Origin of the sequence: Streptomyces sp. NPDC087422 (assembly GCF_044744145.1) — a bacterium.
Taxonomy (GTDB): domain Bacteria; phylum Actinomycetota; class Actinomycetes; order Streptomycetales; family Streptomycetaceae; genus Actinacidiphila.
Genome location: NZ_JBIUXT010000012.1, coordinates 57,672 through 109,024 on the forward strand (window position 1 = coordinate 57,672; position 51,353 = coordinate 109,024).

Here is a 51,353-nt window from a genome sequence, read left to right on the forward strand (position 1 = left end):
TGCGCGAACAGCGTGCTCGGGTCGGTGTCGTTCGGGTGCGGGATCGCCCCGAGGTGCACCACCGCCTCCGCGCCCGCCATGGCCTCGCGGACCAACTCCGGGTCCTGGAGGTCGCCGGTGTGCACGCGCGCGGCGCGCGGCTCGGTCACCGGCAGCAGGTCGGTGAGCACCAGGTCGTGCCCGGCGGCCAGCAGCGCCGCGGTGACATGGCCGCCGATGTGTCCGGCGGCCCCCGTGATCAGGACACGCATCAGCCCTTCACCGCCCCGACCAGGCCGTTGACGAAGTAGCGCTGGAGGCTCAGGAACAGCAGCGCCACCGGGATGACGACGATCAGCGCGCCCGCCATCAGGTTGTTGTAGTGCGGCACGTTCGACGAGGCGAGCGTCTGGAGCCCGAGCGGCAGCGTGTACGTGCTCTCGTCGTTGAGCGAGACCCGCGTCAGCAGGTACTCGTTCCAGGTGGGGATCGCGGTGAGCAGCGCCACCGTGATCAGCGCGGGCCGGGCCAGCGGCAGATAGATCCGGGTGAAGATGTGGAACTCGTTGGCGCCGTCGACCCGCGCCGACTCCCGCAACTCCCGTGGCACGGCGCTGAAGGCGCCGGTCATCAGCAGCACCGACAGCGGCGCGCCGCCGTTGACGAAGGGCAGCACCAGACCGATGTGCGTGCCCAGGATGCCCATCTTGTTCTCCAGCAGCACGATCGGCAGCATCACCGTGATGCCGGGCACGAACAGCAGCGCGACGAAGAGCTTCTGGAGCAGGCCGCGGCCGGGGAAGTCCAGCACCGCGAAGGCGTATCCGGCCGCCGCGTACACCCCGAGCGTCAGCACCACGGTGAGCGCGGTGACCTGAAGGCTGTTCAGGAAGTAGTGGAAGAAGTGCAGTTGGTTCCAGGTGTGGGTCAGCGTGTCCAGCGTCGGGTGGTGCGGGATCAGATGGCCGCCGCGTACCACCTCGACCTGGTCCTTGAAGGCGGCCGAGACCATCCACAGGAAGGGGTAGACGCTGACCAGGCCGTAGAGCGTCAGCAGGATGCCGACGGTCCAGCGCGCGGCGGCGCGCGAGACGGCGGCCCTGGCCGGCGAGGCGGGTCCTGTGGTGCGCGAGGGGCCCGCGCCGGAGATGTTCGTCGTCATGTTCTGCTCCGCATGACTCGCAGGTTGATCAGGGCGAGCACCACGGCGGCGGCGAACAGCAGCCAGCCGAGGGCGCTCGCCAGGCCGAGCGTCGGCGCCAGGTCCTTGAGGAAGGCCAGCCGGTACGCCTCGAGGCCGAGGACGTTGGTGTGGTCTCCGGGACCGCCGTTGGTCATCACCAGGAAGGTCTGGAAGCCCTGAAGGGAGTCGCGGAGATTGAGCAGCACGACGATCGAGGTGATCGGCCGGACCAGCGGCCACACCACCGACATGTTCGTCCGCCACCATCCGGCGCCGTCGAGCTGCGCGGCCTCCATCACGCTGCGGTCGATGGTCTGAAGACCGGTGAGGTACATCAGCATCGCGACCGGCACCGCCCCCCACACGGTGACCACGATCATCGTGGGCAGCGCGGTGTGCGGGTTGCCGAGCCAGCCCTGCGGCTGCGCGAGCGACCCCATGCCGACGCTGCTGAGCAGGGTGTTGACCGCGCCGTCCGGCTGGAGGATGTACTGCCAGGCGAAGAAGACGGCGATGCCGCTGGTGACGTACGGCACGAAGTACACCGAACGCAGCACGCCCTGCATCCGCTTGGCGGAGTTGAGCAGGATCGCCAGTGGGAAGGACACCGCCACGGTCAGCAGCGGGACGGCGATCATCACGTACAGGGTGTGGAGCGCCGCGTGGTGCAGCCGGGGCGCGTAGGCCGGATTCTGCCAGAGCAGGTCCTTGTAGTTCTGGAGGCCGACCCAGTCCCAGTGCGGCGCGAAGCCGTTCCAGCGGGCGAAGCTCAGCAGGAAGCCGTAGCCGACGGTGTACAGGCCCATGACCGCGAAGAGCACGACGGCGGGGGCGACGAACAGGTAACCGGAGACGGCCTCGTAGCCGCGGCGGCGCGGGGGGCGCGCGCCGCGGCCGGCGGCGGCGCGCGCGGCCGGCCGGGGATCGCCTCCCCGGCCGGCGCCGGCCGTCTCCGTGAGCGTGGGACGGGGTGCGGTGGTCACTTGGACGTCGCCCAGAAGGAGTTGTTGAGCTTGGCCATCGCCTTGCCGGTCTGGTCCACGGTCTTCTGCTTCAGCGGCGTCAGGTCGGCCAGCACCTCACCCATCGAGTCCTGGTCGTACGTCGGCGGCCGGAAGGTGTTGTCGCTCGGGTCGTAGGTGGTCTCCGGCGTGCCGACGAAGGTCTTCAGCATGTCGGCGAGGGTCGGGCCCATCACCGAGGCGGCGTCCGCGCCGAGTTCGGTGGCGGGCACATCGGTGGCGTCCTTGGCGAACTTCGAGGCGATGTCGGGCCGCGCCAGGAACTTCATCCACTTCTCGGCGTTGTCCGGGTGCTTGCTGGTGGAGGTGACCGTCAGACCGGTGAGCGCCAGCGGGCCGAGCGCCCGGTGGGGCACCGCGCCGTCGCCCGGCGAGGGCAGGCCGAAGGCCATCACGTCGTCGGGGTTCATGCCGTTCTGCTGGAGGAAGGCCAGCGTGAAGGTGCCGCCGATGTCGAAGGCCGACTTGCCCTGGGCGAACGCCTGGTCGGCCGCGTCGATGTCGAGGGTCTGGGTGCCCGGCATCCAGTACGGCTGGAGCTGCGCGTACTGCGTGAGGACCTTGGTGCCGTCGGCGGAGGAGAAGTCCGCGCCGGCGTCCTTGCCGAACAGCGCCTGGTACTTCTCCTTGCCCAACTGGGCGAAGGCCAGCGGCTGGAGGACCCAGGTCAGACCGGTCGCCTTGACCTTCAGACCGAGGCTCACCCCGCCGTTCTTCGGGTCCTTGGTGGTGGTGGCCTTCAGGTCGGCCAGGAACTCGTCCCAGTTCGCGGGGGCCTTGGTGATCCCGGCGGCGGCCAGCATCTTCTTGTTGGCCATGACGATGCCGAAGGTCCCGGAGGTGAAGGGCACGCTGAAGCGCTGGCCCTTGCTCACGCCGTGCGTCTTGGAGTCGGCGGGCTTGGACTCGGTGTACTTCGCGTCCGTGACGGTGCCCGAGACCTGGACGCCCTTCTGGTACAGGCCGCTCCAGGCGGCGTCGACGTCGCCCGCGATGTCCTTGGCTATGCCGGTGGCGCCGAGCACCAGGTCCTCGCCGTCGGAGTGCGTCTCCAGCACATCGGGCAGGTCGTGGGTCTTGGCGGCGGCCTGGAGCTTGGTGCTGTACGCGTCGTCCGGTCCGTACGCCTCGATCTTGACGGTGATGCCGGTCTGCTTCTTGAACTCGGCCGCCGCGTTGCGCAGTCCGGCGACGTGCGACTGCTTGAAGGTCCACATCTCCAGCGACTTGCTGTCCCCCGATCCGGAGGAGCCGCCGCCGCAGGCGGCCAGCGGGCTCAGCGAGAGGACGGTGGCCACAGCGGCTGCGGCGAGTCTCGTCTTCGGGGTAAAACGTGCGAATGGTGTGTTCATGGGCCCCTACCTAGGATTCGACCGTTCAGAAGACCGAATGACGTTGGAGTGACTGAACTTAGGGTCGTGTTTGATATAGCGTCAAGACGCACGCCGCGATGGGAGTGGGCACTCTTATGCGTCGTGCATCGGCGGCGGGGAGCGGAGGATCGGTGGAATCGGTGGCAGAAGCGGCGCGCGGGCGGAAGCCCGAAGAGGTGAAGTCCGCAGCTCGGGTACTGGAAGTGCTCGAACTGCTCGGCGCGGACGGCGCCCGGCTCTCGCTGGCGGAGATGGCGACGGCGATGGCGGTGCCGAAGAGCAGCCTGCACGCCATCCTGCGCACGATGCAGGCGCGCCGGTGGGTGGATCTCGACCCGTCAGGGACGCGCTACAGCCTCGGTCTCAAGGCGCTGTTGACGGGCACCGCCTACCTGGAGGGCGACGACGTCACCAGCCTGGCGGGGCCGGTGCTCGACGCGCTGGCCGAGGAGACCGGCGAGGCCGTGCACCTGGGCAGGCTCGACGGCACGCACGTCGTCTACCTGGCCAAACGCGAGTCGCGGCACGCGCTGCGGATGTACTCCGCGGTCGGCCGCAGGCTCCCCGCGCACGCCACGGCGCTCGGCAAGGCGGTCCTCTCGCAGTACGACCACGCCGAGGTGCAGCGGCGGCTGGACTGGCCGCTGGAGAGGATGACCCCGACCACGGTGGTCGATCCCGACGCGTTCCTGGCCCAGTTGGCCGAGGCGCGGCTGCGCGGCTGGGCGGCGGACGACGGCGAGAATTCCGTCGACATCCGCTGCGTCGCGGTCGCGCTCGGCGGCGGCCAGGGCGAGGACGCGATCAGTTGCTCGGCGCCCAAGAGCCGGATGGACGACGCGCGGGTCGAGGAGGTCGCGCAGGCGGTCACCGAGGCCGCGCAGTCGCTGAGCACCCTGCTCAAACGGCTGGGCCAGCACTGACCGGCCGCCGCCACCGCGCCGACCGGCCGCGGGCCGGCCGCTGAACCGGCACGGGCCGCCCGCCGGCTCGCCGACGGCCCGCCGCCCGCCTGCCGCCGGGCCTGACGCGCTGTCGGGCCCGGCCTGACGGGCCGTCCGGCCGACCGGGGCGTGCCGACCCCTTGTGTGTCCCGCGTGGCGGGGGTTACGGTCGTTCCGAGTTTGTCAAAGTGATTGACAAACTCGGAATGCCCTCTCTACGTTCGGATACCGGTACGTCATTCCGTTACCTGTACGTGGGAGTTCGTATGGCATTGCCTGATGCCGGCCCCGCACCGCTCGCCCCGGCCCCCTGGGTCGACGAGCGCGGCGCCAAGATCCGCATCACGGCCGTTCGCACCTTTCTGACCGCCCCCCACGGGTGCCCCCATCTCATCGTCCGCGTCGAGACCGGCGAACCGGGCCTCTACGGCCTCGGCTGCGCCAGCGACCCCCAGCGCACGCTGGCCGTCCGCTCGGTGCTCGACGACTACCTCGCCCCGCTGCTCACCGGGCGGGACCCCGACGACATCGAGGACATCCACCGGCTGATCCTCAACAGCGCCTACTGGCGCGGCGGTTCGGTCACCGGCAACGCGCTCGGCGGCATCGACGTCGCCTTGTGGGACCTCAAGGCCAAGCGCCTCGGCGCGCCCCTGCACTCGCTGTTCGGCGGCAAGGTCCGCGCCTTCGCCGAGGCGTACACGCACGTCGACGGCCGCGACGCCGCCGAGATCGCCGACAAGGTCCAGGCCGCGAGGGAACACGGCTACCGGCACGTCCGGATCCAGGCCGCCGTGCCGGGCGCCGACACCTACGGCGCCTCCGGCGGCGGCACCGCGGACGCCGACGCGGTACGCGAGCGGCGCGCGCCCTGGGACAGCGCGGGCTATCTGCGGCACGTGCCGGGCGTTCTCACCCGCGTGCGCGAACTCGTCGGCGACGACGTCGAGTTGCTGCACGACGTGCACGAACGGCTCGACCCCCGGCAGGCCAGGGACTTCCTGCGCAGGGTCGAGGACGCCGGACTGTACTTCGTGGAGGACCTGCTCGCGCCCGAGGACACCCGGCACTTCAAGCGGCTGCACGACGCCTCGCCCGTACCGCTCGCGGTCGGCGAACTCTTCCACGACACCGCCCAGTTCACCGCCCTGCTGGACGGCCCCGACATCGACTTCGCGCGGATCCGCGTCCCCACCCTCGGCGGCCTCACCCCCGCCCGCAAGATCGCGGCCTTCTGCGAACTGCGCGGTGTCCGGCTCGCGCCGCACGGCCCCGCCGACGTCAGCCCGGTCGCCCAGGCCGCCACCTTGGCCATGGACATCTCCAGCCACGCCTTCGGCGTCCAGGAGGCCGCGGTCTTCAGGCCGCCCGTCCACGAGGTGTTCCCCGGCACGGTCACCGCGACCGCGGGCGGCCTCGTACCCCATGACACCCCTGGCCACGGAGTGGACTTCGACGAGGCCGCCGCCCGCCGTCATCCCGTGCCCGAACCCCTGGCCCACGACCGCTGGGCCCTGCTGCGCAACACCGATGGGAGCGTGCAACGCCCGTGACGAATCCGATCAGAGCCGGTGAACCCGGAGCCGGAGCCGACCAGGACGGGGCCGGTCGGGAGCGGTCCGCACGACGGGCGTTGGTGGTACGCGGCGGCTGGGAGGGCCACGCGCCGATCGCGATCACCGACCTCTTCCTGCCCTTCCTCAAGGACGAGGGCTTCACCGTCCAGACCGCGCAGTCGCTCGACGTCTACGCCGACCGGGAGCTGATGGCCGCCACCGACCTCGTCGTCCAGTGCTGGACGATGGGCGAGATCAGCGGCGAGCAGACCAGGGGCCTGGCCGAGGCGGTCAGGGCGGGCACCGGCTTCGCGGGCTGGCACGGCGGGATCGTCGACTCCTTCCGCGGCGACGTCGACTACCAGTTCCTGACCGGCGGTCAGTTCCTCATGCACCCGGCGGGATTCCTCGACTACCGGGTCCATGTGCGGCCCGAGCGCGCCGACCACCCGGTGATCGCCGGGATCGGCGACTTCGACGTGCACACCGAGCAGTACTGGCTGGCCACCGACCCCGACATCGACGTGCTGGCCACCACGACCTTCCCGCCGGACGGCGAGCGCGCGCACCCGGTCGTGATGCCCGCGGTGTGGACCAGGAGGCAGGGCACGGGACGGGTGTTCGTGTCCGCCATCGGGCACAAGGCCGACGACTTCGACGTGCCCGAGGTGCGGGCGCTGACCGAGAGGGGACTGCTGTGGGCGAGCCGTTGAGGATCGGCATGGTCGGCGCGGGCAAGATCAGCGGCCAGTACCTGGACACCATCGCCGGGCTCGAAGGGCTGCGGCTGACCGCCGTCACCGACCTCGACCCCGGCCGGGCCAAGGAGGCCGCCGAGCGCGCGGGCGCCGAAGTGGCTGCAAGCGTCGCGGAGTTGGTGGCGCGCGACGACGTGGACGCCGTCCTGAACCTCACCGTCCCCGCCGTGCACGCCGAAGTGGCGCTGGCCGCGGTCGCCGCGGGCAAGCACGTCTACGGCGAGAAGCCGCTCGCCGCCACCCGCGAGGAGGCCGCCGCCGTGCTCGCCGCCGCGCGCGCCGCGGGCGTCCGGGTCGGCAGCGCGCCCGACACCGTACTCGGCACCGGCACCCAGACCGCCCGCAAGGCCGTGGACGACGGGCTGATCGGCACGCCCGTCGCCGCGACCGCCTTCATGACCACCGCGGGACACGAAGCCTGGCACCCGGACCCGGAGTTCTACTACCGGCCCGGCGGCGGCCCGCTGCTCGACATGGGCCCGTACTACCTGTCCGCGCTGGTCCACCTGCTGGGCCCGGTCGTCAAGGTCACCGGCGCCGTCGCCACCCCGCGCGCCGAACGCGCCATCGGCAGCGGCCCGCGCGCCGGGGCGCGCTTCCCCGTCGAGGTCGACACCCACGTCACCGGCGTCCTCCAGCACGAAGGCGGCGCCCTCACCACGCTGATCATGAGCTTCGACATCCACGCCGCCCGGCTGCCGCGGATCGAGGTGTACGGCACCGAGGGCTCGCTGTCCGTCCCCGACCCCAACGGCTTCGACGGCCAGGTCGAGTTGTTCACCGACGGTACGTGGCAGCCGCTGCCGGTCTCGGCTGGATACCGCGGCGCGGGGCGCGGCACCGGCCTCGCGGACCTCGCCGCCGCCGTCGCCGCCGGACGCCCGCACCTGGCGTCGGCCGAACTCGCCCAGCACGTACTGGACGTGATGCTGACACTGCTGGACGCCGCGCACGACGGGACGGCGCTGCCGGTCACCAGCGGCTGCGAGCGGCCCGCGCGGGTGGATTCCGTGACACCGTAATTCCACCGAGGGCGGCAGGAAGGGCCACGGCCCTTCCTGCCGCCTTTTGCCGTTCCCAATGTCAGGTGAATTAACTGACGGCTGACTCCCTTTTCGGTTCCAAATTAGCCTGACAATTTGATAGTTGCAGGTCACGACCTGCGAGAAGAAGGAATCCGCGCGAGGCGTTGACTTGATAACACACATGGTTTTACATGGCGGTTACTGGCTGGACAGGAAGGGCTGCCGATGCATGACCGGATGAAGTCCGGCGAAGAGCGCATAGCCGCATTCCTCGCCGAACGGCTGCGCCCCGCGCTCTACCCGCAGAAGCTGCCCATGGACGTCGGCGCCTGGCACATCGCGGGCGAGCCCGTCCCCGCCGAGGTCGCGCTGCGCGCCGACTACACGCCGTTCGCCGTCGGCGAGGCGTGGGGGCGCCCCTGGGCGACCACCTGGTTCAGCGTCCACGCCACCGTGCCGGAGCGCTGGGCCGGGCGGCGTGTCGAGGCGCTGTTCGACCTCGGCTCGGGACCCGACGACGGGACGGGGGAGGGAACCGGGGCCTGGACCGGGGCCTCCGGCGGCCCGGCCGAGGGCCTGGTGCACGACGCGCACGGCATCCCGCTCCAGGGCCTGCACCCCGGCCTCGGCGCCGTCCTGATCGCCGGCTCCGCCACCGCCGGCTCGTCCGTACGGCTGCTGGTCGAGGCCGCCGCCAACCCGCGGATCGCGGCGGGCAGCGGCGCGGGCACCCGGTACGGCGACCCGGCCACCGCGGGCGACACCCTCCTGTACCGGCTGCGCCGCGCCGACCTCGCCGTGCGCGACGAGGACGTCTGGCAGCTCGTCCACGACGTGCAGACCCTCGAAGGGCTGATGCGCGCGCTGCCCGAACAGCAGCCGCGCAGGCACGAGATCCGGCTCGCGCTGGAACGCGCCCTGGACGCCGTCGACCCGCGGGCCGTCGGCCGCACCGCCGGATACGCCCGTACGCTGCTGACCGACGTGCTCGCCCGGCGCGCCCACGAGTCCGCGCACACCGTGACCGCCGTCGGCCACGCGCACCTCGACTCCGCCCGGCTGCGGCCGGTGCGCGAGACGGTCCGCGAACGCGCCCGCGCCTTCAGCACGATGGCCGCGCTCGCCGACGAGTACCCCGAACTGGTCGTGGCCGCCTCCAGCGCGCAGCACTACGCCTGGATGAAGGACCACCAGCCGCATGTCTTCGAGCGGATACGCAAGGCGGTCGCGGACGGCAACTGGGCCCCGGTCGGCGGCATGTGGGTGGAGGCCGACACCGAACTGCCCGGCGGCGAGGCGCTGGTGCGCCAGCTCGTGCACGGACGGCGCTTCTTCCGCGACGAGTTGGGCACCGAGACCGACGGCGTGTGGCTGCCCGGCGCCTCCGGCGCGTCCGCGGCCTTCCCCCAGCTCGCCGCGCTCGCGGGCGCCCGCTGGTTCCTCGGCCGCCGCCCCGAGCCCGGCCGCGGCTCCGCACTGCCGCACCACACCTTCCGCTGGGAGGGCCTGGACGGCACCAGGCTCTTCGCGCACCTCGCTCCGGTCGGGACCGACGGCGAACGCGGAACCGAGGACCCGGCGCTGACCGGCGGCGACCTCGTACGGTCCGTGGACGACTTCGCCGACAAGGGTGACGCCACCCGCTCCCTGCTGCCCTTCGGCCGCGGCGACGGCGGCCCCGACCGGTCGATGCTGGAGCGCGCCCGCCGCCTGGCCGACCTCGACGGCGCGCCGCGCGTCACCCTCGGCGCCCCGGCCCGCTTCTTCCGCGACGCCCAGGCCGAGCATCCGGCCGCCCCCGTGTGGCGCGGCGAACTCGACCTCGCGCCGCACCTGGGCACGTACACCAGCCAGGCGCGCACCAAGCGCGGCAACCGGCGCAGCGAGGCGCTGCTGCACGAGGCCGAGCTGTGGTCGGCGACCGCCGCCGTACGGCACGGAATCCCGTACCCCTACGACGAGTTGGAGCGGCTGTGGAAGAAGGTGCTGCTCCAGCAGTGCCACGACATCCTGCCCGGCACGTCGATCGCCTGGGTGCACGAGGAGGCCGAGCAGACCCACCGGGACGTACGGCGCAGGCTGGAACGGCTGATCCGGCGGGCGGTCGGTGACCCGGACGGCGCGACCGTGCTCAACGCGGGGCCGCGGGCCCGCCGCGAGGTCGTCGTCCTCGAACCGGAGGACGGCCCGGTGCCCGGCACGCTCCTGACCGGCACTCTTCCCCTCGACGCCGCACAGCCCGGCACCGCACAGCCCGGCACCGCACAGCCCGGCACCGCACAGCCCGGCACCGCACAGCCCGGCACCGCACAGCCCGGCACCGCACGACCCGGCACCGTACAGCCTCGTGCGGCGCGGCCCGGCACCGTGCAGCCGCTGTCCGACGGCCGCTTCGCGGTCCTCGCGCAGGCCCCGGCGCACGGCTCAGGACCCGCGGGCATCGCGCTCGGCGACCTCGCCCCGGTCACCGTGACGGCGGGCGCGGACGGCGGCCACGTCCTGGACAACGGGCTGCTGCGCATACGGGTCGACGCGGCCGGTCTGGTGCGGTCCGCCGCCGACCTCGGCACCGGACGCGAGGCCATCGCGCCCGGCGCGGCGGGCAATCTGCTCCAGCTGCACCGCGACGAGCCCGGCGGCTGGAGCGCGGCGCGCTACGCCCCGGCGGCCGGATCCCGCGATCTGGACCGGGCCGACCGGGTGGAGGTCACCGCCGCGGGACCGCTGCTGGCCCGGCTGCGGATACTGCGCGGCACCGGACGCTCCACCGTCGTACAGGAGTTGACGCTCACCGCGGGCAGCCACGCGCTGACCGTCGACACCGAGGTCGACTGGCGCGAGCAGGACACCGTGCTCAAGGCCGCCTGGCCGCTGGACGTGCACGCGGAACACAGCCGCGCGGAAACGCAGTTCGGCCACGTCGCGCGCCCCACGCACGGGAACACCGACGGGGACGCGGCCCGCCGCGAGTCGGTCGCGCACCGCTGGATCCACGTCGGCGAGCACGGCTGGGGCGTCGCGCTCGCCGGGGACTCGACGTACGGCTACGACGTGACACGGCACACCCGCGAGGACGGCGGCACCACCACCGTCGTGCGCAGCACGCTGCTGCGCGCCCCGCGCAGCCCCGACCCGCACGCCGACCGCGGACTCCAGCGCTTCCGGCACCGGCTGCGGCCCGGCGCCGACGTGGACGACGCCGTCACCGAGGGCTACGCGCTGCACCTGCCGCTGCGCCCCGGCCCGGACACCGGCGCCGTCACCCGACCCGATTCCCCTCCCGGCAACACTTCTGACGCGGCGTCACCGCCCCCGCTGGTCGCCGTCGACCACCCCGACGTCGTGGTCGAGACCGTCAAACTCGCCGACGACCGCAGCGGCGACGTCGTGGTCCGGCTGTACGAGTCGCGCGGCGGGCGGGCCCGCACCGTCCTGACCGCGGGCTTTCCCGCGACGGCCGTCCAGGAGACGGACCTGCTGGAGGAACGGCTCGCCGACCACCCGCACGACGACGGACGCACCCCGCTGACGCTCCGCCCGTTCCAGGTCCTCACCCTGCGGCTGATCCGCCCCCGCGAAGGCCAGGAGGGCCGCGTTGCCTGAAACACCCCACTCGCCGCTCCCCGAAGTGCCGTCGCAGGACAGGGCGTTGCCCACCTTCCCCGACGAGCGGCGCCCGCCGGGACCGCCGGACGCGCGGACGCGGGACCTGCTGCGCCAGTGGGCCGCGGGCGACGGTCCGCTCGCCACCCGCGCCAGGGTCGTCCTGCTCGCCGCCGAAGGACTGCGGGACGCCGAGATCTCCCGGCGGCTCGGCGTCTCCCGGCAGACCGTGGGCAGTTGGCGGCACCGCTGGCAGAGCGCGGGGCTGCGCGGCCTCGAACAGCGGCCCCGCACCGGCAGACCCGCCACCGTGGACGAGGCCGAGGTGGTCACCCGGGCACTGCTCGCGCCCGGCGGCAGCGGCGCCAGCCGGGCCATCGCCCGCGAACTGGGCCTGTCCCACGCCACGGTGGCCGCGATCAGACGCCGCTGGCAGCTCACCGCGGACGAGACGACACCCGCCCCGCACGTACCGACCAGACCGCCGCTGCCCGGCACCGACGTGTGGGTGATGGGCCTGTACGCCGACGCGCGCGGCGCCGTCCTGCTCGCCGGCACCCGCGCCGCGGCCCCGGCGCCGGGACCCGCGGCCACCGTCATCGGCGAGGACGTCCTGGCCGGACTCGGCCGGGCCCTCGACGGGATGCGCCTGGCCGTGGCCCCGGACCCCGGCGGCCCGCCGCCGCTCGGGCTCACCGGCTACCTCGCGGCGGCGGCCGAACACCACCCGGACATCGCCCTGCACGCGATCACCCTCTGGGAGACCGGCCGGATCTCCGCGCCCCCGCCCGGCACCACGCCGGTGACCTTCCACCAGCTCCCGGCCCGCTCCACCTGGCGCGGCTTCCTGCGCGCCATGATCGCCCTGGACAGCACCAGCCACCCCGAGTCCTCCCGGCGGGTCTACCTCGACCTGGTCGCCGCGCTGGAACGGCAGACCGCGGGCGCGCCGGGCCCGGTCCGCTGGCTGCGCGAGAACGTCGCGGGCCACCTGCGCGCCCCGCACACCCCCGAGGCCGTCGCGCACCCGCCCTCGTTCAGCGGCGTCAACCAGATCGACCTCGGCTCCTTCAACGAGTGCGTGGTGATCGAGACCGTCCGGCTGTCCGGCACCATCACCCGCGGCGAGATCGCCCACCGCACCGGACTCACCCAGCAGTCGGTCTCCCGGATCGCCCGCTCGCTGCTCGACCGCGGCATCCTCGTCGAGGACGCGCAGCGGCGCGCCACCTCGGGCAAGCCCCGCACCCCGGTGCGGCTCAGCGGCACCGCCGCGCACGCGCTCGGCCTGCACATCGACCCCGAGGTGCTGACCGCCGTCGTCATCGACCTCGACGGCGCGATCGTCTGCACCCGCACCCGGCCGGTGAGCGCCGACATCGACCCGGCCGAATTCGTCGCGCAGGTGGTCGAGTTGGGCCGCGAGACGCTGCAAAAGGCGGGCGGCGCGGTCCGCGAGGACGGCTTCCTCGGCATCGGCGTCGCGGTGCCGGGCCCGGTCGACATCGCCTCCGGTACGGTGCTCGGCCCGCCGCTGCTGTCGGCCTGGAACGACCTTCCGCTGCTCTACCTGCTCAAGGACCACTTCCCGTGCCCGGTGATCATCGAGAAGGACTCGCTGGCCGCGGCGGCGGGGGAGCGGTGGATCGGCCGCGACCGCAGGGCCCGCGACTTCGCGTACCTCTACCTCGGTACGGGCGTCGGCTCCGGGCTCTACCTCAACGGCGACCTCTACCGGGGCGTCAGCGCCAACGCCGGTGAGTTCGGGCAGCTCTGCGCCATCGCGCTGGGCCGGGTGGACGCCGACGGGCGGCCCGAGCTGCTGCCCGAGTGCAATCCGCCGGTCTCCGTGACCGACTTCGCGGTCCGCCGCGGCCTGCCCGCCGCCGACGCCGCCCGCGGCAGCACCGCCGCCTACCGGGAGGTCGGCCGGGCCGCGGCGGCCGGTGACCCGGCCGCGACGGCCGCGCTGCGCGAGGTGGCGGGCGCCGTCGGACGCGGCGCGCTCGGCCTGGTCGACCTGCTGGACATCGACCTCATCGTGCTCGGCGGCCCGTTCTTCACCGACGACGTCGCCGACTTCTACCTGGACGAGATCGGCCGCGCCGTCAACGAATTCCCCACCGCCCGCAGGCTGCGCCGGGTCGAGGTGGAGCGCTCGGTGCTGAGCGCCGAGGCCGCCGCCGTCGGCGCCGCGTCGACCATCTTCCACGCCACGTTCACCCCCCGGCTGCGCGGGCGCGAGCGGCCCTGACCGCGACCCGAGCCCGGACCGGCTCCGGGCACAGGCCGGTGAGCAGCCCGCTTCCAGCTTTTTGCAGCGAGAAGTCAAAAAATGCCGGTCCGATCGCGTTCTTTGTCTTGACGCTGCGTCAAAGATGGCAACACACTGCCCAACTGATGACGCGAGACCCGGACTTCCTTCGGACTTGCACCGAAGTCGGTACCGGCATCTGCTCGATGCTGCTCGATGACGACGGAGGCAGGATGGACGAGCGAAAGCGCCGACGCGCGGGACTGGCCGCGGTCTGCGCCATGGCGTGTGCGATCGGACTGACGGCGGGCTTCGGCCCGAGCGCGGCCGCGAACACCCCACAGGAGGCGGTCGCCGCCACCCCGGTCTACCTCGACACCCACTACTCCTTCCAGGAGCGGGCCGCCGACCTGGTGTCGAGGATGACCTTGCAGGAGAAGGTCCAGCAGCTCAGCACCAACAGCGGCCCCGCCATCCCCCGGCTGGGCGTCCAGCAGTACACGTACTGGAGCGAGGGCCAGCACGGCGTCAACACCCTCGGGGCCAACCAGAACAACGGCGGGGCGCAGGGCGGCGTCCACGCCACCAGCTTCCCGACCAACTTCGCCTCGTCCATGTCCTGGGACCCGGCGCTGCTCTACCAGGAGAGCACCGCGATCTCCGACGAGGTGCGCGGCTTCGTCGACAAGTCGCTCTTCGGCACCGGCCAGAACAACCTCGGCCCGTCCGCCGACGACTACGGCTCGCTGACCTACTGGGCGCCGACGGTCAACCTCGACCGCGACCCGCGCTGGGGCAGGACCGACGAGGCGTTCGGCGAGGACCCGTACTTCGTCGGGCAGATGGCCGGCCAGTTCGTCGACGGCTACCAGGGCAACAACCCCGACGGCACCTCGAAGACCGGCTATCTGAAGGTCGCCTCCACCGCCAAGCACTACGCGCTCAACAACGTCGAGGACAACCGCACCGGCATCAGCTCCGACGTCAACGACACGGACCTGCGCGACTACTACACCGCGCAGTTCCGCTCGCTGATCGAGGACGCGCACGTGTCCGGGCTCATGACGTCGTACAACGCGATCAACGGCACCCCGTCGGTCTCCGACACCTACACCACCAACCAACTCGCCCAGCGCACCTACGGGTTCAACGGGTACATCACCTCCGACTGCGGCGCGGTCAGCACCAACTGGCGGCAGTTCCCCGGCGGTCACGACTGGGCGCCGCCCGGCTGGACCACCGACCACAAGGACAACCCGACGTGGACCGAGACCGCCACCGGCACGACGATGTCCGGGCAGGCCGGCGGCCAGGCGTACGCGCTGCGGGCCGGTACCGACCTCAACTGCACGGGTGACGAGGCGACCACCGCCAACATCCAGGAGGCCATCGAGGCGGGCGCGCTCAGCGAGGGCGTGGTCGACACCGCCCTGGTGAAGGTCTTCACCATCCGCATGGAGACCGGCGAGTTCGACCCGGCGAGCGCGGTGTCGTACACGAACATCACCAAGGACCAGATCGAGAGCCCGGCCCACCAGGCGCTCGCCACCACGGTCGCCGACAACTCCCTGGTGCTGCTGAAGAACGACAAGCGGGCCTCGGGCGGCGGCAAACTGCTGCCCGCCGACCCCGCCACCACCAAGAAGGTCGTCGTCCTCGGCGACCTCGCCAACACCGCGACGCTCGGCCTGTACTCGGGTGACCCGACCTACCGGACCAGTCCGCTGCGCGGCATCCAGAACGAGATCCACGCGATCGACCCCACGGCGTCCGTGGTCTACGACGCGGCGGGCACCTCGTCCACCGGCACCGGCGCCGCGGTGCTGTCCGACAAGACCAAGGCCGACATCAAGGCCGCCGACCTCGTGGTGCTGTTCGTCGGTACCACCCAGGCCAACGGCGACGAGGGCAACGACCGCGACAACCTGAACATGCCCGGCAACTACCAGTCGCTGATCGACCAGACGTCGGCGCTCGGCACCGACAAGCTCGCCCTGGTCATCCAGTCCGACGGCCCGGTCGACATCCAGAAGGAGGCCGCCGCCGGCTCACCGGTCTCCTCGATCGTCTTCAGCGGCTACAACGGCCAGTCGCAGGGCACCGCGCTCGCCCATGTGCTCTTCGGCGACGTCAACCCGTCCGGGCACCTCAACTTCACCTGGTACAAGGACGATTCACAGCTCCCCGACAAGCAGAACTACGGGCTGACCCCGAGCGCCACCGGCGGCCTCGGCCGTACGTACCAGTACTTCACCGGCGCCCCCACGTACCCCTTCGGCTACGGACTCAGCTACAGCTCCTTCTCCTTCACCTCGGTCAGCGCCAACAAGACGCAGATCACGCCGGACGGCACCGTGAAGATCGGCGTGGACGTCACCAACACCGGCAAGACGGCGGGCGCCACGGTCGCGCAGCTCTACGCGGCGACCCCCTTCACCGTCCCCGGCGTGGAACTGCCCGCCAAGCGGCTGGCGGGCTTTGCCAAGACCAAGGTGCTGGGGCCCGGCAAGAGCCAGCACCTGACCATCACCGTCAAGGCCGCCGACCTGTCCTTCTGGGACGCCAAGAGCTCCCGGCAGACCGTCTACAACGGTACCTACGCGTTCCGGCTCGGCCCGGACTCCGCGCACCCGGCGGGCACCGCGAACGTGAGGATCAGCGGCACTCTGACGCCCAAGGTGCGCTACGTCACCGTGCAGCCCGAGAGCGTCGTCCACGACGCGGGCCAGACCTTCTCGCTCACCGGCAAGAACAAGTGGATCAAGGACGACACCAACCCGGCGAAGGAACAGCGCGACCTGTCCGTCACCGCGGACGACGTCGTGGAGGCCGTCAACAACGACCAGTCCTTCGTCGACCTGTCCACCGCCAAGGTCACGTACCGCAGCAGTGACCCGGCGGTCGCCACCGTCGACAAGAACGGCCTGGTGCACGCCGTGGCCGACGGCGTCGCCACCGTCTCGGCGACCGTGGGCGGCGTCACCGGCTCCACCCCGGTCGTGGTCCGCGGCACCCTCACGCTCAAGGCGCTGCCGATCGCCAAGGCGGGCAGCACCCTGACCGCGACCACCACCTACACCAACGGCGCCGCGTCCGCGGTGCGGAACGTGTCGGTCACGCTCGCCACCCCGGCGGGCTGGACGGCCACGGCCACCAGCCCGGCGACCTTCGACACCGTCGGCGCGGGCCAGAAGGCCACCACCACCTGGCAGGTGACCGTCCCGGCCGGTGCGGACCCCGACAGCTTCACCCTGGACGCCACCGTCATCACCCCCTCCGGGGAGGAGAGCGCCCAGGCCCCCGTCACCGTGCCGTACGCGTCACTGACCGCCGCCTACAACAACTCCGGCATCAGCGACGACGCCCACACCACGACCGGCAGCCTGGACGGCGAGGGCGCCAGCTTCTCGCTCCAGGCGCTGGCCGCCCTGGGCTGGCACGCGGGCCAGAACACCGACCACGACGGGGTGTCCTTCCCCTGGCCCGCCACCGCGGGCACCGGGGACCCCGACAACGCCGTGGCCGGCGGCCAGGCCGTCGAGATCACCGGCACCGGAACCAAGCTGGGCTTTGTGGGCACCAGCGCCTTCGGCGCCACCTCCGGCACCGGCACCATCGTCTACACCGACGGGACCACGCAGACCTACGCGCTGGCCCTGTCCGACTGGTGGGCCGGATCACCGTCGCAGGGCAGCGACTTCGCCGCCAGCACGCCCTACCTCAACAACGGCGGCGGACAGCAGCAGCAGACCGTGCACATCTCCGCGGCCACCGTGGACCTGCTGCCCGGAAAGACCGTCCAGGCGATCACCCTGCCCAACGTGAGCAAGACGCAGGTCGACCACCAGGTCGCCATGCACCTGTTCTCGATCGCGATCGGCGGCTGACACGCAGCGGCGCGCCGTCCCCCCGCTGCGGGGGACGGCGCGCCGAGCGCCGCCCGGCCGGCCAGCCTGTCAGGACCGGGCCCGCCGGGAGGAGCCGCAGGACGTCAGCGACGATCCCAGACGTTCATGAGGACGAGCTGAACGCCGAGTCGAAGGAGGCCGCGGGCGGCTCGATCGCGGCCAGCGCCCGTACGTGCGCGAGCGCGGCGGGCGCGCCCGTCATCCGGTCCATCCCCGCGTCCTCCCACTCCACCGAGATCGGCCCCTCGTACCCGATGCTGTTGAGCATCCGGAAGACCGGCTCCCACGGCACGTCGCCGTGCCCGGTCGACACGAAGTCCCAGCCGCGCCGCGGGTCGCCCCACGGCAGATGCGAACCGAGCCGCCCGTTGCGGCCGTTGAACTGCTTGACCGACTCCTTGCAGTCCACGTGGTAGATACGGTCGCGGAAGTCGTACAGGAAGCCGACCGGGTCCAGGTCCTGCCACACGAAGTGGCTGGGGTCGAAGTTGAGCCCGAAGGCCGGGCGGTGGCCGATCGCCTCCAGGGTCCTCACGGTCGTCCAGTAGTCGTACGCGATCTCGCCCGGGTGCACCTCGTGCGCGTACCGGACCCCGACCTCGTCGAAGACGTCCAGGATCGGATTCCAGCGGTCGGCGAAGTCCGCGAATCCGCGGTCGACCATCTCCTCCGGCACCGGCGGGAACATCGCCACCGTGTGCCAGATCGACGAACCGGTGAAGCCGACCACGGTGTCCACGCCGAAGGCCGCGGCGGCCCGCGCGGTGTTCTTGATCTCCTCCGCCGCCCGCTCCCGCACCCCCTCGGGCGAGCCGTCGCCCCAGATACGGGCGGGCAGGATGCCGCGGTGCCGCTCGTCGATCGGATGGTCGCAGACCGCCTGGCTGGTCAGATGGCAGGAGATGGTCCAGCTCTTGAGTCCGTGCTTGTCCAGGGTGTCGCGCAGCCGCGGCAGATACGCGTCGTCGCTGAGCGCCGCCTCCACGTCGAAGTGGTCACCCCAGCAGGCGATCTCCAGGCCGTCGTACCCCCACCGCGAGGCGAGCGCGCACACCTCGGTGAAGGGCAGGTCGGCGAACTGGCCGGTGAAGAGCGTGACGGGTCGGGCCATGTGCGTCCTCCAGGGATCGGGGCTTCAGGACTGAGGAGCGGGCACCGGGATGTGCACGCCGAGGGCCGCCGCACTGGTCTCCACGGCCGCCAGCACCCGCTGCACCTGGAGCCCGTCGGCGAACGACGGCCGCGGATCCGTACCGCCCGCCACCGCCTCGGCGAAATCGCGCACCTGGTGCGTGAAGGAGTGCTCGTAGCCGATCAGATGGCCTGGCGGCCACCACGCGTCAAGGTAGGGGTGGGTGGGCTCGGTGACCAGGACGCGGCGGAAACCGGCGGTGTCCGGGTCCTCGGAACGGTCGTGGAAGGCCAGCTCGTTCATCGACTCGGCGTCGAAGGCGAGCGTGCCGCGCGAGCCGCTGACCTCGATCCGCATGGCGTTCTTGTGCCCGGTGGCGAAACGGGTCGCCTCGAACACGCCGATCGCGCCGCCGTCGAACCGCGCGGTGAACAGCGCCGCGTCGTCCACCGTGACCCGGCCGCGCTCGGAACCGCCCTTGCCCGACAGGCCGCTCGCCGACTCCGGCAGCGGCCGTTCGGTCACGAAGGTCTCCAGCAGCGCGCCGACCGAGCTGATCCGCTGACCCGTCAGATACTGCGCCGCGTCGATGCTGTGCGCGCCGAGATCGCCCAACGCCCCTGACCCGGCGCGGTCCTTGCGCAGCCGCCAGGCCAGCGGGAACTCCGGGTCGACCAGCCAGTCCTGGAGGTACTGCGCCCGCACCTGGTGGATCGTGCCCAGCCTGCCCTCCTCGATCAGCCGCCGCGCCAGCACCAGCGCGGGCACCCGGCGGTAGTTGAAGGCCACCATCGAACGCACCCCGGCCTGCCGGGCCTTGTGCGCCGCGTCGACCATCGCCTCGGCCTCCGCCACCGAATTGGCCAGCGGCTTCTCGCACATCACGTGCTTGCCCGCCGCGAGCGCCGCCTCCGCGATCCGCGCGTGGCTGTCGCCCGGCGTGCAGATGTCCACCACGTCGATGTCCGGCCGCGCCACCAGCGCCCGCCAGTCGGTCTCGTACGACCCCCAGCCGTACCGCTCGGCGGCCGACGCCGCCCGCTGGGCCGACCGGCCGCAGACGGCGGTGAGTTCGAGCCGTACCGGCAGGTCGAAGAAGCGGCCCGCGGTGCGCCAGGCGTGGGAGTGCGCCGCGCCCATGAAGGCATGGCCGACCATGCCGATCCGCAGCGCGGGGACCGGGGGTGGTGTCGTCGTCACGTACGTCCTCCTGGCGGAATGCCGCTCCTGGTACGGGCCGTGAATCGTTATTCATCCGGCATCGACTGAAACTCACGGCGCCGGATAGAACAGTTCGGCAGTTTCTGCCTGAACTTCGGCATAAGTCAAGGCTCTTGACGTCGGTGACGGCAACAGGGCACCGTGCGGTTGCCGAGACGTCACACATCCGGGGGGCAGTGATCGACACTCCAGTCAATCTCCGCGAGGTCGGCAGGCTCCGGGTCCTCGAGGCCCTGCACACCACCGCACGCAGCAGCAGGCCCGAACTCGTGCGCGTCACCGGCCTGTCCAGGGCCACCGTCTCCTCGCTGATCGCCGACCTCATCACCGTCGGCCTGGTCACCGAGGACGAGGGCCCCGAGGAGCCGGAGCCCCGCCGCACCGGACGGCCCGCCCAGTCCCTCTCGCTGGTCCCCAGCTCGGGCTACGCCATCGGCGCGGACATCGGCCACCAGCACGTACGCGTCATCCTCTGCGACCTGTTCGGCGCCGTCCTGTGGGAGCACTGGGTGGCCAAGGACGTGGACCGCGCCCCGCAGGAGACCCTCGACCTGGTCGCCGTCCTCGTCGGCCGCGCTCTCCAGGAGACCGGCGTCGCCCGCGAGCGCGTCCTCGGCATCGGCGCCGGAATCGCCTCACCGGTCGAGAAGGGCAGCGGCGCCCTCGGCGCCGAGGGCATCATGCCCGGCTGGGTCGGCCTGCGCCTCACCGACGAACTGCGCCACCGCACCTCGCTGCCGGTCCGCGTCACCAACGACGCCAACGCCGGCGCCCTCGCCGAGCGCATGTACGGCGCCGGACGGCAGGCGGGCGACATGGTCTACGTCCGGCTCTCCGCCGGTATCGGCGCGGGCATCGTCAGCGACGGCCGCCTCCTGCTCGGCTCACGGGGCCTCGCCGGGGAGATCGGCCATCTCCCGCTCATCACCGACGGCCTCATCTGCCGCTGCGGGAACCGCGGTTGCCTGGAGACCGTCGCCAGTCCGGTCGCCATCGCCCGCCTGCTGTCCGACAGTTGGGGCGAGACCGTCGCACCCCGTGACCTCCCCGCCCTCATCCGGGACCGCAACACCGGCGCCCTGCGCGCCGTCCGCGACGCGGGAGACGCCGTGGGCCGCGCGCTCGCCACGCTCGTCACCCTCCTCAACCCGCGCCTGATCGTGGTCGGCGGCGACCTCGCCGCCGCGGGCGCCGACATCCTCGAACCCATGCGGGCCGGTGTCCGCCGCCACACCCTTCCCTCCGCCGCGGAGGGCCTGGAGATCGTCACCGGCGGCCTCGGGGACGGCGCCGAGGTCCGCGGGGCGGCCGGTCTCGTCCTCGCCGACGCCGCCTCACTGCTCGCCGGAGCGGCCTGACCGGAAAGCGGCCCGCCCCGGAGCTGTCTCACCCGGAAAGCGGCCTGACCCGGAAAGCGGCCTGATCCGTACCGGCCTGACCCGCGTCAGGCCGCTCAGTCCGTGGTCTGGACGATCTGCCCGTCGCGCAGTTCCAGGACGCGGTCGGCCAGGGCGAGGAGCTGCGTGTCGTGGGTGGCGACGAGGGCGGTGACGGACTCGCTGCGGACGACCGCGCGCAGCAACTCCATGACGGCCAGGCCCGTGTCGGCGTCGAGCTGCCCAGTGGGCTCGTCCGCGATGAGCAGGACAGGGCGGTTGGCGAGGGCGCGGGCGATGGCCACGCGTTGCTGCTGGCCGCCGGAGAGTTCGCCGGGGCGCTGGGCGGCGTGGTCGGCGAGGCCGACGAGGGCCAGGAGGAGTTCGACGCGCTCCTCGCGCTCACGCGGCGGGGTCTTGCGCAGCCGCATGGGGACCCCCACGTTCTCGGCGGCGCTGAGGATGGGGAGCAGCCCGAAGGACTGGAAGACGAAGCCGATACGGTCCCGGCGCAGGGCGAGCAGTTCGTCGTCGCCGAGCGAGGCCAGATCGGTGCCGTCGAGCATGATCCGGCCGCCGTCGGGGCTGTCGAGACCGCCCACGAGGTTGAGGATGGTGGTCTTGCCCGAGCCCGAACGGCCCTTGAGCGCGACGAGTTCGCCGCGCGGGACGGAGAACGAGACACCGCGCAGGGCGTGCACGGCGGTGTCGCCGATGCCGTAGGTGCGGCGCAGATCCTCGACGACGACCATGTCCCCGGACGGCGGACCGTCCGCGACCGCCGTCGCCGCACGTCCCGTGGACCCCTCGCTCATGCGTCCTCCCCGTCCTGGCCGCATCCCCTGCCGGCCCCCGCCCGCGGCGCGCCGGCCACCGTACGGCCGTCGCGTATCCGTACGGTACGCGCAAACGCCGTGGACGGTACGCGCAAACGCCGTGGCCCGGACCCGTGGGAACGGATCCGGGCCACGAGGGGCCACGAGGGCCGCGAACGGCGCGTACGCGGAGCGACGCCTCAGTGCAGCTCGGTGATCTCCGGGCCGCGGCGCAGCGGGTCGATGCCGTCGCCGAACTTCGACGGCTCGCCCTGCTCGGTCGGCGCGGCGCCGTCCGGCACCATCTGCGCGTCGTTCGGCAGCTTCAGCACGATCGGGTCGCGCGGCGCCATCGGGGTGTCGCCGCGCAGCACCACGGTGTCGCGGAAGACGGACTCCAGCACACCGGCGGCGGCGGGCTGCACCGCGCCCTGGCCGGAGATCACCCCGCGCAGGAACCAGCGCGGGCCGTCGCAGCCGATGAACCGCACGAGCTGCACGCCATTGGTGCCGTCGGGGAGCTGGACGGGCACCTGGGCCCGCAGCTCCCAGCCGAGCGGCCCCTCCAGCTCGTCGACGATGCCGCCCTGCTGGGTGATACCGGCGGCGATCTCCTCGCGGACCTCGCCCCAGATGCCCTCGGACTTGGGGGCGGCGAACGCCTGGAGCTGCACGGCGCTGTCCCGCAGCACCACGGTCGCGGCGACGATGGACTCGCCCGCGACCTCGACCCGCAGCTCCATGCCCTCGACTCCGGGCACGAACAGTCCGCCGAGGTCGACGCGGCCCTCGCCGGGCTCACTGACCTCGCTCAGGTCCCACGGGCCGTCGGGCCTCGGGGCGGGCGGAAGGTTGTACCGGAGGGACTCACCGGAGTCGTCCGACTCCTCGGCGTCCTCGACCTGCTCGTCAGGGCCTGCGGCCTCGTCGAGCTCGTCGAGGTCGTCTTCGCGCTCCTTGCGACGACGGAACACGGTCACTGTCCTTCCCGGTCTGCAACGACCGATGCGAATCCGACTCTGGACGTGTCGGCCGACGGCGTCTCCACCGCGGCATGACCCCCCGTGGAGCCGAAGCCCCCCGCGGCCCTGGCAGAGCCGGGCAGCTCCGCCACCTCATGGAAACGGACCCGCTCGACCTGCTGGACGACCAGTTGGGCGATCCGGTCACCTTTTTCGAACCGCACGGTCTCGCGCGGATCGAGGTTGACGACGATCACCTTGATCTCTCCACGGTACCCGGCATCCACCGTTCCCGGGGCATTCACCAGGGCCACACCGCAGCGCGCTGCCAGCCCCGAGCGGGGATGCACGAAGGCCGCGTACCCGTCGGGCAGGGCGATCGACACCCCGGTGGGCAGGACCGCGCGCTCACCGGGCGCGAGGTCCGCCGCCAGCGTGGTCGTCAGGTCCGCGCCCGCGTCACCGGGATGCCCGTAGGACGGTACGGGCACGGACTCGTCGAGCCGGTGCAGCAGTACGTCCACCGGCTGTCGCTCTGTGCTCACGGGTTCACCTCGCTGACGAGGCGCAGCGGCTCACGGCTCATGGGTTCACCTCGAAGGCGCGGGCGACCTTCACCTGGTCGGGGTCCGACATCGCCGCGCGGATCTCCTCCGCGCGGCCGTTCTGCGTGAAGTGGTCGAGCTTGACCTCGACGAACAGCGCCTCCGCGCGGACCGCGACCGGCCCGTCGTGGCCGCCGATCCGGCCCTCGGCCGAGCTGTAGATCTTGCGTCCGGCGACCGCGGTGCAGCGCGCCGACAGGTACAGCGTGGCGCCGACCGGGACCGGGAGCAGGAAGTCCGACTCCAGCCGTCCGGTGACGGCGATGGCGCGCAGCATCCAGTTGACCGAGCCCAGCGTCTCGTCCAGCGCGGTGGCCAGGACCCCGCCGTGGGCGAGGCCCGGCGCGCCCTGGTGGGCGGGCTTGACGGTGAACTCGGCGGTGACGCTGACGCCCTCGCCCGCCCGCGCCGCCAGGTGCAGCCCGTGCGGCAGACCCTCGCCGCAGCCGAAGCACTGGTCGTAGTGCGCCCCGAGCAGCTCGCCCGGCGCCGGGGCGTCCGGGTGCCGCGTGGGCGCGGTGGCGTCGGGCGGCGGCGTCAACGACGACCGTCCGGCGCTTCTGGGTGTGTTCGCTCCACTCACGCCCGAGACCCTACCCTTCCGCGGGATCCTTTCCCTGCCGGTGTCCGTTGGTCCCGGGGGAGCCGCCCGGCGGCCGGCGGAAACCGCCCCCTGTACCACCCTCGTACCGCCCCCGCAGTCCCCCCGTTGTCATCTGGTAGCACCGGAGCGCGCGCATGTCCCCAGGAGTAGGCCAGTCCGTCGTCGTCACCGGAGCCGGACGCGGCATCGGCCGTGCCATCACGCTGGAGCTGGCGCACTGCGGCTTCGACGTGATCGGCACGGTCCGCAACGACCGGGACGCGCGGGCCCTGCGCGCGGCGGTCGACCGTACGGGCGCGGCGGTGCGCACCGCGGTGCTCGACGTGGCCGACGCGACGTCCTGCGTCCGGGCGTTCACCGAGATCGCCACGATGACCGACGGCGGCCCGTGGGCGGTGGTCAACAACGCGGGGTTCGCGCAGCCGGGCGCGGTGGAGGACGTGGACGACGAGCAGGTACGGCGCCAGCTGGAGACCAATCTGGTGGCGCCCGCGCGGATCGCCCGCCTGGTGCTGCCCGCGATGCGGGACCGGCGGGCGGGCCGGATCGTCAACGTGTCGTCGATCGCCGGGCGGGTGTCGCTGCCGATGCTCGGCTGGTACTGCGCGAGCAAGCGCGGCCTGGAGTCGGTGACGGACGCGCTGCGGATGGAGACCGCGCCGTTCGGCGTGCAGGTCTCGCTGATCGAGCCGGGCTCCTACGGCACCGGCATCTGGGAGACCGGCGCCGGGCTGCTGCCCGACGAGCGGGCGTCGGCGTACCAGGAGCAGTACGCGGCGGCCGGGGACGTGCTGCGCGGCAGCCGCGACCTGCCGGGGCCGCGCCCGGTGGCGCTCGCGGTGCGCAAGGCGCTGACCGCCCGGCACCCGCTGCCGCGCTATCTGGTGGGCGGCGGCGCCCGCTCGACCGCGGTGCTGGACGCGGTGGCGCCGACGGCGGCCTCCGACTGGGCGAAGCAGCTCGCCACCGGGCTGCGGCAGGCGCCGCCGAGGGTCACCCGTGCGCTGGCGCGCCTTCGCGGCAGATAGCACAGGACCGCATGGCAGTCTGGTGCCATGCAGCCTTACGACGAACGTCTCACCGTGCCGCGCTCCTGGTGGTTCCTGGCCGCCGGGGTGGGTGTGGCGATGGCGCTGATCCTCTTCCCGTTCGGCCCGCTGCCGATGCTGGCCGGGCTCGCGGCCGGCGCGGCCGTCGCCATGATGGCGGTCAGCTCGTACGGGTCCGCGCGGATCCGGGTGGTGGCGGGTTCGCTGGTGGCGGGCAAGGCCCGGATCCCGCTGGCGGCACTGGGCGAGGCGACCGTGCTCGACGCGGCGGAGACGGTGGCCTGGCGCTCCCACAAGGCCGACCCGCGGGCGTACATGCTGCTGCGCTCGTACGTGCCGACGGCGCTGAAGGTCGACGTGACCGATCCGGACGACCCGACGCCGTACGTCTATCTGTCGACGCGTTCGCCGAAGCGGCTCGCGGAGGCGCTGAAAGCCGTGAAGGCGCCCCAGTAGGACCGGCCGGGCCGCACGGTGCCGGGCGGCCCCCGCGGGGGCGCCCGCGGCCGGTCAGGGCTCGATGGCGGGCGGCTGCCACAGCGTGCCGGTCAGGGCCGCGTCGGCCGGTGCGCCGACGGCGGGCAGCTCGGGCCACGGGAGCTGCGCGGCGCGCAGGTCGTGGCGGATCCGCTGGGCGAGCTTGCGGGTGTCGCGGCGGTTCATCACCGCGCCGACGGCCGCGCCGATCATGAACGGCGTCAGCGTCGGCATATTGCGCAGCGTGCGGCGCAGCAGCCGCTGGCGCATCTCCTTCTTCATGCTGCTGCCCAGGGCCACGTTGACCGTGGAGAGTTTCAGCACATCGATACCGCGCTGTTCGGTCCAGGACCACAGATACGCGGTCGCGCGCTCCCGGGAGTTGCCCGGGACACGCAGTCCGTAGACCTCGTGCAGTTCCGCGATGAGTTTGAACTCGACCGCGGCGACGCCGAGCGTCTCGGCGGTCAGTTCGGCCGGCATCGCCGGCGGGGTGGGCAGCATCGCGGCGGCGCCCACACCGGCGCCGACGGTCATGGTGCCCTTCACCGCGGTGGCGATCAGCCGGTCCGCGATGTCCTCGGGGCCGAGACCGGGAAACTGCCCCCGCAGCGTCGCCAGGTCACGCACCGGGATGCGCGGGGCGACCTCGATCAGCCGCTCGGCGACCGAGCCCATGCCCGCCATCGCCTTCCTGCCGCCGTAGCGCGCCCCGCTGCGTATTCCGCGCGCCCCGCGCGCGGTCGTGGCCGCGAGCGAGGCCCTGCGGCCCCGCTCGTCGCCTTCTCGGCCTTCCACCCGGCCTTCCGTCGGACCCTCCACCGGGCCTTGTGCCCGGTCCTGGTCCTGGTCCTGCGCCCGGCCGGCGTCGTCCGCCCGGCCGTCCCGCCGTGAGCCCGTCACCGCGCCCGCGGATCAGGCCGCGCAGTCGCGGCAGATCGGGTTGCCGTTCTTCTCCGCCGCGAGCTGGCTCCTGTGGTGGACCAGGAAGCAGCTCATGCAGGTGAACTCGTCGGCCTGCCTGGGCAGTACGCGAACCGACAGTTCCTCATTGGAGAGGTCGGCGCCCGGCAGCTCCAGGGACTCCGCCTGGTCGAACTCGTCGACGTCCACCGCGGAGGTGGACTTCTCGTTCCGCCGGGCCTTCAGTTCCTCGATGCTGTCCTCGTTGACGTCATCGTCGGTCTTGCGTGGGGTGTCGTAATCCGTAGCCATTTTTCGCTCTCCCCCTGTGGGTGTCTGCGGTGTCTCCAGCGCACGTAACGCGCGGGAGGCCGGACTTGTGCCCGACCCGAGGCGGAGATTTTGCCTCACATCAAGGCCTGTTACTCAATCGACACCCAAGGTCGCCCCCGAAGGGGTGATCGCACGGGTGGCCGATCGTCACTCGCGACAGTCTGAAAGTCGTATGTCGCGGGCGCCATCACGTGTACTTCCCGTGATCATGACCTGGGGAAACATGGATTTTCCGGTCTTTTTCCCCAATGTCTTGATCACTGTGTGTAGGTGTCCCTCCAATAGCATGTGCTGTCGATCACAACGGTTCCCGGCGGGGAACAGACCGCGAAATTTCTCGCATAGCGAACACTCGTCGGTGCTGTCGTCGCCGGTGGCCGTCCTGGGCGTGACGCGGTTCACAACGGGATCGCGACCCGCATGACCAGGCCGCCTCCCTCGCGCGGCTCGGCCACGATGACGCCTCCGTGCGCCCGTGCCACCGACCGCGCGATGGACAGTCCCAGTCCCACCCCCTTGTCACTTCCCGTCCGCTCGGTACGCAGACGCCGGAACGGCTCGAAAAGGTTGTCGATCTCGTACGCCGGAACGACCGGTCCGGTGTTCGCGACCACGAGCAGCCCCTGACCGCCCTCCACGGCCGTGGAGACGTCGACCCAGCCGTTCTCCGCCACGTTGTACCGCACCGCGTTCTGTACCAGGTTCAGGGCGATCCTTTCCAGCAGCACGCCATTTCCCTGGACGACCGCGCCGTCGAGCCGGGAGCGCAGCTCCACGCCCTTGCCCTGCGCCTCGGCGCGGGTCTGGTCGAGCGCCCGGGAGGCGGCCTCCGCCAGGTCCACCGGCTTGCGGTCCACGATCTCGTTGTCACTGCGGGCGAGCAGCAGCAGGCCCTCGACCAGCTGCTCACTGCGCTCGTTGGTGGACAGCAGGGTCTTGCCGAGCTGCAACAGGTCGGCCGAGGCGTCCGGATCGGAGAGCTGGACCTCCAGCAGCGTCCGGTTGATCGCCAGCGGTGTGCGCAGCTCGTGCGAGGCGTTGGCCACGAAGCGGCGCTGGGCGTCGAAGGATCTCTCCAGCCGGTCGAGCATCTCGTCGAAGGTGTCGGCCAGCTCCTTCAGCTCGTCGTCCGGGCCGTCCAGCTCGATCCGGCGCTTGAGGTCGGAGCCGACCACGACCCGCGCGGTCCTGGTGATCCGCCCGAGCGGCGCGAGCACCCGCCCGGCCATCACGTAGCCGAAGACCAGCGCGACCACGGCCAGGCCGATCAGCGCCAGCAGCGAGCGCTTGAGCAGCACATTGAGCGCCGCCTCGCGCTGGACGGCCATGCACTGCGCCAGGGCGGAGTTGAAGCGCCCCGAATCCGTCTCGTTGATCAGGCTCGGGCAGGTGTTGCTGACGATGTTGACCCGGCCGCTGTTGACGGTGAACAGCGGCTCGCTGCCCTGGTGCAGGGCCTGGGCCGCCAGCAGATAGATGATCCACAGCAGCAGCACACCGGCGATCAGGAACATGCCGCCGTACAGCACGGTCAGCCGTATCCGGATGGTCGGGCGCAGCCAGGGCAGCGGGCTCTCGCCCGGCAGCGGGTCCCAGGGGGGCCTGGGCGGGGTCGGCGGGGCCGAGGGCGGTGCGGGCGCGGGGGAGCCGGCGGAGGGGGACGCCACGCGGATCAGATCCGGTAACCGGAACCGGGGACCGTCACGATCACCGGAGGCTCACCGAGCTTGCGGCGCAGTGTCATGACGGTCACCCGCACCACATTGGTGAACGGGTCGGTGTTCTCGTCCCACGCCTTCTCCAGCAACTGCTCGGCGGAGACCACCGAGCCCTCGCTGCGCATCAGCACTTCGAGGACCGCGAACTCCTTGGGCGCCAGATGCACCTCCGCGCCGTCCCTGAAGACCTCGCGGCGGTTGGGGTCGAGCCTGATGCCGGAGCGCTCCAGGACCGGCGGCAGGGCCGCGGTCGTACGACGGCCCAGCGCGCGGACCCGCGCGGTCAGCTCGGTGAAGGCGAAGGGCTTGGGCAGATAGTCGTCCGCGCCCAGTTCAAGACCCTCCACCCGGTCGCTGACGTCACCGGCGGCGGTGAGCATCAGCACCCGGGTGGGCAGGCCGAGATCGACGATCTCGCGGCACACCTGGTCGCCGTGGACGACCGGGAGGTCGCGGTCGAGGACGACCACGTCGTAGTCGTTGACCCCGATCCGCTCCAGGGCGGCGCCGCCGTCGTAGACCACGTCGACGGCCATCGCCTCGCGGCGCAGCCCGGTGGCAACCGCATCGGCGAGCAGTTGCTCGTCCTCGACGACCAGTACGCGCAAGGCGCTGTTCCTTCCAGAGCGGGGGGACATGAGCGGTCCTGCGGCGGCGCGGAGCCGCGGCCGGAACGGCATGAGCTGTGCGAATGCTCCACCATCCTGCACCTGAGGACCGTAAATCGGCGGTAAGGGACCGAGGACGGAATATTCCTCCGGCCGACGGAGGTTTCCGCTCCGAAGCGGGTGGGCAAGACGACTGCACACCCACCCACCACGCCTCGCCACGCGTTTCCCTCGCGTGGTACCTGGCTTGACACACCCCGTGTCAACGACGACGACGAGGGGGCGCCTAATGGACGCGTTCACCACCGGAATCCTCCAGCGCATACACAGCACGGAGACCGATTTGCGCCGGGCCCGGGAGACAGGCGACGACTTCCTCGCCGACGTCGAGCAGGCGGAACTGGAAGACCTCCGCCGACTCGCGTCGGAGAACGGCGTGGACGTACGGCCGAAGGTCGCCTGATCCACACCGGCTGACCCCGAGCCGCACGCCCCGGACACCTCACAGGTGCCGGGGCGTTCGCATGTCTACGCGCGAATATCAGCCGCTCATCGGATGGTCGGCGTGACACGCGCTGGGAGCGCTGCGAGCCCCGCGGGGTCCTACGAACGCGGCGAGCGCCACGGTTCGGCCCGCCGCCCCCGCCGCCCCCGCCGGCCCCGCCGCCCGCGCCGGCCCGCCGGCCCCGCCGCCCCCGCCGCCGTGCCGACGCTCTAGTCGTGCCAGGCGCCCAAGCCGTCCAGCAGCTCCTGGAGCGGTTCGAAGAGGCCGCCGGGGGCCGCGACCGTCAGCTCGCCCGAGGCGGCCTCTCCCGGCCGTCCACCGGTCAGCGCGCCCGCCTCGCGGGCGAAGAGCGCCCCGGCCGCGAAGTCCCAGGGGTTCAGGCCGCGCTCGAAGTACGCGTCCAGCCGCCCGCAGCCCACGTCCGCGAGGTCGATGGCGGCCGAGCCGCCGCGCCGGATGTCCCGGACCCGCGGCAGCAGGGCGCTCACCACCGTTGCCTGCGCCGCCCTGCGCTCGGACAGGTAGCCGAAGCCGGTGCCGACCAGCGCGTGCGAGAAGGCCGGGGCCGGACGGCAGCGGGCCCGCTCGCCGTTGACGAACGCGCCGCCGCCGCGTACCGCCTGGTACGTCTCGCCGCGCATCGGGGCGGCCACCACACCGGCCACCGCCTCGCCGTCCACCTCCGCGGCGATGCTCACCGCCCAGGACGGCAAACCGTAGAGGTAGTTCACCGTGCCGTCGAGCGGGTCGATCACCCAGCGCACCCCGCTGGTGCCCTCGCTGCTCGCGCCCTCCTCGCCGAGGACGCCGTCGTCGGGGCGCAGACCGCTGATGTAGGACGTGATCAGCTTCTCGGCCGCGATGTCCATCTCGGTGACGACGTCGATCGGGCTGGACTTGGTGGCGGCCACGCCCAGGTCGGCGGGGCGGCCGTCGCGCAGCAGCTCACCGGCCCTGCGCGCGGCTTCCAGGGCGATCTCCAGCAGCGCGGCGGGTTCGGTCGACGACGCGTCGGGGGTGGGGCTCAACGGGGGGCTCCTTAGTCGGTTCCGGTCACAGCCGGTCTCCGGGCGGGGTCGGTACCTGTCGGTCGTGTCCCGCCGCCCGGCTCCGGTCGGTACCGGTCAGTCGGTTCCGGCGGCGGCGGGCAGCGGGGTCCTGGCCGGGCAGCAGCCTGCGGGACAGACGTCGTGGCTGGGGCCGAGCGCGCCCAGCGCGCAGCGCGCCGGGGCCGCTCCCCGCTCGGTCGCGGCCCGCTCCAGCACCAGGTCGCGCACCGCGGCGGCGAAGCGCGGGTCGGCGCCGACGGTCGCGGCGCGGCTGACCGGCAGCCCCAGCTCCGCGGCCTTGGCGACGGCCTCGGTGTCCAGGTCGTACTTCACCTCCATGTGGTCGGAGACGAAGCCGATCGGCACCATGACGACCGCGGGCGCGCCCTGCGCGTGCGCCTGCTCGAGGTGGTCGCAGATGTCCGGCTCCAGCCACGGGATCTGCGGGGAGCCGCTGCGCGACTGGTAGACGAGCTGCCACGGCCGGTCGACGCCGGTCGCGGCGCGTACCGCGTCGGCGATCACCCGGGCGGTGTCCAGGTGCTGCGCGACGTACGCGCCGCCGTCGCCGTGGCCCTCGACGGGTCCCGAGGTGTCGGCGGCCGAGGTGGGGATCGAGTGCGTGGTGAAGGCGAGCCGGGCGCCGTCGCGTACGTCAGCGGGCAGCGCGTCCAGCGCGGCCAGCGTCGCCTCGGTCATCGGCTCGACGAAGCCGGGGTGGTTGAAGTAGTGCCGCAACTTGTCCACCCGCGGCACCGGGAGGCCCTCCTGGGCCAGCACGGCCAGCGAGGCGGCCAGATTCTCGCGGTACTGCCGGCAGCCGGAGTACGAGGCGTAGGCGCTGGTGGCCAGCACCAGGACCCGGCGGTGGCCCGCCCGCGCGATCTCCCGCAGGGCGTCGGTCAGATACGGCGCCCAGTTGCGGTTGCCCCAGTAGACCGGCAGGTCGAGGCCGTGCCCGGCGAAGTCCTTGCGGAGCGCGTCGAGCAGTTCGCGGTTCTGCGCGTTGATCGGGCTGACGCCGTCGAAGAGGAAGTAGTGCCGCCCGACCTCCTTCAGCCGCTCTTTGGGGATGCCCCGGCCGTGGGTGACGTTCTCCAGGAAGGGCACGACGTCGTCGGGTCCCTCGGGGCCGCCGAAGGAGAGCAGCAGCAGGGCGTCGTACGGCCCGGCGTCGTGGGGGTCGCGCTGAGGCGGCTGATCGGACATGTCATCGATCCTGCCACCCCGCGACGATCCCGCCGCGCTCCGCCTCCCCGGACGGGTGCGCCCGGTCACGCCGTGGCTCGCGGTGGCCGCCGCGGGCGCCCTCCGCGCGGTGGAATCCGCGCGGTGGAATCCGGGGCGCCGCGCGGCACAATTCGGTTGCGCGGACTCGTAAGCTGTACGCGCCAGCTACGTTCCTTACCGAGAATTCGGCGACGCCGCCGGGAGCGCCCTTGTCCAGCCCCTATCGCGCGATCTTCACCGCTCCCGGCACCAAGGCGTTCTCCGCCGCCGGGCTGATCGGGCGGATGCCACTGTCCATGCTGGGCATCGGCATCGTGACGATGATCTCCCAGGTCACCGGGAGGTACGGGCTCGCGGGCGCGCTCGCCGCCGCGCTGGCCCTGTCGGGGGCGGCGATCGGACCGCAGATCTCCCGGCTGGTCGACCGGTACGGACAGCGGCGGGTGCTGCGTCCCGCGAGCGCCGTGACGGTGCTGTCGGTGGCGGCCCTGCTGATCGCGGTGCGGGCCGGTTCGCCGGACTGGGTGTACTTCGTGTGCGCGGTCGGCGCGGGCTGCACGCCGAGCATGGGCGCCATGGTGCGCGCCCGCTGGTCGCGGATCCACCGCGGCTCTCCCGAACTCCTGCACACCGCCTACTCCTTCGAGTCGGTGGTGGACGAGATCGTCTTCATCCTCGGGCCGATCCTGTCGATCGGGCTGTGCACGGCCTGGTTCGCGGAGGCGGGCCCGCTGCTGGCCGCGGTCTTCCTGGGCACCGGCGTACTGCTGCTGACCGCGCAGCACGCCACCGAGCCGCCGCCGCATCCGCGCGACCGCCTCTCGGACCGGTCGGTGCTGCGCGAGCCGGGGCTGCTGGTGGTCACCGGCGTCTTCGTCGGCACCGGGGCGCTGTTCGGCGCGGTCGACGTGGCCACCGTGGCCTTCGCGGACGAGCGCGGGCACAAGGCGCTGGCCAGTCTGGTGCTGGCGACGTACGCCCTGGGATCGTGTCTGGCCGGGCTGGTCTTCGGGCTGATGACCCCGCGCGGGACGCCCACCGGGAGGTTCCTGCTGGGCATCGCGTTGATGACTGTGAGTATGATCCCGCCACTACTGGTCGGAAACTTGCCGTTTCTGGCCGTGGCGCTGTTCTTCTCGGGCCTGACCATCGCTCCGACGATGGTGACCGCGATGGGCCTGATCGAAGGGTTGGTACCGCGGACGAAACTGACCGAGGGCATCACGTGGACCTCCACGGGGATGGCGGTCGGGGTCGCCGCAGGGGCCTCGGTGGCGGGTCGGGTGATCGACTCGCACGGGGCGTCGGCGGCTTTCGCGGTGCCCGCCGCCTCGGCGGTCCTCGCCGTGGCGGTGGCGTTTCTCGGGTATCGCCGGCTCAAGCCGGCGCCGGAGCGGGAGGGGCCGCGCGATGAGCACGACGGGCAGTACGGCACGCACGACAAGCAAGGCCGAACAGAAGGCGTGGCGTAACTGGGCGGGGAACGTCTCCGCCCGGCCGGCGCGGGCCGTGGCGCCCGCCTCCGTGGGCGAACTGGCGGCCGTGCTGCGGCGAGCCGCCGAGGACGGCCTGCCGGTGAAGGCGGTCGGCTCCGGGCACTCCTTCACCGCCGCGGCGGCCACCGACGGGGTGCTGATCCGCCCCGAGGGGCTGACCGCGATCCGCGCCATCGACCGCGCGGCGGGCACCGTCACCGTCGAGTCGGGCGTCCAGCTCAAGCAGTTGAACGCGGCGCTGGCCGCCGAGGGCCTGTCGCTCACGAACATGGGCGACATCATGGAGCAGACGGTGGCGGGCGCCACCAGCACCGGCACGCACGGCACCGGCCGTGACTCCGGTTCGATCGCCGCCCAGATCACCGCGCTCGAACTGGTCACCGCCGACGGCTCGGTGCTGACCTGTTCGGCCGAGGAGAACCCCGACGTCTTCGCCGCCGCCCGGATCGGGCTCGGCGCGCTCGGCGTGGTCAGCGCCGTCACGTTCGCCGTCGAGCCGGTCTTCCTGCTGACCGCGCGCGAGGAGCCGATGGCGTTCGACCGGGTGATGGCGGAGTTCGAGCAGCACGCCACGGAGAACGAGCACTTCGAGTTCTACTGGTTCCCGCACACCGACAGTTGCAACACCAAGCGGAACAACCGCAGCCAGGGCCCGGCCGCGCCCGTCCCCGCCGTACGCGGCTGGATCGACGACGAGCTGCTGTCCAACGGCGTCTTCCAGGCCGCCTGCGTGGTCGGCAGGGCCGCGCCCGCCGTCATCCCCGGCATCGCCAAGCTCTCCAGCCGCGCCCTGTCGGCCCGTTCGTACACCGACATTCCGTACAAGGTCTTCACCAGCCCGCGCCGGGTGCGCTTCGTGGAGATGGAGTACGCGGTGCCGCGCGAGGCGGCGGTCGACGCGATCCGCGAGCTGAAGGCGATGGTCGAGCGGTCCGACTTGCGGATCAGTTTCCCGGTGGAGGTACGGGTCGCGCCCGCGGACGACATCGCGCTGTCGACGGCGTCCGGCCGGGACAGCGCGTACATCGCGGTGCACATGTACCGGGGCAGCCGCTACCAGGAGTACTTCACCGCGGTCGAGAGGATCATGACCGCGCGCGGCGGGCGCCCGCACTGGGGCAAGATGCACACCCGCGACGCGGAATACCTCGCCTCGGCCTATCCGCGCTTCGGCGAATTCACGGCGCTGCGGGACCGGTTGGACCCGGACCGGCGGTTCACGAACGACTACCTCCGGCGGGTGCTGGGCTCGTAGTCGCTTCATACGGGAAAGTCCGCATTTGCACTCGGCGCGCAACCCTTTCGTGTGAGCCGTGCCACTCAACTCCCGCGCTCCTGGCCCAGATTCGACGGCGCGGCAGCCCACCCCGCTGGCCCAAATGGAGTACCGTGGCGAATCCTGGCTCCCGGTTGCCCGTCCGGGTGGTCGGTAGCTGGTCCGGAACGGCGGGAGGGGAGCCCGACGGCACTCGTCCCGGGGTGCCGCGATCGGTCACACTGAGTGGCCAATCGACCACCGTCCCATAACGGCGTGTCACCGTGTCACCCCGACACGCCGGGTAACTCTGCAAGGTTGTGGCACGCTGCACCCGGGCAGGCCACACTCGTCCAACGGGAGCAGCGACGCACGTGACGTCGGCAGGCACCACCCGGGAGGTAACCGTGCCCGAACTGCGGGTTGTGGCCGTCAGCAATGACGGCACACGACTGGTGCTCAAGGCTGCCGACAGCACGGAATACACACTCCCCATCGACGAACGGCTGCGCGCCGCCGTCCGCAACGACCGGGCCCGTCTCGGACAGATCGAGATCGAGGTCGAGAGCCATCTGCGGCCCCGCGACATCCAGGCACGTATACGTGCGGGTGCGTCGGCGGAAGAGGTCGCGTCGATGGCCGGCATCCCGGTCGAGCGCGTACGGCGCTTCGAGGGTCCCGTCCTGGCCGAGCGCGCCTTCATGGCCGAGCGGGCCAGGAAGACGCCCGTACGCCGCCAGGGCGAGAGCACCGGGCCCCAGCTCGGCGAGGCCGTCGCCGAGCGGCTGTTGCTGCGCGGCGCGGAGAAGGACACCGTCCTGTGGGACTCCTGGCGCCGCGACGACGGCACGTGGGAAGTCCTCCTGGTCTACCGGGTGGCCGGTGAACCGCACTCCGCGAGCTGGACCTACGACCCGCCGCGCCGCCTGGTCGCGGCCGTCGACGACGAGGCCAGGGCGCTGATCGGTGAGAACGCCGCGCAGCAGGAGAGCACGAAGGAACCGAGCTTCCCCTTCGTGCCCAGGATCGCCCGCCTGCCGCGTGACCGGCCTCTCGACCGCGCCCTCGACCGGCAGTTGGAACGGCCCGACCGGCCGGACCGCGCCGACCGCGAGGCCCGCGCCGAGGACCGGCCGGAGCCGGAGGAGCGCGACTCGCTGACCAGCCTGCTCGAAGCGGTGCCCAACTTCCGCGGCGACATGGTCGTGCCCGCGCCTCCGCCGGGCCCGCCGGGTCCTCCGGACGTCGTGCCCGCCGTGGAGCCGGAGGAGGAGACCGAGGAAGAGGCGGCTCCGGCCGCCAGCGCCGGGTCCGCCTACGCCGACGTCCTGATGCCGCGCGCCGTCGCCGGTCACCGCGACCGTCTGGTCGGCACCACCGACCGCCAGGCCGAGGCCGACGGGGTCCGCCCCGGACGCCGGGCCACGGTGCCGAGTTGGGACGAGATCGTGTTCGGGAGCAGGCGCAAGAAGCAGGAGTAGCGCGGGTGGCGCGCGGCTTGGACAGACCGGGAGCCGACGGCCGTCAGGGGCAGCCACCTTGGTGGCTGCCCCTGACGCGTTGTGCGGCGGCTCGCGCGTTACCGGGTCGCGTGCGGCCGGTACGGGCCCTGCCCGGGCCTGGTAGGGGGTGTCGCTGGGGTCAGCCCGGCTGGGGGCCGGTGGCGACCGGGTGGGCCGGGTCGGCGGACCATTCGCTCCAGGAGCCGACGTAGAGCGCGGCCGGGATCCCGGCCGCGGCGAGGGCGAGGACTTCGTGGGCGCCGGAGACCCCCGAGCCGCAGTAGACGCCCACTTCGGCGTCCGGCCCGGCGCCCAACCCGGTGAAGCGGTCGGTGAGTTCGGCGGCGGGCAGGAACCGGCCGTCGGCGCCGGTGTTCTGCGTGGTGGGTGCGTTGACGGCGCCGGGGATGTGCCCGCCGACGCGGTCGATCGGCTCCGAGTCGCCGCGGTAGCGCTCGGGCGCGCGGGCGTCGAGGAGCACCCCGCGGCGGGCGAGGTCGGCCGCCCCGGCCGCGTCGAGCAGCGGCAGGGCGCCGGTCGCGGGCACGAAGTCCCCCGCGCCCCCCGCGGGTTCGTCCCGGCTCAGCGGGTGTCCGGCCGCGGTCCAGGCCGCGAGGCCGCCGTCGAGGACGCGTACGCGGGTGTGTCCGGCCCAGCGCAGCAGCCACCAGGCGCGAGCCGCGCCCCAGCCCTGCCAGTTGTCGTACACGACGACGTCCCGGTCGCCGCTCACCCCGGCCCGGCGCATGGCGGCGCCGAACTCCTCGGGGTCGGGCAGCGGGTGCCGTCCGTGGGCCCCGGCGGGCCCGGCCAGTTCGGCGTCCAGGTCGACGTACCTTGCGCCGGGTACGTGGCCTTCGAGGTAGGCGGGGTGGCCGGGAGGGCCGCCGAGCTGCCAGCGCACATCGAGGACGGTGACGCCGTCCCGCTCTGCGGCGGAAGCGAGTTCGGTCACGGAGATGAGGGGTTCCATACGCACATTGTGGTCGACCGGTCGTAGCCGCCGTACGGCGGGACACCGTACGGCAACGGCCGCGAAACGGAAGCGACATGACATTTCGGTTGCCGCGCGGCACCAGGGTGATGAATGCGGCGCGGTCACGGCGCGCGCCGCTCCGGGTGGTGCGACGATCGGCTGTGCCACACCATTCCCGACCGGCGGGGCACGCCGTGCCGGCTGCCCGCCAGGAGACCGTAGCCATGACCGAGGTACCGAACCGTCGCCCGCCTGGCACCCCTTGCTGGGTCAGCCTCATGGCGCACCGGGCCGACCTTGCGCGGAGTTTCTACGGCGCGCTGTTCGGCTGGGAGTTCGTACCGGGACCGCCCCAACTGGGCACGTACGCCCTCGCCGAGCTGGACGGCCGCCGCATCGCGGGTATCGGCGAGGGGGCGCCGGAGCCGCACCGGCCGGTCGCCTGGACCACGATGCTCGCCTCCGACGACGTCGACGAGACCGCGGAACTGGTCCGCGAATGCGGGGGCACCGTCGGCATCGGCCCCCTCCAGGTCAACGACGAAGGACGGCTCGCCCTCGCCGTCGACCCCTCGGGTGCCGTCTTCGGCGTCTGGCAGGGCGGACTCCTCGGCGGCGCCGAGGCCACCGGCGAGCCCGGCACCCTCGCCTGGAGCGAGTTGGTGACGCGGGACGCCTCGCTCGTCGGCAAGTTCTACGAGGCCGTCTTCGGTCTCGAGGCCGAAGACGCCGCTTCCGACTCCGACGACGTCCTGCTCCGCGTCGGCGGCCACCCCGTCGCCGCGATCCACGGTGTCGGCTCCCGCGTCCCGCGCGACCGAGGGGCCCACTGGACGACCCACTTCGCCGTGGCGGACGTCGATGACGCCGCCGCCCGCGTCACGGCCCTCGGCGGCCACGTCATCCACCCCGCCCACCCGTCCCCCCACGGCCGCACCGCCACCCTCACCGACCCCGAAGGCGCCCCCTTCACCCTCCAGAGCCCGCCGTGAGCCGATCTCAGGGGCCCGAGGGAAGCCGGTCACATGGGCATGCAGACGTCCTCGTGGAACCGGCCCGCGGCTGATCCGGCGGAAGGCGTCTGCCCGGCGAAGGCGTGGGCGCTGACGGTGTGGCCGCCGCGCGGAGCTGAATTCGCTTCCGCGGTCTGTCCGGGCAAGGTGAATATGACCAAGCCGACGACAATGGCGGCAAAGTTGACCCGCATGCGTGATGCCCTCAAGTTCCGTTGAATCTATTGGAGGGCAAGATCCTGCGTGATCACATTGGGTGCGCGCAAGCATTCGAAACGTGCTGGCATATGCCAATTAGCAGATGCCAGGGCCGGGGTCGCGGTGCGCTATCATGCTTCTCTCTGCCAGCGATTTGACCGAGTTCGGTCAATTCTGATCAGGGTTTCGCGAATTCGCTCTGCCGCCATGTCGTTGAATGGCTCGAACAGCGCGAGTGCGCGCCGCCACAGGCCCCGTGCCTCCTCCGGACGCCCGTCGTCGAGGAGCAGGCCGGCGAGCGCGTCGCAGGCGAGCGCTTCTTCGTCCGGTACGCGGATGCGGAGGGCCACTGTGGCCGCCGCCTCCAAGTACTCCCTCGCTTTTCCGAGTTGGCGGGCCGCGCCCGCGGCGATCCCGAGCCCGCGGAGCGCGGCGGCCTCGTCGTCGCCGACGCCCAGTTCACGAGCCAGGCGGAGTGCGGCGTCGTGATGGATGGCGGCCTCCGCGTGGCGGCCCGCTTCCCGGTACACGGTCCCCAGTCCGTTGAGCGCGCTCGCCTCGTTCTTGCGGTCCCCGAGGCGGCGGAAGGCGGCCAGGGAGGAGGTGTGCATGTCCACGGCGGCGTCGAATTCCTCGGGAATTCTCATGGTGGTCGCGATATTCATGCGAATGGTCGCCCGGTCGGCCTCGCTCCCGGAATCGTTGTTCAAGGCGAGCGCTTCCTGGAAGGCGGTTCTCGCGGATTCGATGTCACCCGCCCGGCGCCGAAGGTCTCCGATATTGCTCAGTAATCTGGATTCCAGACGCAAGTCGCCCAATTGGCGCATGTCCTGGAGTGAGCGGGTGAATGATTCCAACGCGTTCCTGTGATCACCCATGTGGAGATAGGCGATCGCCAGGTTGTTCAAAGTCCTGGCCCGGTTCCACCGGTCGTCGCCCCTCAGTTCCAGAGATTCCTTGAGGATGGTCACCGCCGCCTCGCACTCACTCACATGCCAGTGCAGAACGCCGAGTTGGTTGAGCGACTCGGCTGTGGTCGCGTCGTCACCGGCGTCGCGGGCCAGGGCGAGGGCGCGCTCGGCCGCTTCCGCGGACCGCGGGTACTGGCTGGCGCGGGCGTGGACCGCCGCGAGGGAGAGAAGGGCGCGGGACTCGGCGCGGGGGGAGGCGGAGGCGTTCCAGTGGGCGACCGCTGCCCGGTGCATGGCGACCGCCTCGTGCCAGTAGCCCTCGGACTCGGCGAAGTCGGCCAGCGCGTGCGCGAGCCACGCGGCTTCGGCGGTGTGGCCCACCCGGCGCGCGTGCTGCTCGATGGAGAGCAGGCACTCCATCTCCTCGTCGAGCCAGCCGTGGGCCGCGGCGGCGTCGGGGAAGGAGGGGACGAACGCCTGGTGGGCCGGTGCGGGCAGGTCGAGGCGGAAGCGGTGCGGGCGCAGCAGGCGGTCGGCGCGGTCGGCGGTCCGCAGGGCGTACTCGGTGAGACGCAGAAGCGCGTCGGCGTTGGCCGCCTTCTCCGACTCGGCCAGCAGCGTGGCGTACTCGGCGAGCAGGTCGTGGAAGCGGTAGCGGTTCGCCCGCGGTTCCTGCAGGAGATGGCACTCCAGCAGGTCCTCGATCAGCCGCTCGGTGCGGTCCAGCGGTTCGTCGATGATCGCGGCGGCGGCGTACGCGCCGAAGTCGGGGCCGGGATGGAGGCTGAGACGGCGGAAGGCGGCACGCTGTGGTGCGGACAGCGCGTTGTAGGAGAGTTCGAATGCGGCGGCCATCTCCTGGTGGCCGTCCCGTATTTCGAGCAGACGACCGGGTCGGCGGGACAGACGCTCGATGAGATGGCCGAGATTCCAGGAGGGCCGCGCCTTGAACCGGCTGGCCACGATTTCCACCGCGAGCGGCAGCAGCGCGCAGCGCTTGACCACTGCCTCGATCTTGGCCGGGTCATTCGCGCGTTCGGGTCCGACAAGCCGCCGGAACAGGCCGATCGCATCGTCGAGCGGAAGAACATCCACGAACATCGGCCGCGCGGACGGGAGTTCGGTGAGGCGGTGTCTGCTGGTGATCAGTACGAGTGAGGCGCTGTCGTCCGGAAGAAGCGGTACGACCTGCTCCGAATTCTGTGCGTCGTCGAGGACGATGACCGCACGTTTTCCCGTGAGAACGGTCCGCCACAGCGCGGTACGTTCCGGAAGATCGTGCGGAATCTCACCCGGCGGGATACCGAACGCGCGCAGGAGCGCGGTCAGTCCCGCCTCGGGCGTCATCGGCGGCCGGGACGCCGAGTGGGTGTGGAGGTCGATGAAGATCTGCCCGTCCGGGTACCGGTCGCCGAGCCGGTAGGCGGCGTGGAGAGCCAGCGCGCTCTTGCCGACGCCCGCCATGCCGGAGATCGCCTCGATGGTGATGACCGATCCCGCGGTCCCGAGCGCCGCGTCCGCGGTGAGAAGCCGGTTCAGTTCGCCTTCCCGGCCGACGAGTTGCTGGCGGCGGGGCAGATTGCGCGGGCCGCGGGCGGCCGGTGGTCCCGTGGACTCCTCCGGGCGCAGATCGGGGACGAGTTCGCGCAGCGGAGCCTGGCGGAGAATCAGGCGGTGGGTGTGGGTGAGGCGTTCGCCGGGATCGGTACCGAGCCGGTCCTGGAGCAGCCGCCTGGTGCGTTGGAACGCCGCGAGCGAGTCGGCGTGCCGACCGCTTCCGTACAGCGCCACCATCAGGTGCCGGGCCAGCGTCTCGTCCATGGGATGGGCCTCGGTCAGCTCCGTCAGCTCGGATACCACGTCGGCGAACTGCCGTAGCCTCATGCGCAGTTCGAGCTTCGCGTGGGTCGCCGTGAGCCGGCGTTCCGTCATCGCGGTACGCGCCGCGTGCGCCCAGACCCCGGGCAGCCCCGCCAGGGCCTCGCCGACCCACAGGCTCTCCGCGTCCTCGAACAGGGCCAAGGCACGGGCGTCCTTCTCCGCATCCTGGCCGGGGCCTGAACCGGTGCCCGCCGCCGCACCGGTCTCCGGGTCGTGGACGGCCCTGGCGTCGCCGGACAGTCGCAGGTACCGGTGCCAGTCGATGATCTCCGGATCGGCTTCCAAGGTGTACGAATGCGCGCGCAGCGTGATGACGGCGTCAGGGCGCCGGCCGGTCGCTTCGGCCGCGTCCCGTATGACGCGACGCAGCCGGGAGATGTAGGTGTGGAGATTCGCGCGCGCGTGCTCCGGGGGTTCCTCGTCCCATAATCGGGCCGCCAGGACATCGCGGGCGACCGGCCGACCGACGTCCAGGGCGAGTGACGCGAGGAGACAGCGCTCGCGGTCGGATCCGAGTCGCGGGACCGTCCCGTTCGCCGATAACTCGACCGCCCCCAGGAGATGAATCTCCATCGTCGCCCCCACCCGTCACACCGTCTCGAAATGTGAGCATGACACGACGGTGCGTCACTGTGCCATACCACCCAGGCCCGCCGCAGGGCGGAAATAGCTCATACTGTGCGCGGGTGACAACTTCATCTGCTATATGCGGCCAGTTGGAGCGACGGGGGAACGAACCGTGGACGCGATCACTCTCGACGCCATCGAAGGGGCATTGAGCCGCGCGAGTACGACGGCCCGTGCCACGGCCGCCGCCCTTTTACCGGACCCGCCCGCCGACTTACCGGATCAGGCGACCGGCGAGGGCGGGTTGGCGCGGGCACTGCTGGACGCGGTCTCAAGGAATCCGGCGCTCCTTCGCGACCTGACCCACTGGATGGCGGTGGTGGAGGCCGAGGCGCCGCGCGAGGTCTCGACCGTCCGCGTCGACCACCGCAACACGGTCGTCGGCGGCGACCACCGGGCGGGTATCGTCCAGGCCGGCACGGTCGGCGACATCCACTGGCACGCCGCGCCCGCTCCCATGCCCGCAGCGCTGCCTGTGCCGCGGCAGTTGATCGCGGGGCCCCGGCGGCTCGCGGGCCGCGAACGCGATCTCGAGGCGCTGGACGCGTTGCGCCTCGGCGCGGAGCGGCGGGACGGCCCCTTGGTGGCCGTCGTCAACGGGCCCGCCGGTGTGGGCAAGACGGCTCTGGTGTCGTACTGGCTGCGAGGGCAGGCCGACGACTTCCCCGACGGGCAGCTCTACGCCGACCTGCGCGGGCACGCCCCCGAAGGCCCTGCCGATCCGTCGGAGGCGCTGGGCATGTTCCTGCGGGCCTTCGGGATGAACTCGATACCTTCCGGTCTCGCGGAGGCCGCCGCGCTGTGGAGGTCGGTCACCGCGGGCCGACGCCTGATCCTCATGCTGGACAACGTCATCTCCGCGGCGCAGGTCAGGCCCCTGCTGCCGGGCGCGGAGCAGAGCATCGTCGCGGTCACCAGCCGAAGGCGGCTGACCGGCTTGGGACTTGAGGGCGCCGTTTTCCAGCCCCTCGGCTTCCTCGACGACGACGCGTCCGCCGAGATCCTGCGCCAGCGGCTCGGCGCGGGGCGGGTCGCCGCCGAACCCGCCGCCACCCGCCGCGTGGTGGACCGGTGCGGCGGCCTGGCACTCGCGGTCTGCGTGGCCGCCGCACGGATGGCCGCCCGCCCGGGACAGCCCCTGGCCGCGACCGCTGAAGCGCTGGACCGCGGGGCGGAACGGCTGACCGTGCTGCGCGTCGGAGAGGGGATCGCCGTGCAGAGCGCCCTCGATGCCTCCTACCGGTTTCTCAGGGAGGATTCCGCGGCCCTGTACCGGCTGCTCGGGGTGCTGCCCTTCGCCGAGTTCACCCCGGAACTCGCCGCGGCGGCGGCGGGCCTCGGCCGTACCGACGCCGAACGGCGGACCGACGCGCTGGCGGAGGTGAGCCTGCTGGAGGAACTCGGCGACGAACGGCACCGCTTCCACGACCTGGTCCGCCTGCACGCCCGCGGCCTCGCGGAGGCGCGCGACCCGGAGCCGGTCCGTACGGCCGCCGTACGCCGGGCGCTGGAGTGGTACCTGGCGACGGCGACGGCCGCGGAGGAGCTGATCAGCCCGTCCCACCGCACCTTGGACCGCGACTACGAATTTCCGCCGGACGCGGAGCCGGGACCCCGTTTCGCCACCGAGAAGGCGGCGCTCGGGTGGCTGGGGCGGGAGCAGCGCCACCTCATGACCGCTCTGCGCACGGCCGTGGACGCGCGGTGGAACGGTCTGGCCTGGCAGCTCGCCGACGCGATGTGGCCGCTCTTCCTGCGGCTGCGTCCGTACGACCTGTGGGTGGAGGCGCACCGGCTGGGGCTCGACGCGGCGCGCCGGGACCGGCACGCGCAGGGGGAGTTGCGGATGTTGACGTCCGGCGGGGCGGGGCTGCGCAACTCGGGTCACCCGGAGGAGGCCGTGGTCTGGTTCGGCCAGGCGCTGGACCTGGCGCGGCTGCACGGCGACCGGTACATGGAGGCCCAGGCGCTGCACGGCATCGGGCAGTCGTACCACCTGGCGGGACGGCTGGACGAGGCCGTGGGACCGTTCGCCGAGGCGCTGGGGATCAGGGAAGCGATCGGCTACCGCAGAGGGGCGGCGCTGTCCCGGCTGTGCCTCGGCGATGTCGCGCTCTCCGGAGGGCGGCCGGGCGACGCGGTCGAGCCGCTGCGCCGGGCACGGGCCGACCTGCTCACGGCGTCGGACCCGTACGACGCCGCCAGGGCGCTGGCGCTGCTCGGCCGTGCGCTCGGCGAGGTCGGTGAGACCGACCTCGCCGAACGCCATCTGCGCAAGGCGGCGGAGGAGTTCCGCGACCGCGGCTCCGCGCACTGGGAAGCACGGTCGTGGGAACTGCTCGGCCTCCTGTACCGGCGGTCGGACCGCCCGGACGACGCCCGGCGGGCGTTCGAGCGGTCGCTGGGGATCTACGAGAGCGTCGGCGCCCCGGACGCGGACCGTCTGACCGAGCGCGTCGCCCGCCCCGGCGGCGCTACCGGCACCTCGCCACCCGAGTCCCCAGCCCTGTCGTCCGACGGGCCCCCCGGCCCCGGCGCGAACTGAACCGAGCCGAGGCCGTGCACGAGCAGCCCCACCGGCAGGTCCACCGGAAGGCGGGCCACCAGCCAGGCGTGCAGGAGTGAGCCGACCGCCGCGACCGCGGGCCACGTGCCCGCGGTTCGCAGGCCCGCCCGCGCCGTCAGCGCCAGCGGGGGAGCGGTGGCACAGACCGCCACGCAGCGACCCTGCCCGTACCCCACGCAGACCACCCGCGCTCCGGGACTCCCGCGGAGCACCGCCCCGGCCCGATCGGCCGCGGCGGCCATGGTGGCGGCTTCCTCGGCGTCCCACAGGACGTCGGCGCAGTGCCGCCAGCGGGCATCGTGCCCGCTGTCCAGCCGGGCGCTCACATGCTCGTCGGTGAAGGCGGCGAACGGCGGGGAACCGGCGTCGTCGGGCCGGGGAATCCGCAGCATCACCCGTACCTGACGGTGGCCGGACGGCGTCACCACGTGTCACCTCCCCGTACCGCCGCGGTCGGCAGCGGCTCCGGAAGCGGCAGCCGTCTGGTGGACGGCTCGTGCGCGGGTTCGCCCAGTCCCAGGAACCGGTACAGCAGACCTCTCATGTTCTGGTTGAAGCGGCCGGGCTCCGAGGAGATCCTGGTGGAGATGTCGCGGTACGCCTGCGGCTCGTACCGGCCCTCGGCGTAGGCGAGTTGACGGGACAGCGGGTGGGTCGGCGACAGGGCGGGCGCCACGGTCGCCAGCACCGCGGCGGGCGAATGGGGATTGACGTCCTGCTCGACGAATCTGGCCATCACGATCGGTACGTCGCACATCGTCGCGTAGAGCGTCACGGATCCGTGGTCGCCGATGACGAAGTCCGAGGCGATCAGCAGCGGGCGCCAGTCGGTTTCCGGGCCGATGAGCGGGACGGCGCCCAGACCGTTCTCCGTGAGCCAGGCCCGCACCTGCCAGCCGCCGTGCCCGGCCCACACATTGGGATGCAGCAGCAGGGCCTTGCGATAGCCGTCCTCAGGGGCCAGTTCGGTCAGCAGGCGCGGCAGCAGTGCCTCCAGCCGGTTGAAGCTCGACCCGAGGCCCCAGGTGGAACAGACCAGCACCAGCTTCTCCCCGTCCCGCAGGCCCAGCGCCCTGCGGTACTCGTCCCGGCGCCCCAGGCTGCGCGCGATCCGGTCGTACGAGGCGTCCCCGACCACCTCGGCGATGGGCAGCGCCTCGGGGCAGGACCGCGACAGCAGCGCCAGGTCGTCGCGGTGGGCGAGGGCGTACGCGCAGGGCACGACGCGGTCGCCCCACATCAGGTAGTTCCTGCCGAGCCCGCCGACAGCGCGTTGCGGCCCGTCGCCCGGACGGGACAGCTTCATGTGGCCCGCCCCGTGCGGGACGCGGACCAGGGGACCGCGCAGTCGCTCCATCCCCTGGGAACCCGCGGCGAGGACGAGGTCGAATTCGGTGGCGACCGCCTTGGCCCAGGGCAGCACCTGGGCGTCCAGGGCCTCGAGGAAGCGGCGAACTCCCGGATTGAAGGCGTGCGGTGCGATCGTGAACATCACGTGGATCCGCAGATCGGAGCGGAGCAGCTCGAACACGTCCTGGAGCCGTTGCCCGTAGACCAGGGTGTGGACCACGACCAGGACCTTTTTGCAGCCGGACAGTGTGGCCCACTGTCCGGGATCGCGTATGACCGGGCCGCTCGGCCCGCTCACCGTTGACATGGGTGAAACCCCCCGTCGGAACGACGTTCAACGACCGGTGCCCGGCCGCTGTCGACGGCTTTCCCCGACCGTCTGGCGGAAGGCATGCCAAACCCTTGCGGAAACCTTGCGGCACAGGCGGCGGGGCCCTCATCCGGTGGACGCCCGGTCCCGCTCGGGGCGTCAAGACGCCGTCAAGGTCGCCCCGGCGGTGGCCGCGCGCCCGGAATATCCCGTTGCGCGGTTCTAGAGTCGGAGGGTGCGCCTGCCGGGCCGTCCGGGCGAAGGGGGCGGCGGAGCGGGACGATGGAGACATGGCACGCGGGAAGCTGCGCATTTATCTGGGGGCGGCACCTGGTGTGGGGAAGACCTACGCCATGTTGTCGGAGGCGCATCGGCGTGCGGAGCGCGGTACGGACGTGGTGGTCGGGTACGTGGAGCACCACAGGAGGCCGCGGACCGAGGTGATGCTGGCGGGCCTGGAGGAGATCCGGCGCAAGGAGATCGACTACCGGGGGACCGTGTTCACGGAGATGGACGTGGACGCGGTGCTGGAGCGGGCGCCCGAGGTGGTGCTGGTCGACGAGCTGGCGCACACCAATGTGCCGGGGTCGCGGAACGCGAAGCGGTGGCAGGACGTCGAGGAGCTGCTGAAGGCCGGGATCCACGTCGTCTCGAACGTCAACATCCAGCACCTGGAGTCACTCGGTGACGTGGTGGAGTCCATCACCGGGGTGAAGCAGCGCGAGACGGTGCCGGACGAGGTGGTGCGCAGGGCCGACCAGATAGAGCTGGTCGACATGTCGCCCCAGGCGCTGCGCCGCCGGATGGCGCACGGCAACATCTACGCCCCCGACCGGGTCGACGCGGCGCTGTCCAACTACTTCCGCCCCGGCAATCTGACCGCGCTGCGCGAGCTGGCGCTGCTGTGGACCGCGGACCGGGTCGACGAATACCTCCAGCAGTACCGGGCCGACCACCGGATATCGGCCGCGTGGCAGGCCAGGGAGCGGATCGTGGTCGGCCTGACCGGCGGCCCCGAGGGCCGCACGCTGCTGCGCCGGGCGGCCAGGATGGCCGCCAAGGGCTCGGGCAGCGAGATCCTGGCCGTGCACATCGTGCGCAGCGACGGCCTGGTGTCCGGCTCGGCCAAGGAACTGGCCGTCCAGCGGGCCCTGGTCGAGGACCTGGGCGGATCCTTCCACCACGTCATCGGCGACGACGTGCCGGACGCGCTGCTGGACTTCGCGCGCGGCGTCGACGCCACCCAGATCGTGCTCGGCACGAGCCGCCGCAAGGCGTGGCAGTACGTGTTCGGGCCGGGCGTCGGCAGCACCGTGGCCCGCGACTCCGGCGACATCGACGTCCACATCGTCACCCACGAGCACGCTGCCAAGGGCCGCGGGCTGCCCTCCGCGCGGGGCGCGAAACTCGGCCGCTCCAGGGTCGTGGCGGGCTGGCTGACCGGCGTCGCGGGCCCCGTACTGCTGGCGGTGCTGCTCACCCGCTGGCACCCCGGCATGAGCCAGGCCACCGAGATGCTGGTCTTCCTGACCATGACGGTCGCCGCGGCCCTGATCGGCGGACTGCTGCCCGCGCTGGCCGCGGCCCTGGTCGGCTCGCTGCTGCTCAACTACTACTTCACGCCGCCGACGCACTCCTTCACCATCGCCCAGCCAGAGAACATCATCGCCATCGCGATCTTCATCGTCGTCGGCGCCGCCGTCGCCTCCGTGGTGGACCTGGCCGCCCGCCGCACCCAGCAGGCCGCGCGGCTGCGCGCGGAGGCCGAGATCCTGTCGTACCTGGCGGGCAGCGTCCTGCGCGGCGAGAGCTCGCTCGAAGCGCTGCTGGAACGGGTCAGGGAGACCTTCGGCATGGACGCCGTGGTGCTGCTGGAACGGGACGACGAGCACGCGGCCTGGCACTGCGCCGCGAGCGTCGGCAGCACCCCCTGCGTACGGCCCGAGGACGCCGACGTGGAGGTGCCCGTCAACGACCGGCTCACCCTCGCGCTCACCGGCCGCGTCCTGCCCGCCTCCGACCGCCGCGTGCTGTCGGCGTTCGCCGCGCAGGCCGCCGTGGTGCTGGACCGCAAGCGGCTGACCGACGAGGCGGCCAAAGCCAGGGAGCTTGCCGAGGGCAACCGAATACGTACGGCCCTGCTGGCCGCCGTCTCGCACGACCTGCGCACCCCGCTCGCCGGGATCAAAGCGTCGGTGTCCTCGCTGCGCTCCGCGGACGTCGCCTGGTCGCCGGAGGACGAGGCGGAACTGCTGGCCGGGATCGAGGACGGCGCCGACCGCCTGGACCACCTGGTGGGCAACCTCCTGGACATGTCACGGCTCCAGACCGGCACCGTCTCCCCGCTGATCCGCGAGCTCGACCTGGACGAGGTGGTGCCGATGGCGCTCGGCGGCGTCCCCGAGCAGAGCGTCGCCCTCGACATCCCCGAAACGCTCCCGATGGTCGCCGTCGACCCCGGCCTGCTGGAGCGCAGCGTCGCCAACGTCGTCGAGAACGCCGTCAAGTACAGCCCGGAGAACGAGAAGGTGCTGGTCGCCGCCAGCGCGCTCGGCCACCGCGTCGAACTGCGCGTGGTCGACCGCGGCCCCGGCGTCCCCGAGAGCGCCAGGGACCACATCTTCGAGCCGTTCCAGCGGTACGGGGACGCGCCGCGCGGCAACGGCGTCGGCCTCGGCCTCGCGGTGGCGCGCGGCTTCGTCGAGGCGATGGGCGGGACACTGGTCGCCGAGGACACACCCGGCGGCGGCCTCACGATGGTGCTGACGCTGCCCGCCGCGCACGGGGCCCCCGCAGCGCCCGGCGTTCCCGACCGGCCCGCCACGGCCGTCTCATGACCGAACAGAAGAGTGCACAGAAGATCGAACAGAAGAGCGAACAGAAGAGGACGCACATGTACCGGGTGCTCGTGGTGGACGACGAGCCGCAGATCGTCCGCGCCCTCGTCATCAATCTGCGGGCCCGCGCCTACGAGGTCGACGCCGCGCACGACGGCGCCACCGCGCTGCGGGTCGCCGCCGCCCGCCACCCCGACGTGGTCGTCCTCGACCTCGGGCTGCCCGACATGGACGGCGTCGAGGTGATCCGCGGCCTGCGCGGCTGGACCCGCGTGCCGATCATCGTGCTCTCCGCCCGGCAGGCGTCCGACGAGAAGGTGGAGGCGCTGGACGCGGGCGCCGACGACTACGTCACCAAGCCGTTCGGCATGGACGAGCTGCTGGCCCGGCTGCGCGCCGCGGTCCGCCGCGCCACGCCCACCGGACCCGACGACGACGCCGCCGTCATCGAGACCGAGTCCTTCACCGTCGACCTGGCGGCGAAGAAGGTCAACAGGGACGGCGCGGACGTACGCCTCACCCCGACCGAGTGGCACCTGCTGGAGGTGCTGGTACGCAGCCCCGGCCGGCTGGTCAGCCAGAAGCAGCTCCTCCAGGAGGTCTGGGGGCCCGCCTACGGCACCGAGAGCAACTACCTGCGGGTCTACATGGCGCAGCTGCGCCGCAAGCTGGAGGCCGACCCGGCCCGCCCCCGGCACTTCATCACCGAACCGGGCATGGGGTACCGCTTCGAGCAGTGACCGGGCTTCCGGTGGCGACCCGGTCCGGTGGCGACCCGGTCCGGCAGTGACCCGGCTCTCCCGGAGCCGCCCCTTCGGGGCAATGACCGGGCTCTGACTGGCCGGTACCCTGGGGAATATGAGTGGTGCCATCCGTTCGGACCGACCCGCGGGACGTTTCCGCCGCATGCTCGACCGCCTGTCCTCCTCGCAGGAGGAGCTGCACTCCGAGGAGCTGCAGAAGGACGCCCTGGCCGTCGGCTGCACGAGGATCTGCGACTGCTCCGACCGCCAGATAGTGTCCGTCACCGGTACGCTGCGTACGGTCACCCTCCGTCCCCGGGCCGGTGTGCCCGCGCTGGAGGCGGAACTCTTCGACGGGTCCGCCGCGCTGGACGTGGTCTGGCTCGGCCGCCGCAGTATCAGCGGTATCGAACCCGGCCGTCGGATCATCGCCTCCGGCCGGATCTCCATGAACCGGGGTCGTCCGGTGCTGTTCAACCCCAAGTACGAACTGCGTCCGGTCGGACAGGAGTAACAGGTGGCGTCGATCGACAACACGGATCAGACGGTCCGCGCGGATTCCCGGCCGCCCGGCGGGAGCACGGACGGTACAGGGACCGACGAGGTCACCGGCGAGGCCGCGGGCGGGATCACCGACGAGTCGCGGGCGGTCACCGAGGCCGCGCTCTTCGACGCCTTCGGCGGGCTGCGCGGCATGGTGGAGACCACCGTGCCCGGCCTGGTCTTCGTCGCGATCTACACGGTCAACAAGGACCTCAAGAGCTCGGCCATCGCCGCCCTCGCGCTGTCGGTGCTGATGGGCGTGGCGCGGCTGGCCCGCAAGGACACCCTCAAGCACGCCTTCAGCGGGGTCTTCGGCGTCGCCTTCGGCGCGGTCTTCGCCATGATGTCGGGCAACGCGAAGAACTTCTATCTGCCCGGCATGCTCTACACGCTCGGCCTGGCCGTCGCGTATCTGGTCTCCGCCGCCGCAGGCTTCCCGCTGCTCGGCCTGATCCTCGGGCCGATCTTCAAGGAGAACCTGTCCTGGCGGAAGCGGAATCCCGGACGGCTGCGCGCGTACACCAAGGCGAGCTGGGCCTGGGGCCTGATCCTGCTGGCCAAGTCGGCGATCCTCTTCCCGCTGTACTGGTGGGGCAACGCGACGCAGCTCGGCTGGGTCAAGGTCGCGCTCGGCATCCCGCCGTTCCTGCTGTCGGTGTACCTGACCTGGATCTTCCTGGTGAAGGCGCCGCCGCCGATCGACGTGATCGCGGAGATGGAGGCGGCCGAGGCCGCGGAGAAGGCCGAAAAAGCCGAAAAAGCCGAAAAGGGCGGAACGGCGGAAAGCACGGAAAAGGCCGGGCAGACGGGCACGACGGGGAAGTCCGCCAAGCACGCCAGGCCCTGAACCGCGCGTCCGTACGGCATGCGAAAGGGGGCGGGGGGCGCGGCCGGGGGGGGGGGGGGGGCCCCCCCCCCCGGGGGGGGGGGGGGGGTGCCGCCCACAAGCGGGG

The 51,353-nt window shown here is 72.2% G+C and carries 40 protein-coding genes (1 of these 40 only partly in view); 21 read left to right on the forward strand and 19 right to left on the reverse strand.

The features are described from left to right. The 4 genes in view from ACIO6U_RS29955 to ACIO6U_RS29970 are tightly spaced (each overlapping or abutting the next) and all read right to left on the reverse strand, a layout consistent with a single transcriptional unit that may run on beyond the window. A protein-coding gene (locus tag ACIO6U_RS29955) for an NAD(P)-dependent oxidoreductase (protein WP_355338412.1) crosses the window boundary here: on the reverse strand, nt 1-251 show its start. 607 nt of this gene lie to the left of the window's left edge; only the first 251 of its 858 coding nucleotides appear in the window; its start codon is at nt 249-251; the stop codon falls past the left edge of the window. Beyond that, nucleotides 251-1,141 (reverse strand): ABC transporter permease subunit, encoded by an 891-nt coding sequence (locus ACIO6U_RS29960; protein ID WP_391048933.1) that lies wholly within the window; start codon nt 1,139-1,141, stop codon nt 251-253. Before ACIO6U_RS29960 ends, ACIO6U_RS29955 begins: the two co-directional genes overlap by 1 nt. After that, complete coding sequence (locus ACIO6U_RS29965; protein WP_391163838.1) at nt 1,138-2,145, reverse strand: ABC transporter permease subunit; 1,008 nt, start codon at nt 2,143-2,145, stop codon at nt 1,138-1,140. Before ACIO6U_RS29965 ends, ACIO6U_RS29960 begins: the two co-directional genes overlap by 4 nt. After that, complete coding sequence (locus tag ACIO6U_RS29970) at nt 2,142-3,536, reverse strand: ABC transporter substrate-binding protein (protein WP_401723863.1); 1,395 nt, start codon at nt 3,534-3,536, stop codon at nt 2,142-2,144. The genes ACIO6U_RS29965 and ACIO6U_RS29970 overlap by 4 nt, the downstream gene beginning before the upstream one ends. Before the next feature lie 197 nt (nt 3,537-3,733). Here ACIO6U_RS29970 and ACIO6U_RS29975 point away from each other — a divergent pair, with 197 nt between their 5' ends. The 7 genes from ACIO6U_RS29975 (at nt 3,734) to ACIO6U_RS30005 (ending at nt 17,584) form a co-directional block, all read left to right on the forward strand. Continuing rightward, complete coding sequence (locus tag ACIO6U_RS29975) at nt 3,734-4,480, forward strand: IclR family transcriptional regulator (protein WP_355338424.1); 747 nt, start codon at nt 3,734-3,736, stop codon at nt 4,478-4,480. A gap of 287 nt (nt 4,481-4,767) precedes the next feature. Further along, nucleotides 4,768-6,054, forward strand: coding sequence for an enolase C-terminal domain-like protein (locus ACIO6U_RS29980; protein WP_355338427.1), 1,287 nt, complete (start codon nt 4,768-4,770; stop codon nt 6,052-6,054). Between the two features lie 80 nt (nt 6,055-6,134). Further along, nucleotides 6,135-6,770 (forward strand): ThuA domain-containing protein, encoded by a 636-nt coding sequence (locus ACIO6U_RS29985; protein WP_401724036.1) that lies wholly within the window; start codon nt 6,135-6,137, stop codon nt 6,768-6,770. Continuing rightward, nucleotides 6,755-7,837, forward strand: coding sequence for a Gfo/Idh/MocA family protein (locus tag ACIO6U_RS29990; protein WP_401723866.1), 1,083 nt, complete (start codon nt 6,755-6,757; stop codon nt 7,835-7,837). The genes ACIO6U_RS29985 and ACIO6U_RS29990 overlap by 16 nt, the downstream gene beginning before the upstream one ends. 228 nt (nt 7,838-8,065) lie before the next feature. Next, on the forward strand, nt 8,066-11,443 hold the full coding sequence (locus tag ACIO6U_RS29995; RefSeq protein ID WP_401723868.1) for a glycoside hydrolase family 38 C-terminal domain-containing protein: 3,378 nt from the start codon (nt 8,066-8,068) through the stop codon (nt 11,441-11,443). Further along, a complete protein-coding gene (locus ACIO6U_RS30000) occupies nt 11,436-13,697 on the forward strand; it encodes an ROK family protein (protein WP_391163842.1) in 2,262 nt (753 codons plus the stop codon). Before ACIO6U_RS29995 ends, ACIO6U_RS30000 begins: the two co-directional genes overlap by 8 nt. Before the next feature lie 233 nt (nt 13,698-13,930). Continuing rightward, nucleotides 13,931-17,584, forward strand: coding sequence for a glycoside hydrolase family 3 C-terminal domain-containing protein (locus ACIO6U_RS30005; protein WP_355338439.1), 3,654 nt, complete (start codon nt 13,931-13,933; stop codon nt 17,582-17,584). Nucleotides 17,585-17,708: 124 nt separating this feature from the next. Here the strand turns inward: ACIO6U_RS30005 and ACIO6U_RS30010 are convergent, their stop codons facing one another. Both ACIO6U_RS30010 and ACIO6U_RS30015 read right to left on the reverse strand, forming a co-directional pair. Beyond that, nucleotides 17,709-18,716 (reverse strand): sugar phosphate isomerase/epimerase family protein, encoded by a 1,008-nt coding sequence (locus tag ACIO6U_RS30010; RefSeq protein WP_355338442.1) that lies wholly within the window; start codon nt 18,714-18,716, stop codon nt 17,709-17,711. A 24-nt stretch (nt 18,717-18,740) separates the two neighbouring features. After that, complete coding sequence (locus ACIO6U_RS30015) at nt 18,741-19,895, reverse strand: Gfo/Idh/MocA family oxidoreductase (protein WP_355338795.1); 1,155 nt, start codon at nt 19,893-19,895, stop codon at nt 18,741-18,743. 239 nt (nt 19,896-20,134) lie between these two features. On the opposite strand from ACIO6U_RS30015, the gene ACIO6U_RS30020 reads away from it, so the two are divergent. Continuing rightward, nucleotides 20,135-21,316, forward strand: coding sequence for an ROK family protein (locus tag ACIO6U_RS30020; RefSeq protein ID WP_355338445.1), 1,182 nt, complete (start codon nt 20,135-20,137; stop codon nt 21,314-21,316). Between the two features lie 95 nt (nt 21,317-21,411). On the opposite strand, the gene ACIO6U_RS30025 is transcribed toward ACIO6U_RS30020, so the two are convergent. From ACIO6U_RS30025 to ACIO6U_RS30040, 4 genes are all read right to left on the reverse strand, one after another. Then, a complete protein-coding gene (locus tag ACIO6U_RS30025) occupies nt 21,412-22,149 on the reverse strand; it encodes an ABC transporter ATP-binding protein (protein ID WP_401723873.1) in 738 nt (245 codons plus the stop codon). A gap of 200 nt (nt 22,150-22,349) precedes the next feature. After that, nucleotides 22,350-23,123, reverse strand: a complete 774-nt coding sequence (locus ACIO6U_RS30030) for a DUF3710 domain-containing protein (RefSeq protein WP_355338451.1) — start codon at nt 23,121-23,123, stop codon at nt 22,350-22,352. 2 nt (nt 23,124-23,125) lie between these two features. After that, on the reverse strand, nt 23,126-23,656 hold the full coding sequence (gene dut / locus ACIO6U_RS30035) for a dUTP diphosphatase (RefSeq protein ID WP_188282019.1): 531 nt from the start codon (nt 23,654-23,656) through the stop codon (nt 23,126-23,128). 37 nt (nt 23,657-23,693) lie between these two features. Continuing rightward, nucleotides 23,694-24,299 carry a PaaI family thioesterase gene (locus ACIO6U_RS30040; protein WP_355338454.1) on the reverse strand — a complete coding sequence of 202 codons (606 nt, stop codon included), beginning with the start codon at nt 24,297-24,299 and terminating at the stop codon, nt 23,694-23,696. Nucleotides 24,300-24,454: 155 nt separating this feature from the next. Here ACIO6U_RS30040 and ACIO6U_RS30045 point away from each other — a divergent pair, with 155 nt between their 5' ends. Together ACIO6U_RS30045 and ACIO6U_RS30050 are read left to right on the forward strand one after the other, a co-directional pair. Beyond that, nucleotides 24,455-25,348 carry an SDR family oxidoreductase gene (locus ACIO6U_RS30045; RefSeq protein WP_355338457.1) on the forward strand — a complete coding sequence of 298 codons (894 nt, stop codon included), beginning with the start codon at nt 24,455-24,457 and terminating at the stop codon, nt 25,346-25,348. 27 nt (nt 25,349-25,375) lie between these two features. Continuing rightward, on the forward strand, nt 25,376-25,825 hold the full coding sequence (locus ACIO6U_RS30050; RefSeq protein WP_355338460.1) for a DUF3093 domain-containing protein: 450 nt from the start codon (nt 25,376-25,378) through the stop codon (nt 25,823-25,825). Between the two features lie 54 nt (nt 25,826-25,879). On the opposite strand, the gene ACIO6U_RS30055 is transcribed toward ACIO6U_RS30050, so the two are convergent. The 4 genes from ACIO6U_RS30055 to ACIO6U_RS30070 all read right to left on the reverse strand — a co-directional run bounded on the left by ACIO6U_RS30055 (nt 25,880) and on the right by ACIO6U_RS30070 (nt 29,408). Beyond that, nucleotides 25,880-26,644 carry a hypothetical protein gene (locus ACIO6U_RS30055; RefSeq protein ID WP_355338463.1) on the reverse strand — a complete coding sequence of 255 codons (765 nt, stop codon included), beginning with the start codon at nt 26,642-26,644 and terminating at the stop codon, nt 25,880-25,882. A 117-nt stretch (nt 26,645-26,761) separates the two neighbouring features. Next, the gene (locus tag ACIO6U_RS30060) at nt 26,762-27,061 is read right to left on the reverse strand and encodes a DUF4193 domain-containing protein (RefSeq protein WP_103884889.1); all 300 of its coding nucleotides are present in this window, start codon (nt 27,059-27,061) and stop codon (nt 26,762-26,764) included. Between the two features lie 419 nt (nt 27,062-27,480). Continuing rightward, entirely contained in the window at nt 27,481-28,749 is a 1,269-nt protein-coding gene (locus tag ACIO6U_RS30065) for a HAMP domain-containing sensor histidine kinase (protein ID WP_355338466.1), read from the reverse strand. A gap of 5 nt (nt 28,750-28,754) precedes the next feature. Beyond that, nucleotides 28,755-29,408 (reverse strand): response regulator, encoded by a 654-nt coding sequence (locus ACIO6U_RS30070; RefSeq protein ID WP_391163844.1) that lies wholly within the window; start codon nt 29,406-29,408, stop codon nt 28,755-28,757. A gap of 289 nt (nt 29,409-29,697) precedes the next feature. Here ACIO6U_RS30070 and ACIO6U_RS30075 point away from each other — a divergent pair, with 289 nt between their 5' ends. Next, complete coding sequence (locus ACIO6U_RS30075; protein WP_188282026.1) at nt 29,698-29,871, forward strand: hypothetical protein; 174 nt, start codon at nt 29,698-29,700, stop codon at nt 29,869-29,871. Between the two features lie 251 nt (nt 29,872-30,122). Here ACIO6U_RS30075 and ACIO6U_RS30080 read toward each other — a convergent pair whose 3' ends face one another. Both ACIO6U_RS30080 and ACIO6U_RS30085 read right to left on the reverse strand, forming a co-directional pair. After that, nucleotides 30,123-30,941: an inositol monophosphatase family protein gene (locus tag ACIO6U_RS30080; protein WP_355338470.1), complete on the reverse strand. Its 819-nt coding sequence runs from the start codon at nt 30,939-30,941 to the stop codon at nt 30,123-30,125. A gap of 96 nt (nt 30,942-31,037) precedes the next feature. Then, on the reverse strand, nt 31,038-32,171 hold the full coding sequence (locus ACIO6U_RS30085) for a ferrochelatase (protein ID WP_401723881.1): 1,134 nt from the start codon (nt 32,169-32,171) through the stop codon (nt 31,038-31,040). Between the two features lie 230 nt (nt 32,172-32,401). Between ACIO6U_RS30085 and ACIO6U_RS30090 the strand changes: the two genes are divergently transcribed. The 3 genes from ACIO6U_RS30090 to sepH all read left to right on the forward strand — a co-directional run bounded on the left by ACIO6U_RS30090 (nt 32,402) and on the right by sepH (nt 36,424). Then, nucleotides 32,402-33,664: an MFS transporter gene (locus ACIO6U_RS30090; RefSeq protein WP_391048896.1), complete on the forward strand. Its 1,263-nt coding sequence runs from the start codon at nt 32,402-32,404 to the stop codon at nt 33,662-33,664. Beyond that, nucleotides 33,603-34,943 (forward strand): D-arabinono-1,4-lactone oxidase, encoded by a 1,341-nt coding sequence (locus ACIO6U_RS30095; protein ID WP_401723884.1) that lies wholly within the window; start codon nt 33,603-33,605, stop codon nt 34,941-34,943. Before ACIO6U_RS30090 ends, ACIO6U_RS30095 begins: the two co-directional genes overlap by 62 nt. A 374-nt stretch (nt 34,944-35,317) precedes the next feature. After that, nucleotides 35,318-36,424, forward strand: a complete 1,107-nt coding sequence (gene sepH, locus ACIO6U_RS30100; RefSeq protein ID WP_355338482.1) for a septation protein SepH — start codon at nt 35,318-35,320, stop codon at nt 36,422-36,424. Between the two features lie 160 nt (nt 36,425-36,584). On the opposite strand, the gene ACIO6U_RS30105 is transcribed toward sepH, so the two are convergent. Further along, a complete protein-coding gene (locus ACIO6U_RS30105) occupies nt 36,585-37,418 on the reverse strand; it encodes a sulfurtransferase (RefSeq protein WP_401723887.1) in 834 nt (277 codons plus the stop codon). A 227-nt stretch (nt 37,419-37,645) separates the two neighbouring features. On the opposite strand from ACIO6U_RS30105, the gene ACIO6U_RS30110 reads away from it, so the two are divergent. Further along, entirely contained in the window at nt 37,646-38,413 is a 768-nt protein-coding gene (locus ACIO6U_RS30110) for a VOC family protein (protein WP_391163847.1), read from the forward strand. A gap of 33 nt (nt 38,414-38,446) precedes the next feature. Further along, nucleotides 38,447-38,653: a hypothetical protein gene (locus ACIO6U_RS30115; protein WP_391163849.1), complete on the forward strand. Its 207-nt coding sequence runs from the start codon at nt 38,447-38,449 to the stop codon at nt 38,651-38,653. A gap of 110 nt (nt 38,654-38,763) precedes the next feature. On the opposite strand, the gene ACIO6U_RS30120 is transcribed toward ACIO6U_RS30115, so the two are convergent. Further along, a complete protein-coding gene (locus ACIO6U_RS30120; protein WP_401723891.1) occupies nt 38,764-41,997 on the reverse strand; it encodes an AfsR/SARP family transcriptional regulator in 3,234 nt (1,077 codons plus the stop codon). A gap of 166 nt (nt 41,998-42,163) precedes the next feature. On the opposite strand from ACIO6U_RS30120, the gene ACIO6U_RS30125 reads away from it, so the two are divergent. Further along, nucleotides 42,164-44,596, forward strand: coding sequence for a tetratricopeptide repeat protein (locus ACIO6U_RS30125; protein WP_401723894.1), 2,433 nt, complete (start codon nt 42,164-42,166; stop codon nt 44,594-44,596). Nucleotides 44,597-45,038: 442 nt separating this feature from the next. On the opposite strand, the gene ACIO6U_RS30130 is transcribed toward ACIO6U_RS30125, so the two are convergent. Continuing rightward, the gene (locus ACIO6U_RS30130; protein WP_401723897.1) at nt 45,039-46,187 is read right to left on the reverse strand and encodes a hypothetical protein; all 1,149 of its coding nucleotides are present in this window, start codon (nt 46,185-46,187) and stop codon (nt 45,039-45,041) included. 380 nt (nt 46,188-46,567) lie between these two features. Here ACIO6U_RS30130 and ACIO6U_RS30135 point away from each other — a divergent pair, with 380 nt between their 5' ends. The 4 genes from ACIO6U_RS30135 (at nt 46,568) to ACIO6U_RS30150 (ending at nt 51,247) form a co-directional block, all read left to right on the forward strand. Then, entirely contained in the window at nt 46,568-49,114 is a 2,547-nt protein-coding gene (locus ACIO6U_RS30135) for a sensor histidine kinase KdpD (RefSeq protein ID WP_355338503.1), read from the forward strand. 56 nt (nt 49,115-49,170) lie between these two features. Beyond that, a complete protein-coding gene (locus ACIO6U_RS30140) occupies nt 49,171-49,854 on the forward strand; it encodes a response regulator (RefSeq protein WP_188282663.1) in 684 nt (227 codons plus the stop codon). Nucleotides 49,855-49,972: 118 nt separating this feature from the next. Further along, on the forward strand, nt 49,973-50,371 hold the full coding sequence (locus ACIO6U_RS30145) for an OB-fold nucleic acid binding domain-containing protein (RefSeq protein ID WP_188282613.1): 399 nt from the start codon (nt 49,973-49,975) through the stop codon (nt 50,369-50,371). A 114-nt stretch (nt 50,372-50,485) separates the two neighbouring features. Then, a complete protein-coding gene (locus ACIO6U_RS30150) occupies nt 50,486-51,247 on the forward strand; it encodes a DUF3159 domain-containing protein (RefSeq protein WP_401724040.1) in 762 nt (253 codons plus the stop codon). Nucleotides 51,248-51,353 lie beyond the last annotated feature (106 nt).

What these genes read in the sequence shown, in the direction of transcription:
- ACIO6U_RS30140 (WP_188282663.1), top strand. Translation starts at nt 49,171, where the DNA reads ATGTACCGGGTGCTCGTGGTGGACGACGAGCCGCAGATCGTCCGCGCC.
- ACIO6U_RS29995 (WP_401723868.1), top strand. Translation starts at nt 8,066, where the DNA reads ATGCATGACCGGATGAAGTCCGGCGAAGAGCGCATAGCCGCATTCCTC.
- ACIO6U_RS30005 (WP_355338439.1), top strand. Translation starts at nt 13,931, where the DNA reads ATGGACGAGCGAAAGCGCCGACGCGCGGGACTGGCCGCGGTCTGCGCC.
- ACIO6U_RS30135 (WP_355338503.1), top strand. Translation starts at nt 46,568, where the DNA reads ATGGCACGCGGGAAGCTGCGCATTTATCTGGGGGCGGCACCTGGTGTG.
- ACIO6U_RS30110 (WP_391163847.1), top strand. Translation starts at nt 37,646, where the DNA reads ATGACCGAGGTACCGAACCGTCGCCCGCCTGGCACCCCTTGCTGGGTC.
- ACIO6U_RS30105 (WP_401723887.1), bottom strand. Translation starts at nt 37,418, where the DNA reads ATGGAACCCCTCATCTCCGTGACCGAACTCGCTTCCGCCGCAGAGCGG.
- ACIO6U_RS30115 (WP_391163849.1), top strand. Translation starts at nt 38,447, where the DNA reads ATGGGCATGCAGACGTCCTCGTGGAACCGGCCCGCGGCTGATCCGGCG.
- ACIO6U_RS30145 (WP_188282613.1), top strand. Translation starts at nt 49,973, where the DNA reads ATGAGTGGTGCCATCCGTTCGGACCGACCCGCGGGACGTTTCCGCCGC.
- ACIO6U_RS29970 (WP_401723863.1), bottom strand. Translation starts at nt 3,536, where the DNA reads ATGAACACACCATTCGCACGTTTTACCCCGAAGACGAGACTCGCCGCA.
- ACIO6U_RS30095 (WP_401723884.1), top strand. Translation starts at nt 33,603, where the DNA reads ATGAGCACGACGGGCAGTACGGCACGCACGACAAGCAAGGCCGAACAG.
- ACIO6U_RS30075 (WP_188282026.1), top strand. Translation starts at nt 29,698, where the DNA reads ATGGACGCGTTCACCACCGGAATCCTCCAGCGCATACACAGCACGGAG.
- ACIO6U_RS29960 (WP_391048933.1), bottom strand. Translation starts at nt 1,141, where the DNA reads ATGACGACGAACATCTCCGGCGCGGGCCCCTCGCGCACCACAGGACCC.
- ACIO6U_RS30085 (WP_401723881.1), bottom strand. Translation starts at nt 32,171, where the DNA reads ATGTCCGATCAGCCGCCTCAGCGCGACCCCCACGACGCCGGGCCGTAC.
- ACIO6U_RS30050 (WP_355338460.1), top strand. Translation starts at nt 25,376, where the DNA reads ATGCAGCCTTACGACGAACGTCTCACCGTGCCGCGCTCCTGGTGGTTC.
- ACIO6U_RS30010 (WP_355338442.1), bottom strand. Translation starts at nt 18,716, where the DNA reads ATGGCCCGACCCGTCACGCTCTTCACCGGCCAGTTCGCCGACCTGCCC.
- ACIO6U_RS30025 (WP_401723873.1), bottom strand. Translation starts at nt 22,149, where the DNA reads ATGAGCGAGGGGTCCACGGGACGTGCGGCGACGGCGGTCGCGGACGGT.
- ACIO6U_RS30015 (WP_355338795.1), bottom strand. Translation starts at nt 19,895, where the DNA reads ATGGTCGGCCATGCCTTCATGGGCGCGGCGCACTCCCACGCCTGGCGC.
- ACIO6U_RS30120 (WP_401723891.1), bottom strand. Translation starts at nt 41,997, where the DNA reads ATGGAGATTCATCTCCTGGGGGCGGTCGAGTTATCGGCGAACGGGACG.
- ACIO6U_RS30045 (WP_355338457.1), top strand. Translation starts at nt 24,455, where the DNA reads ATGTCCCCAGGAGTAGGCCAGTCCGTCGTCGTCACCGGAGCCGGACGC.
- ACIO6U_RS30060 (WP_103884889.1), bottom strand. Translation starts at nt 27,061, where the DNA reads ATGGCTACGGATTACGACACCCCACGCAAGACCGACGATGACGTCAAC.
- ACIO6U_RS29980 (WP_355338427.1), top strand. Translation starts at nt 4,768, where the DNA reads ATGGCATTGCCTGATGCCGGCCCCGCACCGCTCGCCCCGGCCCCCTGG.